The following is a 56,363-nucleotide window of genomic DNA, read 5'->3' as shown; positions in this document are numbered from 1 at the left end:
CGATGGCAGCGAACTGGCGCCCGGCCAGGAGATCGCGCGCATCCACGGCAGCGCGCGCGCCATCCTCACCGCCGAGCGCGTGGCGCTCAACTACCTGTGCCACCTGAGCGGCGTGGCCACGGCCACGGCATCGATCGCGCGGGCCATCGCCGACACGGGCGCACGCGTGACCTGCACGCGCAAGACCATGCCGGGCCTGCGTGCGCTGCAGAAGTACGCCGTGCGCGTGGGCGGCGGCAGCAACCACCGCTTCGGCCTGGACGATGCCGTGCTGATCAAGGACAACCACATCGCGCTGGCCGGCGGCGTGGCCGAGGCCCTGGCCCGGGCGCGCGCAGGCGTGGGCCACATGGTGCAGATCCAGCTGGAGGTGGACACGCTGGAGCAGCTGGAGGTGGCGCTGTCCCTGGGCGTGGAAGTGGTGCTGCTGGACAACATGGACCTGGACACGCTGCGCACGGCCGTCTCCATGGCGCGCGGGCGCGCGGTGACCGAAGCCTCGGGCCGCATCACGCCCGAGACGGCGCGCGCCGTGGCCGAGACCGGCGTGGACCAGATCGCCGTGGGCTGGATCACGCACAGCGCCCGGGTTCTCGACATCGGCCTTGACACCTGAAATGAGGCACCCCCTGAGCCGCTGCGCGGCTTCCCCCGTGTGCACGGCGCCCTCTCTCGCTGCGCGGGAGGGGGGCGTCCGGGCAACCGGCGACACCCTGGCTGCGGGGCGGCGCGGCCGGCTTAGGCCCTTGGCCGTTGTCCCTGAGTTGGGCTGCGCCGGTTTTTTGCACCTAGCCCAGTGGAGCAGTTGCCATGTTTTTTGAAGGGTGTACCTTGAAGCGACGGAGACTCTGGACGCTGGCGGCCTGCGCGCTGCTGGCGGGCGCATCGGGGCTGTGGCTGGCGGCGCCGGGCAAGGCCGGCACGCGCCTGGAGCGGCCCATCACCATCGTCGTGACCTTTCCGCCGGGCGGCGGCACGGACCTGCTGGCGCGGCGCCTGGGCGAGCAGCTGCAGCAGCGCCTGGGCCAGACCGTGGTGGTGGATAACCGTCCCGGCGCCAGCGGCAACATCGGCGCCCATGCCGTGGCCCAGGCCGCAGCGGACGGCAGCACCTTGCTGATGGCCAACAGCTCGTTCGCCATCAACCCCGGTGTCTACGAACGCCTGGATTTCGACCCGCGCAAGGACTTCACGGCGGTGTTCAACGCAGGCTCCATCGCCTCGGTGCTGGTCGTGCCTGCGGACAGCGCGCTGCAGACGCTGGAGGATGCGCTGGCCCAGGCGCGCCAGGAACGGCCGCTGCTGTTCGCCTCCTGCGGCAACGGCACGCCCCAGCACCTGGCCGGCGAGATGCTGGCCCGGGAGGCGAAGCGCTTTGTGCAGCATGTGCCCTACAAGGGCTGCGGCCCGGCCATCACGGCCGTGGCGGCAGGCCAGGTGGCGGCGGGCATGGTCACGGCCAGCAGTGCTGCGGCCATGATCGCTGCAGGCCGCGTGCGCGCCCTGGCCGTCACGGCGCCGCAGCGACTGCCGCAGCTGGCCGGCGTTCCCACGGTGGCCGAGCGCGGCCTGCCGGGCTTTGCGGTGGAGCAGTGGCATGGCCTGCTGGCACCTGCCGCCACGCCCCGGGCCACGGTGCAGGCATTGCATGACACGCTGGAGCAGGCGCTGGCCGATCCCGCCGTCAGCGCTGGCTTGCGCGACCAGGGCTACACCCTGGCGCGGCAGACACCGGGCCAATTCCAGGCGCTGATCGCAGCCGACATCGACCGCTATGCGGCCGTGACCCGGGCGCTGGGGCTGAAGGCCGATTGAGAGCCAGAGAAGAGCCAGAGAAGAACCAGAGAAGGGCCGATTGGCGACTTACTGCATGAACCAGCCGTGGCTGACCACCAGCGACTGGCCGGTCAGCGCATTGCTGGGGAAGCCCGCGAACAGCAGGGCCACGCGGGCCACGTCCTCGGTGGTGGTGAACTCGCCGTCCACGGTTTCCTTGAGCATCACGTTCTTGATGACCTCGTCCTCGCTGATGCCCAGCGTGCGGGCCTGCTCGGGAATCTGCTTGTCCACCAGCGGCGTGCGCACGAAGCCCGGGCAGATCACATTGGCGCGCACGCCGTGCTTGGCGCCTTCCTTGGCCACGGTCTTGGCCAGCCCGATCAGGCCGTGCTTGGCCGTGACATAGGGCGCCTTGAGCAGCGAGGCCTCCTTGGAGTGCACCGATCCCATGTAGATCACGCTGCCGCCCCGGCCCTGCGCATACATGTGCCTGAGGCAGGCGCGCGTGGTGAGGAAGGCGCCGTCCAGGTGGATGGCCAGCATCTTCTTCCAGTCGGCAAAGCTGAATTCCTCCACCGGATGCACGATCTGTATCCCGGCATTGCTGACCAGGATGTCGATGCCGCCGAAGGCCCGGGCGGCCTCCTCGACCGAGGCGTTGACCTGGGCCTCGTCGGTCACGTCCACGGCCACGCCCATGGCCTGGGCACCCGTGGCGCGCAGCTCGGCCGCCGTGGCGTCGGCCGCCTCCTTGTTGAGGTCGGCAATGACGATGCGCGCGCCCTCGCTGGCGAACAGCGTGGCGATCTCCTTGCCGATGCCGCTGGCCGAGCCGGTGATGAAGGCGACCTTGTCCTTGAGTTGCATGGTGAGTCTTTCCTGGAGAGTGGATGAAACAGGCCGGTGCCCATCTTCGGCGCGGCCGGCCGCGTGCCCTTGTCGGCGCAGGGACTAGTCTGGCGCCGGTTTCTTAGACGAAACTGAGTCGGCAGGCCAGGCTAGTGTTGGCAGCCCGCAAGTCATGCCCGTGACGGCCGGCCCTTCAGTGCGCGGCGGCCTCGCGGTGCCGGGGCTGCTGGAACAGCTCGCAGACCAGTTCGCGCAGCCAGCGCTTGGCCGGTTCCTGTTCGAAGCGCCAGCTCCAGTGCAGCGACACGTCGAAGCGGTGATCGGGCAGGTCGGCATCGCGCACCGCATAGCCGCCGCGCTCGACAAAGCCGGCCGCGATCTCGGCCGGCATGATCACCGCCAGGTCGGTCTTGCCCACGATGGAGGGCACGGCCATGAAATGTGCGGCCGACAGGCGGATGCGCTCATCGAGCCGCAGCGCCTGCAGGATGCGCAGCGTCTCCGAATGCGAGCGCACCGCCGCGAAATCCAGCTGGCGCAGCGTGGCCAGAGCCAGTGGCGCGTCTTCGGGCACCTGCGCCAGCGCGGGGTGGCCGCTGCGCAGCAGCACGCCGTAGTGGTCGGACAGCAGCACGGTCTGCCGGGTCCGCGTGCCACCCGGCAGAAAGCCGATGGCGATGTCCAGCGTGCCCCGGTCCAGCGCATCGGCAATGCCGTCCAGCGGCATGGGCAGGGTCTCCAACTGCACATGCGGGGCGCGCTGGTGCAGCGCCTGCATCAGCGGCGGCAGAAAGCGCGCCTCGCCGATGTCGCTCAGGTGGATGCGAAAGCGCTGGCGCGCCTGCAGTGGCTCGAAGCTCTGGGCCTCGGACATGGCGACTTCCAGCACCTCCAGCGCCTGGCGCACGGCCAGCGCCAGGCGCTCGGCACGCGGCGTGGGGCGCACGCCTGCGTGCGCGCGCTCGAACAGCGGATTGCCCAGCAGCAGGCGCAGCCGCGTCACGGCCTGGCTGGCGGCGGGCTGGGACATGCCCAGCTCCTCGGCCGCGCGGCTGACGCTGCAGTGGCGGTACACGGCGTCGAAGACGCGCAGCAGGTTGAGGTCCAGGTTCTTGATATCCATTTGGTGAATATCTCTTAGATGGTTTATTCAATTGCTGGAAATCATAAGCGCCTGCACCATGGGCACCGACTTCCATGGCCAGCGCGCGGCACGCACCGGGCGGCCGGCCCATTCCCCAGGAGACCCCATCTTGCAAGCACCCACCACACCGCGCAGCCAGCCCGCCGAGGCATCCTCTTCCACCGCGACCTGTACCGCGACCTACACCGTGCGCCATGCCGTGATCGCCATGCTGCGCGAGCTGGGCATGACGCGCATCTTCGGCAACCCGGGCTCGACCGAGCTGCCGCTGTTCCGCGACTACCCCGAAGACTTCTCCTATGTGCTGGGCCTGCAGGAAACCGTGGTCGTGGGCATGGCCGACGGCCATGCCCAGGCCACGCGCAATGCCAGCTTCGTGAACCTGCACTCGGCCGCGGGCGTGGGCCATGCCATGGCCAACATCTTCACGGCCTTCAAGAACCGCACGCCCCTGGTGATCACGGCGGGCCAGCAGGCGCGCTCGCTGCTGCAGTTCGACCCCTTCCTGCACTCCAACCAGGCCGCCGAGCTGCCCAAGCCCTATGTGAAGTGGAGCTGCGAGCCCGCGCGCGCCGAAGACGTGCCCCAGGCGCTGGCGCGCGCCTACTACATCGCCATGCAGGAGCCGCGCGGCCCCGTGCTGGTCTCCATTCCCGCCGATGACTGGGACAAGCCGGCCGAGCCCGTCACGCTGCGCCATGTGGGCTTCGAGACGCGGCCCGATCCGCGCACGCTGGACCTTATCGGCGATGCGCTGGATGCGGCGCGTGCCCCGGCCCTGGTCGTGGGCGCGGCCGTGGACCGGGCCCAGGGCTGGGATGCCGTGGTCGCGCTGGCCGAGCGCCACCAGGCCCGCGTCTTCGTGGCCCCCATGAGCGGGCGCTGCAGCTTCCCCGAGGACCATCCCCTGTTCGCCGGCTTCCTGCCCGCCATGCGCGAGCGCATCGTGCAACTGCTGTCCGGTCATGACGTGGTCTTCGCCGTGGGCGCGGCCGCCTTCACCTACCACGTGGAAGGCGAGGGCCCGCACATCCCCGAAGGCACGGCGCTCTACCAGTTGATCGAGGACCCGGCCATTGCCGCCTGGGCCCCCGTGGGCACGGCCGCCGTGGGCAATGTGCGCATGGGCGTGGAGGAGCTGCTGCAGCGCCCCGCACCCGCACCGCGCCAGGCGCCCGCACCCCGGCCCGCAGCGCCCGTGCCGGCCGCGCCCGCCGCAGGCGAGCGCATGTCGGTGGCCTTTGCCATGCACACGCTGGCCCAGGTGCGTGACCGGCGCAGCATCGTGGTGGAAGAGGCGCCCAGCTCGCGCTCCACCATCCAGACCTACCTGCCCATCTTCCATTCGGGCACCTTCTACACCATGTGCAGCGGCGGCCTGGGCCACAGCATGCCGGCCGCCGTGGGCGTGGCGCTGGCGCAGCCCGAGGCCAAGGTGGTCGCCGTCATCGGCGACGGCTCGGCCATGTACGCCATCCAGGCCCTCTGGAGTGCAGCCCAGCTGCGCCTGCCCATCAGCTTCGTGATCCTCAAGAACCGCCGCTATGCGGCGCTGCAGGACTTCGCCCATGTCTTCGGCTACCGCGAGGGCGAGAAGGTCGAGGGCACGGAACTGCCCGACATCGACTTCGTGGCGCTGGCCCGTGGCCAGGGCTGCGACGGCGTGCATGTGGAGAACGCGGCCGAGCTGGCCGAGGTGCTGGCCCGCGCGCTGGCCCATCCCAAGCCCATCGTGGTCGAGGTCGAAGTCGCCTGAGGCGAAGCCCCCTGCAGGAGACAAAGCCATGGAAAACACAAGAAGCATAGGCATCCTCGGCGCAGGCGCCATGGGCACCTTGTTCGCCGCACGATTGGCCAACGTCGGCCTGGACGTGACCCTGGTCGATGTGAACGACGAGCTGCTGCAGGCCCTGAACCGCGATGGCGCGCGCTGCCACACCGATGAGGGGCTGCTGCAGGCCCGCGTGCGTGCGGCGCGGGCCGAGCAGCTCACGGCCGGGCCCGCGCTGTGGCTGGTCTTCACCAAGTCGGCCCATACGCGCGCTGCACTGCAGGGCATTGCCCACCTCATCGGGCCGGACACGCATTTCCTGAGCCTGCAAAACGGCATAGGCCATGCCGATGTGTTGCGTGAAATGGTGCCGCTCGAACGCATCGCCGTGGGCGTGACCACCTGGCCTGCGCGCGTGATGTCGCCGGGCGAGGTCAGCTCCATGGGGCAGGGCGGCATCCGCTTCATGCCTTGCGATGGCCAGCGCAGCGCGGTCTTCGACCTGCTGGCGGACGACCTCAACCGCGCAGGCATGCATTGCCGCATCGACCCGCAGGTGCAGGAAGCCATCTGGGAAAAGCTGGCCTTCAATGCCGCCTTCAACGGCGTGTGCGCCGTGACGCGCCAGACCGTGGACGGACTGGCCAATCCGCAGGGCGAGGCCCTGCTGCAGCGCGTGCTGGACGAGGTGCTGTCCGTCGCCCATGCCCATGGCGTCGCCGCCAGCGCCGAGCGCGTGGGCGCGGCCGTGCGCGATGCGCTGGACCACCACCGGGGTCACCAGCCCTCGATGCTGCAGGACCTGCTGGCCGGCCGTGCCACCGAGACGGGCGCCATCCACGGCGCCGTGCTGCAGGTGGCCGACCGCCTGGGCATTGCCGTGCCCGTGACGCGCACGCTGCATGCACTGGTCAGCCTGTCGGAGAACGCGGGCGCCGTCGCACCGCGCTGAACGCGCTCAAAGCAAAACGAGCCACTACAAGAAGGAGACAAGATGCTGCGCAGACAAGCACTCAAGGCCGCACTGGCCATAGGCGCCCCGCCCCTGCTGGGCATGGGCACGGCACACGCCCAGACCGGCAAGCCCATCGAATGGGTGGTGGGCTTTGCCGCAGGCGGCGGCTCGGACGCCGTGGCGCGCGGCGTGGCCGAAGTCTGGGGCAAGGCCCTGGGCCGCACCGTGGTCGTCATGAACAAGCCCGGTGCAGGCACCAACATCGCCGCCGAATACGCGGCGCGCACGCGCGAGCTGGGCAGCCTGGTCTTCACGGCCGACTTCGCCACGCTGGCGGCCAACCCCCACCTGTTTCGCAAGCTGGCCTACAACGCCGAGAAGGACTTCGTGCCCATCGGCCTGCTGGCGCGCTTTCCGCTGTTCCTCGTGGTCGGCAACCAGCTGCCGGTGCACAACCTGCAGGAGTTCACGCAGTGGGTGAAGGCCCAGCCAGGCCCCGTCAGCTACGGCAGCCCGGGCCTGGGCACGCCCCACCACCTGGCCACCGAACTGCTGGCCCAGCGCCTGGGCGTGAAGATGTCCCATGTGCCCTATCGCGGCGCGGGGCCGGCCCTGATCGATGTGATCGGCGGCCAGATCCCCTTCATGCTGGCCGACAGCGCGGCGGCGGCCCAGCACATTGCGGCCGGCAAGCTGCGTGTCATCGGCGTGGCCAGCGCCGAGCGTCTCAAGAGCCACCCGGGCGTGCCCACGCTGGCCGAGCAGGGCGTGAAGGATTTCGAGGCCCATGCATGGCAGGGCCTGGTGGCGCCGGCCGGCACGGACGACGCCACCGTGCAGGCCTGGTCCGTGGCGCTGCAGCAGGCGCTGCGCTCGCCTGCCGTGCTGGCGCGCTTCGAGGCGCTGTCGCTGGAGCCGCTGCCCGGCACGCCCGCCCAGATGCGTGACTACTGGCGCAGCGAAAGCCGGCGCTGGGGCCAGGTCATCGAGTCGGCGGGCATTCGGCTGGACTGATTGCAGCCCCGCCGCCGCCGGGCTCCCATCACGCTTTCAAGAATTCACAACCCAAGGAGACACAGTTCATGCACAAGACAACCCCCTTCAGCCGCTGGCGCCGCCTGGGCCTGCTGGCCCTGCTGGGCGCGACGGCCTCGGTCCCTGCGCTGGCGCAGAAGGCCGGCGACAAATGGCCCGAGCGCCCGGTGCGCCTGGTGGTGAACTTCGCGCCCGGCGGCGCGGCCGATGTGCTGGCGCGCGCCATCACGCCCACCATGTCCCAGGTGCTGGGCCAGTCGGTGGTGGTGGACAACAAGCCCGGTGCGGGCGGCAACATCGGCATCAGTGAAACCGTGCGCGCGCCCAAGGATGGCTACACGCTGCTGCTCAGCTCGGGCGGGGCCATCACCATCAATCCGATGATCTACAGCAAGCTGGCCTTCAATCCCGAAAAGGACTTGACGCCCGTGGCTGCCGTGGCGCGCGTGCATGTGTTCCTGGAGACCAATCCCGCCGTGCCCGCCACCAACGTGGCCGAGTTCATCAAGCACCTGAAGGCCAACCCCGGCAAGCTGTCCTACGGCTCGCCGGGCCAGGGCAGCTCGCCGCACCTGGCCGGCGAGATGTTCAAGCGCATGGCCGGTGTCGATGCCGTGCACGCCCCCTACAAGGGCGCGGGCCCGGCGCTCAGCGACGTGCTCAGCGGGCAGCTGCAGTTCTGGTTCGACCCGGGTCCGGGCCTCAAGCAGGTCGAGGCCGGCAAGCTGCGCCTGCTGGCCATCGGCAGCCCGCACCGCTCGCCGCAGTACCCCAACGTGCCCACGCTGGCCGAAAGCGGCCTGCCGGGCTTTGATGCGGACACGCTGTTCGGCCTCTACGCGCCCACGGGCACGCCCGAGTCTGTGATCGAGGCCGTTCGCACTGCCGTGGCCAAGGCGCTGGAGCAAAAGAGCGTCAACGACGTCATCCTCACCCTGGGCGCCACGCCCGCGCCGCTGAGCCGCAAGGCCTTCATCGACCACCACGCCACCGAGCGCGAGCGCTTCGGCGAACTGGTGAAAGCCATCGGCCTGAAAGTGGACTGATCTTTCCCGCAGGCCATCGCCCGCAAGCCGCCCGCTCCGCGCTGGCGGCTTTTTTCTTTCCGGTCCGGGCCGGGCTGGGCCGGGCCGAGGGGGCCTTGTGCCGGCCATCTTCTATACGAAGGTATATCCCGCATCCACCAATGAACAGGCCAGCCTTCCCAACAAAGGCTGGCCGCAGGCACTTTCGCCTTTGATAATTCCGGGCACATATTGCACTGCAGCAAACAGGGCTCCCGGCCTGCACGGGGACTGCGCCACCCACACGCAAAGGAGTACCCCATGGACCCCGATCCTGATTCCGATCCCGATCCTGCCAGGCGCTGCCGCGCCGTCCCTTTCCGCCTTTCCCTTCTTCCATTTCTTGATCTGCCCGGACCCGGGCGGAGGCCTGTGATCGCCTGAAGGGGCGAGAGGTCTGCGCGGGTCCATGGCACCCGGAGACCTCAGGATGACCCGCTTTCTCGCTTCTGAACGACCAGGCCGACCCCATGGCCACCCACATGACCGACCCCATGGCCTGCACCAGCGCCATCCCTTGCTGGCGGCCGCCTGGCCTGTGGGCGGGCTGCTGATCAGCGTGGCCATGGCCGCCTGCAACGGCCCAGCCGAAACCCAGGCTGCAGTGGCAACCCCCGCCACCGCCGCCCCGCAGCCGGCTCCCGTGCGCCGCGAAGGCAACCTCATCGTGGTGCCCGAAGGCTCGCCGCTGCGCGAGCGCCTGCAGGTGGCCGAGATCGCCCTGCAGCCGCTGCAGACCCGCCTGTCGGCCCCCGCCACCATCGAGGCCGAGCCTGAAAAGCTGGTCCGCATCACGCCGCCCGTGGCGGGCCGCCTGGTGCGCCTGCACCACCAGCTGGGCGATGCGGTGAAGGCCGGCGATGCGCTGATCACCATGGACTCCTCCGAGATCTCCAGCGTGCGTGCCGAGCACGCCAAGGCCCAGGCCGCGCTGCTGCACGCGCGCCAGGAATTCGACCGCCAGAAGCTGCTGTTCGATGTCGAGATCGCCGCGCGCAAGGACTACGAGGCCGCGCAGCAGTCGCTGGCCGCCGCGGGTGCCGATGCGCGCGCCGCCTCCGACCACCTGTCCCAGCTGGGTGCGGCCGTGCAGGAAGGCTCGCGCGGCAGCTACGTGGTCAAGTCGCCCATCAGCGGGCGCGTGGTGGAGATGGCAGGCTCGCAGGGCGGCTACTGGAACGATGTGAATGCCTCCGTCATGACCGTGGCCGACCTGCGCAAGGTCTGGCTCAGCGCCAGCGTCAGCGAGCGCGACCTGGCCCATGTGGACGTGGGCCAGCAGGCCCACATCGCGCTGGCCGCCTATCCCGACCTGCAGCTGCAGGGCCGCGTGCAGTACGTGGGCGAGCTGGTGGACACCGCCACGCGCAGCGTCAAGGTGCGCGTGGCCGTGGACAACCCCGAAGGGCGGCTGCGCCCCGGTATGTTTGCGCGCGTGGGCTTCGACGCCCCGGCGCGCCAGGCCGTGATGGTGCCGGCCGCGGCCCTGCTGCAGGGCCAGGTCAGCACGCGCGTCTTCGTGGACAAGGGCGGCTGGCGCTTCGAGCCGCGCGACGTGCAGGTCGGCGCGCAGCAGGACGGCCAGGCCGAGATCCTCTCGGGCCTGGCGGCCGGCGAGCGCGTGGTGGTCAACGGGGGAGTGCTGCTGCAATGATCGAGCGCATCGTCAACATCGGCTTTTCGCGCCGCGGCGTGGTGTGGCTGGTCTTTTGCTTCGCGGCCCTGTATGGCGTGTTCAGCTGGAAGCAGCTGCCGCTGGAGGCCTATCCCGACATTGCCGACGTGACCTCGCAGATCGTCACCCAGGTGCCAGGCCTGGCGGCCGAGGAGATAGAGCAGCAGATCACCATCCCGCTGGAGCGCGCCCTGCTGGCCACGCCCGGCATGCACGTGCTGCGCTCGCGCAGCCTGTTCGCGCTGTCGCTGATCACCGTGGTCTTCGAGGACGGCGTGGACGGCTACTGGGCGCGCCAGCGCCTGAAGGAGCGCATCGACGAGGTCACGCTGCCCTATGGTGCCCGCGCCGGGCTGGACCCCTACAGCTCGCCCACGGGCGAGGTCTACCGCTACACGCTGGAAAGCCCCGTGCGCAGCCTGCGCGAGCTGTCCGAGCTGCAGCAGTGGGTGGTGATCCCGCACCTGAAGAAGGCCCAGTCCGTGGTGGACGTGACCAACTTCGGCGGCCTGACCACGCAGTTCATGCTGGAGCTGGACCCGGCGCGGCTGCTGCAGTACGGGCTGGCGCTGTCCCAGGTGATCGAGGCCATCAATGCCAACAACGCCAGCGGCGGCGGCAGCGTCATCGACCGGGGCGATGTCTCCTATGTGGTGCGCGGCGTGGGCCTGCTGGGCTCGCTGGACGACATGGGCAACGTGGTCGTCAAGACCACGGACAGCGGCACGCCCGTGCTGGTCAAGGACCTGGGGCGGCTGACCTACGGCAACGTGGAGCGGCGCGGCATCCTGGGCAAGGACGGCAACTCCGACACCCTGCAGGGCATCGTGCTGTTGCTCAAGGGCTCCAACCCCTCGCAGGCGCTGGAGGGCATCCATGCCGCCGTGGAGGAGCTAAACGGCAAGCTGCTGCCGCCCGACGTGAAGGTCGCGCCCTACCTGGACCGCACCACGCTGATCGAACGCACCACCCACACCGTGGGCAAGACCCTGGCCGAAGGCCTGATCGTCGTGACCCTGGTGCTGCTGGTCTTCCTGGGCAGCCCGCGCGCGGCGCTGATCGTGGCCCTGACCATTCCCATGGCGCTGCTGCTGGCCTTCATCTTCATGCACCACGCGAAGATTCCGGCCAACCTGCTGTCGCTGGGCGCCATCGACTTCGGCATCCTGGTGGACGGGGCCGTGGTCGTGGTCGAGAACATCCTGCGGCGCCGCGAGGCCGACCAGAACCGGCCGCTCACGCCCAGGGACGCCATCACGGCCACGCTGCAGGTGGCGCGGCCCATCGTCTTCGGCATGTGCGTGATCGCGGCCGCCTACCTGCCGCTGTTCGCCTTCGAGCGCATCGAGTACAAGCTGTTCTCGCCCATGGCCAGCGCCGTGGGCGCGGCCCTGGTCGGGGCGCTGGCCGTGGCCCTGCTGCTCACGCCGGCCCTGGCCTGGCTGGCCTTCCGCAGGCCGCGCAGGATCTTCCACAACCCCGTCCTGCACCGGCTGGGCGTGGGCTATGACCGCTTCCTGGGCGCGGCCGTGGGCCGCGTGCGCTGGCTGGCGGGGGCCGTGGCGGCCTCGCTGCTGGCGCTGGGCGTGCTGGCCGGCACCATGGGCCGCGACTTCCTGCCGTACCTGGACGAAGGCTCCATCTGGCTGCAGGTGCAGATGCCGCCCGGCATCACGCTGGACAAGGCGCGCGACATGGCCGACGCGCTGCGCAGCGCCGCACTGGAGTTCCCCGAGGTCTCCTACATCGTCACCCAGACCGGGCGCAACGATGACGGCACGGACTACTGGACGCCCTCGCACATCGAGGCCAGCGTGGGCCTGCATCCCTATGGCGAATGGAAGTCGGGCCTGACCAAGCAGCAGCTGATCGCGAAGATGGCCGCGCGCTTCGACCAGTTGCCCGGCTACTCCGTGGGCTTCATGCAGCCCATGATCGACGGCGTGCAGGACAAGCTGTCGGGCGCGCACAGCGACCTCACGGTGAAGGTCTTCGGCCAGGACCTGGCCGAAGACCGGCGCGTGGCCGATGCCCTGGTGGCCGTGCTGGAGAAAGTGCCCGGCGCGGCCGATGTGGCCGTGGACGTGGAGCCGCCGCTGCCCAACCTGCGCATTGCGCTGGACCGCGCCGCTGCCGCGCGCTACGGCATCAATGCCTCCGACGTGGCGCAGCTCATCTCCACCGGCGTGGGCGGGGCCTCCATCGGCCAGCTGTACGTGGGCGAGCGCAGCTACGACATGGCCGTGCGCTTCACGCCCGACACGCGCAGCAGCCCCGAGGCCATCGGCGCGCTGCGCCTGTCGGCCGCCAATGGCGCCCAGGTGCCGCTGGCCGACGTGGCGCGCATCACCACCACCGTGGGCCAGAGCGTCATCGTGCGCGAGGGCGGCGAGCGCCACATCCTCGTCAAGCTCAATGTGCGCGGCCGCGACCTGGCGGGCTTCCTCAAGGATGCGCACACCGCCATCGACCAGCACCTGGACTACGACCGCCAGAAGCTGCACATCGAGTGGGGCGGCCAGTTCGAGAACCTGCAGCGTGCCGAGGCGCGGCTGCTCATGATCCTGCCGCTGACGCTGGGCATCATGCTGGTGCTGCTGTTCGGCGAGTTCGGCAACCTGCGCCAGCCGCTGCTGGTGCTGGGCGTGGTGCCGCTGGCCATGATCGGCGGCTTTACGGGCCTGCACCTGCGCGGCATGACGCTCAACGTCTCCAGCGCCGTGGGCTTCATCGCGCTGTTCGGCGTGGCCGTGCTCTCGGGCGTGCTCATGGTCTCGCAGATCAACCGGCTGCGCCGCGAGGACGGCCTGGGCCTGCGCGAAGCCGTGCTCGAAGGCGCCTCCAGCCGCATGCGCCCCGTGCTGATGACGGCCACCGTCGCCGCCTTCGGCCTCACGCCGGCCATGCTGGCCACGGGCCTGGGCAGCGACGTGCAGCGGCCCCTGGCCACGGTCGTGGTCTGCGGCCTGTTCAGCGCCACCTTGCTGACCCTGCTGCTGCTGCCCAACCTCTACTACGTGATCGAGGCCCGTGCCGCCCGCGCGGCCGAGCGCCGCCAGCGCCGCGCCGCTGAACGCGGTGAGAGCGGTGATCCGGATGCCGCCGAGGACGAGGGCGGGCATCGCACCGCAACGAGCCAACCCCATTGATGCGAGTCGCCATGCAAACGACCCCTTTCTTCCCCAGGCAGGCCCTGGCCCTGCTGCTGTGCCTTGGCGCCGCAGCGCAGGCGCAGACGGCGCCGTCCGCCGGCCTGCGCTTTTCCGACTACCTCAACGCCGTGGAGCAGCACAGCCCCCTGCTGCGCTCGGAGGAGCAGGGCGTGGAATCCGCGCGTGCCGGCATCGGCATCGCCGGCATACGCCCCGACCCCAGCCTCACGCTGGGTGCCTCGCGCGAGCAGGTGCGCACCGGCCAGCCCCGGCCCACCACGCGCAACTACGAGATCAGCATGGAGCTGGAGACGGGCGGCAAGCGCGCCGCGCGCATTCAGTCCGCACGCAGCCAGGTGCGCCTGTCCGAGGCCGGCCTGGAAGGCGTGCGCAGCCAGCTGTTCTCCGATGCCGCCCAGGACTACACCCAGGCCTGCCGCGACTCGCTGGCGCTGGAGCGCAAGCAGCAGACGCTGAAGGCGCTGGGCGATGTGGTGCAGGCCAACGAGCTGAGGCGCAAGGCCGGCGACATCGGCGGCGTGGAATGGCTGCAGTCGCGCGTGGAACGCGACCGCTTCCAGGCCGAGGTGGTGCAGGCGCGCGCCGAGGCGCAGACCGCGCGGCTGGCGCTGTCCGTCCCGCTGGGGCGCCGCCTGTCCGAAGTCTTTGCCAGCGACACGCTGCAATGTGGCTTCATGGAATTGGCCGAAGACTCGGAACCGGAGGATGCCGACGCCCTGGTCGCCCAGGCGCTGCAGTCGCGCGCCGAGGTGCGCATCGCCCAGGCGGCGCTGGAGCATGCGCGCGACAACGCGGGCCTGGCCCAGGCCAACCGCTGGGTCAATCCCACGCTGGCCGTGGGCATGGCCGCCGTGCCCGCCACGGCCGGTGGCACGGACGCCCAGGGCAATCCCTTCGATGGCGGCGGGCGCTCGCGCACGCTGTCGGTCTCGGTCAGCGTGCCGCTGCCGCTGTCGCGCCTGGACCGGGGCGACCTGGTGCAGGCCGAGGCGGCCGTCACCCAGGCCATGCTGGCCCTGCAGCAGGCCCAGAACCGGGCCGAGGCCGATGTGCGCGCCGCCCGCTTTCGCCTGAGCGCCGCGCGCGAGAACGTGCAGCGCTACCGCGACGGCGTGCTGCGCGATGCGCAGCGCGTGCTCGAAGGCATACGCCTGTCCTACCGGCATGGCGAGGCTTCGCTGCTGGAGCTGCTGTCCGCCCAGCGCTCGGCCGACGAGGCCTACCTGGGATCGCTGGAGGCAGAGACCGAGCTGGCCAAGGCCACGGTGGAGCTCCAACTGAGCGTGGGCCGCCGGCCAGTGTTGTGAACCCCCTGAGCCGCTGCGCGGCTTCCCCCTCTCTCGCTGCGCGGGAGGGGGACGACACCTTCGGTGCGGGGCGTCCCTTCCTCGGTGTCCCTTGTTTTGGGTCGCGCCAGTATCGTACGGTTCGGGTATAGCTTGCATTCAGGTGCAGCGGCTTCTTGAATGAGAATTGGCAGCTGACAGTCCATTCCTTTTCCCTGCACGCCATGACCACCGCTCTGCGCCGCTTTCCCCATTGGCCCCGGGCCCTGATCCTGGCGGCCATGGGCGTCGCCATGGCCGCGATCTTCGCGCTGGACACGCTGACCGACTACGCCGTGGCGGCCGCCGTGTTCCACACCGCCATCATCCTGGTGGCGGTGCGCTGGTTCAGCCCGCGCGTGGTCATCGGCCTCACGGCGCTGTGCATCGTGCTGACCCTGGCCAGCTTTGCGCTCACGCCTGCCGGTGCCTATCGCACCGGACTGATCAACATGGTGATCAGCATCCTGGCCATTGCCATCACGGCCTATCTGGGCCTGAAGATGGTGGCGGCCCAGAACGCGGCCCATGCGGCGCGCACCCAGCTGCTGCGCATCACCCAGACCACCAGCCTGGGGCAGTTGACGGCCTCCATCGCCCATGAGGTCAACCAGCCGCTGGCGGCCATCGTCACCAGCGGCAACGCCTGCCAGCGCTGGCTGGCCCAGGAGCCGCCCAACCTCGCCAAGGCCGGCCAGGCGCTGGAGCGCATCCTGGGCGATGCGCAGCGCGCCAGCGATGTCATCGCCCGCATCCGCAGCATGGCACGCGGAGACGCACCCAGCCGGCAGTCCTTCGACCTCAACGAGGCCGTGCGCGAAATGGCCCGCCTGTCGGACGCCGAGCTGGACCGGCGCGGCGTGGCCCTGGACCTGCAGCTGGCGACCGCGCTGCAGCCGGCCTGGGCCGACCGCGTGCAGATCCAGCAGGTGCTGGCCAACCTGCTGCTCAATGCCATGGACGCCATGCAGCACACACCGGCCGCGCAGCGGCGCATCGCCATCGCCACGCAGGCCCTGGGCCAGCAGCTGGTGCTGACCGTGGCCGATGCGGGCGAAGGCCTGTCGCCCCTGGCCCGCACCCACCTGTTCGACGCCTTCTGGACCACCAAGCCCGACGGCATGGGCCTGGGCCTGAACATCTGCCGCCACATGGCCGAGGCCAACGGCGGCCGCATCTGGGCCACGGACCGCGAGGACGGGCGCGGGGGCACGGCTTTTCACGTCACCATCGCCTGCGCCCCGGCCACGGGCGACAGGTCTTCCACGGGATTGCGCCATGGCTGAACCTTCCACGGCCGAAGCCGAGGCACTGGTCTACATCGTCGATGACGACGCCTCGGTGCGCGCAGCCATCGAGGACCTGCTGGCCTCGGTGGGCCTGTGCGTGCGCGCCTTCGGCGCCACGCGCGAGTTTCTGGACCACTGGCAGCGGCAGCCGCCGCCGCCGCAGGGACCGGCCTGCCTGGTGCTGGACATCCGCATGCCTGGGCAAAGCGGCATGGACTTCCGGCGCCAGATGCTGGAGCTGGGCCTGAAGCTGCCCACCATCTTCATCACCGGCCATGGCGACATTCCCATGAGCGTGGAGGCCATGAAGACCGGCGCCATCGAGTTCCTGACCAAGCCCTTCCGCGACCAGGACCTGCTCGACGCCATCCAGCAGGGCATTGCCCTGGACCGCCAGCGCCGTGCGCTGGACGCCGGCGAACAGGCGCTGCGCGCCTGCTGGCAGTCGCTGTCGCCCGGCGAGCAGGAAGTGGTCGTGGGCGTGGTGCGCGGCCTGCTGAACAAGCAGATCGCGGCAGACCTGGGCGTGAGCGAAATCACGGTCAAGGTGCGCCGCAGCCAAGCCATGCGCAAGATGCAGGTGCGCACGCTGGCCGACCTGGTGCGTGCGCTGGAGCGGCTGGATATCCGCTGAGGTGTCCTGGCAGGCCGGGCGCAGGCCAGGGGCCGGCCTGCCGCAACGCTTCAGTGGGCGTGGCCGTGCGCCGGTGCCTGCGCAGGCCCGCTTGCGGCACTGGCGGCATCCAGCGCCAGGAAGTGGTGGACCACGGGCCGCCCGGGGCCGATGTGAAAGCGCAGCGCCTGGGCCTGCAGATCGGCATCGGCCCTGGACACGCGCTGGTGCTGGCGCAGATGCTCGGCCCAGGACTCCACCAGGAACCACTCGATCACCCGGCCCGGCTCGCCCGTGTGCTCGGCAATGCCCCAGGCATAGGCGCCATCGCGGCGGCGTTCGCGTGCCACATGCTGCATGGCCTCGATGAAGGCCGGCAGGTCCTGGCGGCGCACCTGGTACTCCACCTGGATCATCACCGGGCCACGGTCATGGGCCACCGGTTCGGCCAGCAGCGGCTCGGGCCAGTGGTTGGAGGCCTGCAGGTCCGCCTCGCCCGTGGGCAGCTTGATGCGGTGGAACACCAGCGAGATGGCCACCAGGCCCGCCGCGCCGATCAGCAGCGCTGTGGGAATGCCCACGCCCTGTGCAAACAGCCCCCAGGCCAGGCTGCCGCCCGCCATGGCGCCGTTGAACACCATCAGGTAGATGGCCAGCCCGCGGCCGCGCACCCAGTTGGGCAGCACCGCCTGGGCCACGCCGTTGAGCGTGGTCAGCGCAATGATCCAGCCCAGGCCCAGCACCAGCATCAGCAGCACGGCGGCCCATTGCGGCGGCGCCGTGGACAGCGCGGCCATCACGGCGGCGCTGAGCACGGAGGACAGGAGCACCAGGCCATCGGCATCCAGCCTTTTGCGCAGGCGCGGCAGCACCAGCGCGCCCAGGATGGCGCCTGCGCCCACGGCGCCCAGCATCACGCCGTAAAAGCCTGCCGAGCCGCCCAGCATGCGCCGCGCCACCAGCGGCAGCAGGGCCCAGACCGAGCTGGCGAACAGGAAGAACACGGCGGCGCGCAGCAGCACCACATGCAGCTCGCGGCTGGAGCGGGCATAGCGCAGGCCAGCGCGGAAGGCGCCGAAGAACTGCTCGTTCAGGGCCGATGCCTCGGCCTTGGGGCGCTTCCACCAGACCAGCGCGGCGATCACGAACACGTAGCTGGCCACGTCCGCACCGTAGGCCGCCGCCGCGCCGAAGCTGGCCAGCAGCAGGCCGCCGGCCGCAGGGCCCAGGGCGCGTGCGATGTTGATGCCCAGCGAGTTCAGCGCCACCGCGTTCTTGAGGTCGCTGCGCGGCACCAGCTCGGGCACGATGGACTGCCAGGTCGGCCCCATCAGCGCCGCGCCTATGCCGCCCACGAAGGTCAGCGCCACCAGGTACTCCACGGTCAGCGTGTTGGTGCGGGCCAGCAGCAGCAGGCTGGCGCTGACGGCGGCCAGCAGGATCTGGATGCCGATCAGGAAACGCCGGCGGTCCAGGATGTCCGACAGCACGCCTGCCGGAATCGCCAGCAGGAAGATGGGCAGCGTGGCCGCCGTCTGGATCAGGGCCACGGCGGCCGGGCTGGCCGACAGCTCGGTCACCATCCAGGAGCTGGCCACATCGCGCATGAAGCTGCCGATATTGCCCAGCACCGTGGCGGCCCACAGCACCGCGAACACGGGCTGTCGCAGCGGCGCGAAGCTGCCGGAGGAACTGCCGGCAACAGCTGGGGCAGACGGCTTGGAATCGATGGACATGGCCTTGCTCCTCAGGCCATCCAGCAGGAGCAGCCCAGCGCGCCGAAGAAGCTTCGGGGGTCGGAGGTCGGCACGTTCGATGCCCAGGCGTCGGCATGGCGGTGGCCGTGCATGCCGCAGCTGGTGCCGCAGCCGCAGGCCACCGCCAGGCTGCGGTAGCGCGCGGGGTTGAGCGAGTTCCTGCCCGCGCCCTCGGGCTCGCCCCAGGCGCCGTAGCCGCCAAAGCGCCGCACGGGAGACCAGTCGGGCATGGCCGGCGGCAGCGGGTTGTCGTCATGCTGCTGGAAGGGGCCTGCGCCATAGACCACGCGGCCGCCCACCACGGTGAGGTCGGAGGTGAGGAAGGAGATCTCGTCCTCGGGCACGGCGAAATAGTCCTTGCTGGGCACGATCATGTCGGCCAGCTGGCCCACCTGGATGCGGCCGCGCAGGCCTTCCTCGTTGGAGAACCAGGCCACGTTCTCGGTCCACATGCGCAACGCGGTCTCGCGGTCCAGCAGGTTGCGCTGGGGGTACATCTGCAGGCCGCCCACGGTCTTGCCCGTCACCATCCACGACAGCGACACCCAGGGGTTGTAGGACGCCACGCGCGTGGCGTCCGTGCCGGCCGAGGTCTTCACGCCGCGCTCCAGGATCTTCTTGACGGGCGGCGTGGCCTCGGTGGCGCGTGCGCCGTAGCGCTCGGTGAAATATTCGCCCTGGTAGGCCATGCGGTGCTGCACGGCCACGCCGCCGCCCAGGGCCGCAATGCGGTCGATGGACTTGTCCGAAATGGTCTCGGCATGGTCGAAGAACCAGTTCAGGCCGTCGATGGGCGTGTCGCGGTGCACCTTCTCGAACACATCGAGCGCGCGCGAGATGGTCTCGTCATAGGTGGCGTGCAGGCGCCACGGCCATTGGTTCTGCACCAGCACGCGCACCACTTCCTCCAGGTCGCCCTCCATGCTGGGCGGCATGTCGGGGCGCGGCTGGCGGAAGTCCTCGAAGTCGGCGGCCGAGTACACCAGCATCTCGCCCGCGCCGTTGTGGCGGAAATAGTCGTTGCCCTGCTTGTATTTCACGCTCTGCGTCCACTTCAGGAAGTCGGCCTTCTCCTCCTTGGGCTTTTGCGTGAACAGGTTGTAGGCCAGGCGCACGGTGATCTGGTTGGCCTCGCTGAGCTTCTGGATCACCTCGTAGTCGTCGGGGTAGTTCTGGAAGCCGCCGCCCGCATCGATGACGCCGGTCACGCCCAGGCGGTTGAGTTCGCGCATGAAGTGGCGCGTGGAGTTGACCTGGTAGTCCAGCGGCAGCTTGGGACCCTTGGCCAGCGTGGCATAGAGGATGGTGGCGTTGGGCTTGGCCAGCAGCAGGCCCGTGGGGTTGCCGTTGGCATCGCGCGTGATCTCGCCGCCGGCGGGCTCGGGCGTGTCGCGGGTGTAGCCCACGGCGCGCAGGGCGGCCGCGTTGAGCAGGGCGCGGTCATACAGGTGCAGCAGGAACACCGGCGTGTCGGGCGCGATGGCGTTGATCTCCTCGATGGTGGGCAGGCGCTTTTCCACGAACTGGTGTTCGGTGAAACCGCCGACCACGCGCACCCACTGCGGCGCGGGCGTGTTGGCCACCTGGCGCTTGAGCATGTCCAGCGCATCGGCCAGCGAGCGCACGCCGTCCCAGCGCAGCTCCAGGTTGAAATTCAGGCCGCCGCGAATCACGTGCGTATGGTTGTCGAACAGGCCGGGCAGCACGCTGCGGCGCTGCAGATCGATGCGGCGCGTGCCGCTGCCGGCCAGGGCCAGCACCTCGGCGTCCGAGCCCACGGCGATGAACCGGCCGTCCTTCACGGCCACGGCGGTGGCCGTGGGCTGGGCCTTGTTCAGGGTGGTGAAGCGGCCGTTGTGGAAGACGACTTCGGGCGTGGAATCGGACATGGAGGCTCCTTGGCGAGCGTTGGTGGTGCAACCCAGCAGTCCACCCATGGCAAGGGTGGCTGCGGAGCCCAGGACTTTTCTGCGCGTGGTCATGGTGCAGTTTTCTTGAAGGTTTGGGGAGAGGTCAGCCGTGCTGCCGATCGGCATCGGTGCTCTTGCGACCGGGCAACTCGCCCAGCACATGCTCGGTGGCCTGCGTCTTGCTGCAGGCGCTGCGCAGGTCCATGCCCTGCAGCAGGTGCCGGCCCACGGGCACGATCTGCTCGCCGGCCAGGATGCCCAGCAGGCCGACCAGGGCCACCAGCGGCGGTGCGGGCGAGCGCACCTGCAGCAGGCTGTAGACCACGCCGACCAGCAGGCCGGCCCCCAGGGAAAGTGCATAGAGCTTCATGGCGAGACTCCTTTGGCGGGCCGGCGGCGGCGCTGGTGCTCAGGCCTTGGCGGGGTTCGGGCCCACGGTCTCGCCATGCTGCACGCGCTCGGCGGCCTTGTGCACCATGGTGTAGGCATAGTCCACGCCCATGCCGTAGGCGCCGGAATGCTCGCGCACGATGTCCATCACCGCGTCATAGGTCTCGCGGCGGGCCCAGTCGCGCTGCCATTCCAGCAGCACCTGCTGCCAGGTCACGGGCACCACGCCGGCCTGCACCATGCGGTCCATGGCGTAGTTGTGGGCGTCCAGCGACGTGCCGCCCGAGGCGTCGGCCACCATGTAGATCTCGTAGTCCGTGTCATGCAGGGCCGAGAGGGCGAAGGTGGTGTTGCACACCTCGGTCCACAGGCCGGAGACCACGATCTTCTTGCGGCCCTGGGCGGCGTTGGCGGCCAGCGCATCCCGCACGTTCTGGTCGTCCCAGGAATTCATGGAGCTGCGCTCCAGCAGCCTGTGCTCGGGGAACACGGCCAGCAGTTCGGGATAGGTGTGGCCGGAGAAGCTGCCCGTCTCCACCGTGGTGATGGTGGCGGGAATGCCGAAGGCCTTGGCCGCCTTGGCCAGGCCCACCACATTGTTCTTGAGCACCTGGCGGTCGATGGACTGCACGCCGAAGGCCATCTGGGGCTGCTGGTCGATGAAGATGATCTGGCTGTTGGCGGGGGTCAGGACTTCGAGGTACTTGCGGTCGGTCATGGTGATCTCCTGTGAGGCAGTGGGTTGGGTGAAGGAAGGGACAGCGGAAATTCGGAAAGACAGTTGGGGCAGGTGGGCCCCGGCCGGAGCCGGGGCGGCAAGGGCGCTTCAGCGCGCCGTGTCGACGAGCACCAGCTCGGCGTCGGTCAGGGCCGTGACGCGCAGGGTCTCGACGTCGCTGATGGCGGCGCCGTCGCGCTCCTGCAGCGTCACGCCGTCGATCTGCACCGAGCCGCTGGCCGGCACCAGGTAGCCCAGGCGGTCGCGGCCGATGCGGTACTCCGTGCTCTCGCCGGCCTTGAGCGTGGCGCCCAGCACCCGGGCGGCGGTGCGGATGGGCAGGGCGTCCTCGTCACCGGGCAGGCCGCTGGCCAGGGCCACGAAGCTGCCCGAGCGCTCGCCCTTGGGGAAGGGCTTGGCACCCCAGGACGGGGGCTGCTGGCCGCGCTCGTCGGGCATGATCCAGATCTGGAAGATCCGCGTCGTGCCCTTTTCCTGGTTGTATTCCGAGTGGCGGATGCCGGTGCCCGCGCTCATTACCTGCACGTCGCCCGCTTCGGTGCGGCCCTTGTTGCCCAGGCTGTCCTGGTGGGTGATGGCGCCTTCACGGACATAGGTGATGATTTCCATGTTGGCGTGGGCATGGGGCGGGAAGCCCGTGCCGGCGGCGATGGTGTCGTCGTTCCACACCCGCAGCGCGCCCCAGCCCATGCGGGCCGGATCGTGGTAGCCGGCGAAGGAAAAGTGGTGCTTGGCATCGAGCCAGCCGTGGTTGGCACCGCCAAGGGCTTGGAAGGGACGGCGTTCGATCATGGTGTTCTCCTGCTGCGTTGTGTGTTGCGATGGATGAACTTTATGTTTTGCCGATCAAGAAGAGAATAGAAAATATGCAAAGACATCTATTCCAAAACTTTCATGCCAAGACTTCCTGACCTCGAAGCCTGGGCCGTCTTCGCCAAGGTGGCCGAGACGGGCTCCTTCGCCAAGGCCGCCGCCGAGCTGGGCGTCTCCCAGCCCACCATCTCCAAGGCCATCACGCGGCTGGAGACGCGGCTCAAGACCAGCCTGTTGCACCGCACCTCGCGGCGCATGTCGCTGACGGCCGGCGGCCAGGCCTCTCTGGAGCGGGCCGCGCGCATCCTGGCCGAGGGCGAGGCCGTGGAGGCCGAGATCAGCGAGCAGTCCAAGAGCCTGCGCGGCCCCATCCGCATTGCGGCGCCCATGTCGTTCGGCATCTCGCACCTGGCGCCGGCCGTGCCCGCCTTCATGGCCGAGCACCCGGAAGTCACGCTGGACCTGCACTTCAGCGACGAGCTGATCGACGTCGTGGCCCAGGGTTTCGACATCGCGCTGCGCATCTCCTCGCTGCCCGACTCCAGCCTGCTGGCGCGGCGCCTGTGCACGGTGCGCCTGCTGCTGGTGGGATCACCCGAATACTTCGAGCGCCACGGCCGCCCCACCCATCCGCGCGAGCTGGCGCAGCACCGGGCGCTGCGCTATGTGCACAGCCGCCTGGGCGAGGCCTGGCGCTTCGTGCATGCGCGCCGCGGCGAGTTCGCCCAGGTCGTGCCCACGGCCATGCGCGTGAACAATGCCGAGGGCCTGGCGCCGGCCCTGCGCGCCGGGCTGGGCCTGGCCCTGCAGCCCGAATTCCTGGCCTGGGAAGATTTGCAATCGGGTGCGCTGCAGACCTGCATGGACGACTGGCAGGTGCCCTCCATCGCCCTGCACATCGTCACGCCGCCGGGGCGCGCCCGGCCGGCGCGCGTGCAGGCGCTGATCGATTTCCTGGCCGCGCACTTCGCGCTGGCGCCCTGGGCGCGCGAGCCGCAGGCGTAGATCGCAAAAGGGGAGGGCTTCGGTGGGGGGCTTCGGCCTCAGCTGGCCCAGGAGGCCGGCAGCAGCTGCAGCAGCACCACCGTCATCACCACATAGCGCAGGAACTTGCCGATGGCCATGTAGAACACGCAGGGCCAGAACGGCAGGCGCAGCCAGCCGGCCACGGCGCACAGCGGATCGCCCACCACGGGCAGCCAGCTCAGCAGGCAGGCCTTGGCGCCCAGGCGGCGCAGCCAGACGCGGGCGCGGCGCTCGTGGCGTGACAGATTGCGCGGCGGCTTGGCCCGTTCAGGCGGCAGCCCGGCCAGCCGCCGCTCGCGTGCCGCGCGCCAAGCCTTGTGCGCGCCCAGGCCCATCCACCAGCTGATGGCCCCGCCCAGCGTATTGCCGGCCGTGGCCACGAAGACCGTCTGCCAGAACAGGTCGGGGTTGAGCTGCAGCAGGCCGACCACCGCAGGCTCCGAGCCCAGCGGCAGCAGCGTGGCCGAGATCAGGGCCACGATGAACACGGTGCTGAGGCCGAACTGCGGCAGCGCCAGCCAGCCCAGCAATTGATGCATCCAGACTTCCATAGGTGCTGCCAAGTGTAGGTCTGCGCTGGCTGACGCCTTGTCGGCCTGAAGCTATCGTGGGGTCTGGTCCGGAACCACAAGCACAGGGGGCGTCATGCAGACAGGGCGGATTGCAGGATGGGCGGGATGGGCGGCATTGGGAATGGCAGCAGCCGGCCTGGCCGGCTGCGCCGCGTTGCCGCCATCGCCAGGCAAGGACACCACCGTGGTGGCACAGGCCGCTGCCCAGGCGCCACCGACCCAGGAGGCCGCACCGACCTCGGCCTGGGGCAAGGCGCTGCAGGCCAAGGGCTGCACCCTGCCGGACCCGGCCGTGGCCGACAGGCTGGAGCAGCTGCAGCGCGAGCTAGAGCCTCTGGGCCTGGAGCCGCGTCTGCAAGGCTGCGTGAGCCTGGCCGGTCCCGAGCCCCGCCCGGCCCTGGTGCTGGACGCCTGGGTGACCGACGGGCGCAAGGCCATGGCCGTGGTGCGCGGCCCGCTGGCCGACGGCGAGGCGCTGGACCTGGGGCTTGAGGCTGGGCTGCAGACAGCTGGGCTGCACGCAGCCGGGCCGCAGAAAGCCGGGCTGCAGAAGGTCGGCCTGCGCCCCATGCCCGACGACCAGGTCTCTCCTGACGTGCAATTCAACCGCCGCTGGTGGCAGGGCCGGCTCGGCGCCTACGGGCTGCAGGCCGTTCCGGGCCAGGTGCGCACCTTCGTTCCCACACCATGAAACCGCTGCGCTGTCTTGTTTTCGCCGCTTGGCCGCCTTGACGGCCCGGTTTTAGCCCTGCTGAAAATTTGGGCAGGTACAATCTTGGTCCTTTGTTGCCGCCCGTTTTGTGATCGGCGCGCGCGTTTTCTCCGGCTTTCCCGATGTCCTCCCTTCCCCTGTCCATAGGCCCCCATGCCCTGGCCAACCGCCTGTTCGTCGCCCCCATGGCGGGGGTGACGGATCGGCCGTTCCGCCAGCTGTGCAAGGCTCTGGGCGCGGGCTATGCGGTCAGCGAGATGGTGACTTCGCGCAAGGACCTGTGGAACAGCCTCAAGACCTCGCGCCGCGCCAACCATGAAGGCGAGCCCGGGCCCATCGCGGTGCAGATCGCGGGCACGGACGCCGAGATGATGGCCGAGGCCGCGCGCTACAACCTGGACCGTGGCGCCCAGATCATCGACATCAACATGGGCTGCCCGGCCAAGAAGGTCTGCAACAAATGGGCCGGCTCGGCCCTGATGCAAAACGAGGCCCTGGCCGTGGAGATTGCCCAGGCTGTGGTAGAGGCCTGCGCCCCGCACGGCGTGCCCGTCACGCTGAAGATGCGCACCGGCTGGTGCGACGCGCACAGGAACGCCGTGGTGCTGGCCCGCCGCTTCGAGGAGGTGGGCATACAGATGCTCACCGTGCACGGCCGCACGCGCGAGCAGGGTTACAAGGGCTTTGCCGAGTACGACACCATCGCTGCCGTCAAGGCGGCGGTGCGCGTGCCCGTGGTGGCCAATGGCGACATCACCGGCCCCGAGAAGGCGCGCGACGTGCTCGCCTACACGGGCGCCGATGCCGTGATGATCGGCCGCGCCGCCCAGGGCCGGCCGTGGATCTTCCGCGAGATCGCGCACTTCCTGGCCACGGGCGAGCACATGGCCCCGCCCCTGGTGGCCGAGCTGCGCCGGCTGCTGCTGGAGCATCTGCAGGACCACTACAGCCTGTACGGCGAAGGCACCGGCGTGCGCAGTGCGCGCAAGCACATCGCCTGGTACCTGCGCAGCCTGCCGGGCGGCGAGGCATTCAGACAACACATCAACACCATCGAGGACTGCGCGGTGCAATGGCAGGCCGTGGCCGACTATCTGGACGCCCTGGGCGCGCAGATGGACCGGATACCAGCCGCCATCGATGCCGGCGCCACAAGCGCCGAATTCGCAGAGCCCGCAGGAATGACAGTATGAGCAACCAGAACATCGAACAATGCGTGCGTGAAAGCCTGGAGGGGTACTTCCGCGATCTCGACGGCGAAAAGCCCAACGGCATGTACGACATGCTGATCCACCTGGTCGAAAAGCCGCTGCTGGAAGTGGTGATGAGCCAGGCCGACAACAACCAGTCCCGCGCCGCCGACTGGCTGGGCCTGAACCGCAACACGCTGCGCAAGAAGCTGCTCGAGCACGACATGCTCTGAGCGGCACGAATTCCCCTTTTTTCAAACTCCCTGCACCGACGCCCATGAACGCCCTGCTCTCCGTCTCTGACAAGACCGGTATTGTCGAATTCGCCCAAGGCCTGCACGCCCTGGGCATCAAGCTGCTGTCCACCGGCGGCACCGCCAAGCTGCTGGCCGAGGCCGGCCTGCCCGTGACCGAGGTCGCCGAAGTCACCCAGTTCCCCGAGATGCTGGACGGCCGCGTCAAGACCCTGCACCCCAAGGTCCACGGCGGCCTGCTGGCGCGCCGCGAGCTGCCCGCCCACATGGCGGCCCTCAAGGAGCACGGCATCGACACCATCGACCTGCTGGTGGTGAACCTCTACCCCTTCGAGGCCACCGTGGCCAAGGCCGGCTGCACGCTGGCCGACGCCATCGAGAACATCGACATCGGCGGCCCGGCCATGGTGCGCTCTGCCGCCAAGAACTGGGCCGACGTGGGCGTGATCACCGATGCCGGCCAGTACGAGGCCGTGCTGGCCGAACTCAAGGCCAATGGAAAGCTCTCCGACAAGCTGCGCTTTGCGCTGTCCGTGGCCGCCTTCAACCGCATTGCCCAGTACGACGGCGCCATCAGCGACTACCTGTCCAGCGTGAAGTTCGAGGACGACAAGCTCTCCGAAGCCTACGTGCCAGAGCGCAGCGCCTTCCCCGGCCAGAGCAACGGCCACTTCACCAAGGTGCAGGACCTGCGCTACGGCGAAAACAGCCACCAGCAGGCCGCTCTGTACCGCGACCTGTATCCGGCCCCCGGCTCCCTGGTCACGGGCGAGCAGCTGCAGGGCAAGGAGCTGTCGTACAACAACATCGCCGACGCCGATGCCGCCTGGGAATGCGTCAAGAGCTTCGAGCAGCCCGCCTGCGTGATCGTCAAGCACGCCAACCCCTGCGGCGTGGCCGTGGGCAAGGACGCGCACGAAGCCTATGCCAAGGCCTTCCAGACCGACCCCACCAGCGCCTTCGGCGGCATCATCGCCTTCAACCGCACGGTGGACAAGGCGGCGGCCGAGGCCGTGGTCAAGCAATTCGTCGAGGTGCTGATGGCCCCCGACTTCACGGCCGAGGCGCTGGAAATCTTCAAGCCCAAGGTCAATGTGCGCCTCATGAAGATCGCCCTGCCGGCCGGCGGCGAGCGCGCCTGGGACCAGGGCCGCAACGCCGTGGACGCCAAGCGCGTCGGCTCGGGCCTGCTGCTGCAGACCGCCGACAACCATGAGCTGGCCCTGGCCGACCTCAAGGTCGTCACCGTCAAGCAGCCTACGCCCGAAGAACTGCAGGACCTGCTGTTCGCCTGGAAGGTCGCCAAGTACGTCAAGAGCAATGCCATCGTGTTCTGCAAGAACGGCATGACCATGGGCGTGGGCGCAGGCCAGATGAGCCGCCTGGACTCGGCGCGCATCGCCTCCATCAAGGCCGAGGCCGCCAAGCTGAGCCTGCAGGGCACGGTCGTGGCCAGCGATGCCTTCTTCCCCTTCCGCGACGGCCTGGACGTGGTCGTTGACGCAGGCGCCACCTGCGTGGCCCAGCCCGGCGGCTCCATGCGCGACCAGGAAGTCATTGACGCCGCCAACGAGCGCGGCGTGGCCATGGTCTTCACCGGCGTGCGCCACTTCCGCCACTGATGGCCGGCCAACTGCCTCCTGGCGCAGACGACGAGGGCGACGACGCCCCCCAGCGGCCCCGCTGGCTGGGCTGGGCGCTCGTGGTCTTCATGCTGCTGGTGGCGCTGGGTGTCTTCAACATCGGCTGGCGCATCATGCGCGGGCCGGCTGTCGGGGCCACCACGGCGGCGGCCGCCGCTGCCGTGACAGCCGACGCGCAGCTGGCCGCCGGCAAGGCCCTGGTGGAAGGCAATGACTGCCTGCGCTGCCACGGCCTGGTGCGCCACTACGTGGGCCCGTCCTTCCAGCAGATCGCCGGCCGCTACCGTGGCCGCGAAGATGCCGCCGACTACCTGGCGCGCAAGATCCGCGAGGGCGGGGCCGGCGAATGGGGCCGCGCCATCATGCCGCGCCACCCGCACATCGATACGGCGCAATCCCTGCAGATGGCGGCCTGGCTGCTGTCCCTCCCTTCTCCCGAACCCGGGAAATCCTGACCATGTCCCGCCTGTTCACCGCCCCCGACGGCCGGCCGCGCTGCCACTGGTGCGCGGCCACGGACAGCTACCTGGCCTACCACGACCGTGAATGGGGCTTTCCCGTCACCGACGACCGGCGCCTGTTCGAGAAGCTCAGCCTCGAAGGCTTCCAGTCCGGCCTGAGCTGGCTGACCATCCTCAACAAGCGCGAGAACTTCCGCGCGGCCTTTGCGGGCTTCGACTTCCACCAGGTCGCGCGCTTCACCGAGGACGACGTGCTGCGGCTGCTGGGCGATGCGGGCATCGTGCGGCATCGCGGCAAGATCGAGGCCGTGATCAACAACGCGCAGCGGGCGCTGGAGATGGTGGAGGCGCAAGGCTCGCTCTCGGCCTTCTTCTGGCGCCATGCGCCGGAGCCCGTGACCGGTGGCGGGCCCGTGTCCGAGACGGCCGAGTCCCGGGCGCTGTCCAAGGAGCTGAAGAAGCTCGGGTGGAAGTTCGTGGGGCCTACGACCGTTTACTCATTCATGCAGGCCATGGGCCTGGTCAACGACCATGCGCAGGGCTGTGCCGTGCGCGATGAGGTCGAACAGGCGCGCCAGGCTTTTCTTCGGCCCTGACGTGAAAAGAGCCCGTAAGGGCGGGCTCGATCGGCAGGTACGGGCCAGCGTCAGAGCGTCTTGAACACTTCGCGTGCGGCTTCGATGGTCTTGTCGATGTCCTCGTCCGTGTGCGCGGCGCTCACGAAGCCGGCCTCGTACAGGGCGGGTGCGAAGTAGTGGCCGCGCTCCAGCATGCCGTGGAAGAAGCGGTTGAAGCGTGCGCCATCGGTCTTCATGACCTCGGTCCAGGTGCTGGGCAGCTCGGGCAGCAGGTAGAAGCCGAACAGGCCGCCCTGGTGGTCCACGCTGAAGGGCACGCCGGCGGCGTCGGCCTCGGCCTTGAAGCCGGCCATCAGGCGGCCGGTCTTCGCGTGCAGGGCGTCGTGGAAGCCCGGCTCGCTGATCAGCTCCAGCGTCTTGAGGCCGCAGGCCGTGGCAATGGGGTTGCCCGACAGGGTGCCTGCCTGGTAGACCGGGCCCAGGGGCGAGAGCTTTTCCATGATCTCGCGGCGCGCGCCGAAGGCCGCCATGGGCATGCCGCCGCCGATGACCTTGCCCAGCACGGTGATGTCGGGCGCAAAGCCTTCGATCTGCTGGGCGTACAGGCTCTGGGCGCTGCCCAGGGCCACGCGAAAGCCGGTCATCACCTCGTCGTAGACCATCAGCGCGCCATGCTCGCGCGTGAGTTCGCGGATGCGGCGCGTGAAGGGCACGCTGGCGCGCACGAAGTTCATGTTGCCGGCAATGGGCTCCATGATCACGCAGGCGATCTGATCGCCGAACTGGGCGAAGGCCTCCTCGAGCTGGCCCACGTCGTTGTATTCCAGCACCACGGTGTCCTTGACCACGTCCTGCGGCACGCCGGCCGAGGAGGAGGCGCCGAACGTCGCCAGGCCCGAGCCGGCCTTGACCAGCAGGGCGTCGGCATGGCCGTGGTAGCAGCCGTTGAACTTGATGATCTTGTTGCGGCCCGTGAAGCCGCGCGCCAGGCGCAGCGCGCTCATGCCGGCCTCGGTGCCCGAGCTGACCATGCGCACCATGTCCATGGAGGGCATGAGCGAGAGGATCTTCTCGGCCAGCACGACCTCGCGCTCCGTGGGGGCGCCGAAGGAGAAGCCTTCCAGCGCGGCGGCCTGCACGGCGGCCATCACCTCGGGGTGGCCGTGGCCCAGGATCATCGGACCCCAGGAGCCGATGTAGTCGGTGAACTGCTGGGCGTTCTCGTCCCAGAAATGCGCGCCCTGCGCACGGCGCACGAAGCGCGGCGTGCCGCCCACGGCGTTGAAGGCGCGCACGGGCGAATTCACGCCGCCGGGGATCACGGCCTTGGCGCGTTCGAACAGGGGAATATTCAGGTCAGTGGTCATAGTGCAGGAGTCTGCCATGTGCGGGGTACAAGCCAGAGGTGCCAAGCCAAGGGCCTGTGCCGGCCGCGCAGCCGCTCAGGCGGTGGCCTGCCTCAATGCTTGGTGTCATGAGGGGGCATCACGAAGCCTTCGATGGCCTGGGTGTCGGGGTCCAGTTCGGCGAGGGGCTCGGCGGCGGCCTCGGCATCTTCATCCTCGGGCTCGGGCTGGGCCCAGAACATGCGGTCCGGGATGTAGTGGCCCATGCCGGGGCGAAAGCCGCTGTCCAGGCTGCGGTCCAGGTACTCCAGCGCCTCCTGCGTGGCCAGCCCCAGGTCGTTGCCGCTGGCCACCAGGGCCGTCAGCGCGGCCGACAGGGTGTCGCCCGAGCCGGTGAAGGTGGCGTCGAACATCTCGTACTTGCTGTTGCCCAGCACCGACTGCGCCGTGGCCAGCACGTTGTCCACGAACTGGTCGGGCAGGGGAATGCCGGTGACCAGCACGTAGGGCACTTCCAGGGCCTCGGCCGCCATGGCGATGTCGCGCGCCGTGGGGCTGCGGCTGTTGGTCCAGTCGGGCAGCAGCCAGCGCGACAGCGTACTGTGGCTTCCAACCAACACAGACGTTTGCGGAAGAACAAGTTCCTTGAGGGCGTCCATGTACTGGTCGAGCGGGTCTTCCTCCCACCACGACAGGTCGGGCATGTAACAGACGATGGGGATGTCGGGGTAGTCGGAGGCGATCTCGGCAATCGCTGCCAGGTTGCCCGGGCTGCCCACGAAACCGACCTTGATGGCGGACACGGGAATGTCCTCCAGCACGGCGCGCGCCTGCTCGGCCACGGCCTCGTCGTCAAAGGGAAAATGCTCGAAGATCTTGGCCGAATCGCGTGCGTAGGCACCCGTGACCACGGGCAGCGGATGGCCGCCGACCGAGGCGATGGTGGCGATATCGGCCGACAGGCCGCCCGCCCCGCTGGGGTCGCTGGCGTTGAAGACCAGCACGCAGACGGGCGCGGTTTCGTCCATCGGCTCGGTGTCGGGACTGGGGGAGTTGGAGGGGTTCAATGCCATGGCTCAGCCCAGTGTGCGCCCCGCCAGCGAAGGCCGTGGCGGGTGGTTGTGACTAGATACAATCGTTGCATTCTATGTGAAGGCCCTTTAAGCTGTGACCGACCCCAAAACTTGGATGTGCTTGATCTGCGGGTGGATCTATGACGAGGCGCTAGGCTGCCCCGAGCATGGCATCGCACCCCAGACGCGTTGGGAAGACGTGCCCATGAACTGGACCTGTCCCGAGTGCGGAGCACGTAAAGAAGACTTTGAGATGGTCGAAATCTGAGCGCGGGACCACCCGCGCCGACTCATACATTTCCGGGAGGTTTCTCAGTGACGACATCGGGCGCACCCTTGCGCGTACTCGTGGTGGATGACAGCAATACCATCCGCCGCAGCGCAGAAATCTTCCTCAAGCAGGGCGGGCACGAAGTGCTCCTGGCCGACGACGGCTTCGACGCACTGTCCAAGGTCAACGACTACCAGCCCCAGCTGATCTTCTGCGACATCCTCATGCCCAAGCTGGACGGCTACCAGACCTGCGCCATCATCAAGCGCAACGCGCGCTTTGCTGACACGCCTGTGGTCATGCTCTCGTCCAAGGACGGCGTATTCGACAAGGCGCGCGGGCGCATGGTGGGCTGCCAGGACTACCTCACGAAACCCTTCACCAAAGACCAGCTGCTGCAGGCCGTGGAGCAGTTCGGCAAGCAAACCATAGGAGCACTTTGATGCCCATCCGCAAAGTCCTGGTCGTGGACGACTCCAAGACCGAACTGATGTTTCTGTCCGACATGCTGCAAAAGCAGGGCCTGCAGGTACGCACGGCCGAGAATGGCGAAGAGGCCATGCGCAGCCTGGCCGAAGACCGTCCCGACCTGATCCTGATGGACGTGGTCATGCCCGGCCAGAACGGCTTTCAACTGACGCGTGCTATCACGCGCGACCCGCTGTACGCCGACCTGCCCATCATCATGTGCACCAGCAAGAACCAGGAGACCGACCGGGTCTGGGGCATGCGCCAGGGTGCGCGGGACTACATCACCAAGCCTGTGGATGCAGACGAGCTGCAGGCCAAGATCGCGGCGCTGAACTGATCTGGTGCGCTGCCCATGGCGAACCGTGAAGCACTGCGCGATCTGCAGTCCCGTCTGGCTGGCCGCCTTCAGGCCGCACGCAGCGAAGGCGTCAAGGTGGCGGCCTGGCTGGCCGTCCAGGCCGGCGGGCGCAACTACCTGATGCCGCTGGGCCAGTCCGGCGAGATCTTTCCCTGGGCCGGCGTGCAGCCTGTGCCCTATACAAAGCCCTGGTTCCTGGGCATTGCCAACCTGCGCGGCACCCTGGCCGGCGTGATCGACCTGGCCAGCCTGCTGGGCCACGGCGTCACACGCAGCGAACCGGCGCTGGCCGAGTCCAGCCTGCTGGCGTTCAATGCCGCGCTGGAAGTGAATGCGGCCCTGCTCGTGGACCGCCTGCAGGGCCTGCGCAGCGCCGACGCATTCGTGCGTACCGAGCCTGCGCCCGAGCACTCTCCCGCCTTTTTCGGCCCCGTGCATATCGATGAAGCGGGCCACCGCTGGCAGGAGCTGCAACTGCAGCGCCTGTCCCAAACCTCCGAGTTTCTGAGCATTCGCGCCTGAGTTTCTGAAGGTCGTCCCATGTCATTCTTGCAACGTCTTGCAAATCGCTTCCAACGCAAGCCGGCCGACGCCGGCTCCGGTGCGGACAACAGCATGCTCGGAGACACCGTCTCCCAGGATATGTACGCACTCGATGCGTCACTGACCGTGCAGGGCGCCCCCGACGCCATGCCGGGCCGCGACGGCGGCGCAGCCGTTGACCACGACATGGTGGCCCTGCCGCTGCTGGGCCGCGCGCCTGCCGCGCGCCACCAGCGCACGCTGTCCACCTTGCTGGGTGTGTCGGTGCTGGCCCTGGTGCTGGCGGCGGCCTGGGCCCTGCGCCAGGCCGACGGCTCGGCGCAGCAGCTGGCCGCCACCGGCCAGGCGCTGATGCAGTCGCAGCGTCTGGCCAAGTCGGTCTCGCAGGCGCTGACGGGCGCGGCATCCTCCTTTGTGGACGTGCAGGACAGCTCCGGCGTGCTGGCGCGCAACGTGCGCGCCATTGCCTCGGGCGACGACTCCATGGGCGTGCGCCCGCTGGGCGGCGCCTATGCCGACGAACTGGCCCAGATCACGCCGCTGATGGAGCGCGCCGAGCAAAGCGCCAAGGTGGTGATGGACCAAAAGCAGATCCTGACCCAGGTCGGCGACGCGCTGCGCACCATCAACCGGCAGTCCTCGGACCTGCTGGAGATCGCCGAAACCATCTCCTCGCTGAAGCTGCAGCAGGGCGCCAGCCCGGCGGAAATCTCCGCTGCCGGCCAGCTCGTGATGCTGACCCAGCGTATCGGCAAGTCGGCCAACGAATTCCAGACCGCCGAAGGCGTGAGCCCCGAGGCCGTGTTCCTGCTGGGCAAGGACTTGAACTCGTTCAAGGAAATCTCCGAAAGCCTGCTGAGCGGCAGCAGCGAGCTGCGCCTGCCTCCCACGCGCGACGCCCAGACCCGCGAGCAGATCGAGGCGCTGATCAAGCTCTACGAAGAGACCCGCAGCGAGGCCAGCGCCATTTTGGGCAACCTGCAGGGCCTGGTGTCCGCCCGCGAAGCCCAGACCGCCATCAACGCCGACAGCGAACCGCTGCGCCGCCATCTGGAAGACCTGCAGAACAAGCTGCAAAGCGGCGCCGGCATCGGCTCGCTGCCCATGGGCCTGCTGGCGCTGGCCACCGTGCTGGTGCTGCTGTGCGGCGTGGGCCTGTCCCGCGTGCAGCTGCTCGACAGCCGTCTGCGCCAGGAAGCGGCCGAACGCCGCCAGGAAGAGTCCCGCGTGCAGGAGCATGAAGCCAAGCGCATCAACGATGCCAACCAGGCCGCGATTTTGCGCTTGATGAACGAACTGCAATCGGTGGCCGAAGGCGATCTGACGCAGGAGGCCACCGTGACCGAGGACATCACCGGCGCCATTGCCGACTCGGTGAACTACACGGTGGAAGAGCTGCGCGCCCTGGTGGGCAGCGTGCAGAACACGGCAACCCGCGTGGCACAGACCACGGCCGAGGTGGATGCCAACTCCACCGAGCTGCTGGCCGCGTCGACCGAACAGCTGCGCGAAATCCGCGAAACCGGCCGCTCCGTGCTGGACATGGCAGGCCGCATCAACGAGGTCTCGACCCAGGCGCAGGAATCTGCCCAGGTGGCGCGCCAGTCGCTGGAAGCTGCGGACCTGGGCCTGAAGGCCGTGCAGAACGCCATCGGCGGCATGAACTCCATCCGCGACCAGATCCAGGAAACCTCCAAGCGCATCAAGCGGCTGGGCGAATCCTCGCAGGAGATCGGTGAAATCACCGAGCTGATTTCCGACATTACCGAGCAGACCAACGTGCTGGCGCTGAACGCCGCCATCCAGGCCGCATCGGCCGGTGAAGCCGGTCGCGGCTTCTCGGTGGTGGCCGAAGAAGTGCAGCGCCTGGCTGAGCGCTCGGCAGATGCGACGCGCCAGATCGCGGCGCTGGTGAAGGCGATTCAGACCGACACCCAGGATGCCGTGGCCGCCATGGAGCGCTCCACCCAGGGTGTGGTCGAGGGGGCGCGACTGTCCGACTCCGCAGGTACCGCGCTGACCGAGATTGATACCGTGTCGCGCCACCTGGCCGAGCTGATCGAGCTGATCTCCTCGTCCACCTCGCGCGAGGCCGTCCTGGCCAACGACGTGGCCGAGAACATCCAGCACATTTTCGCGGTGACGGAGCAGACGGGCGAAGGCACGCGCACCACGGCGCAGCAGGTGCGCGAACTCTCGCACATGGCCGAGGAACTGCGCCAGTCGGTGGCGCGTTTCAAGATTGCCTGACCCGGTCCAACATAGCTATGCACAGGCCCTAGGGGCTTGGGGAACTGTCCATGTCAGTGGTTGACGAATCGCAAACGGGCGCGGCGCAGGCCGCGCACACCGAACAGGACCTGGGCCCGCTGGCCTGGGTGCTCGATGAGCTGCGCAAGTCGCTGGAAGGCGCGAGCAAGGCCGTGGCGCGTTTCGTGCGCGATGCCGATGCGGCGCGCGCCTCGGACCTTGAGGAGCTTGACACCTCGGCCCTGCGCATCGCCCGCCAGCAGCTGCACCAGGCCTGCGGCGCCCTCGAAATGGTGGGCCTGGGCTCTCCGGCCCTGGTGCTGCGCGGCATGGAAAGCGCCGTGCAGCGCTTCGTGCAGCGCCCCGAGCTGTGCACCGACCAGGCCGCCGCCACGCTGGAGCGCGCCAGCTTTGCCCTGATCGAATACCTGGAAACCGTGCTGGCCGGCAAGACCGTCTCGGCCGTGGCCCTGTTTCCCCAATACCGTGACACCCAGGCGCTGGCCGGCAACGACAAGGTGCATCCGGCCGACCTGTGGCCTGCCGAGCGCCGCGCGCGCGAGCCCGAATGGGCGCGCCAGGCCGAGCCGCTGGCCTACGGGCCCGATGCCCGGGCCCTGCTCGACGGCGTGGTGCTGCGCATGGTCAAGAGCGATGACCGCGAGGCCGCCGCCCAGATGCGTGACCTGTGCCTGCGCTTTGCCGTGGCCCAGACCGAGGATGTCACCGCACGCAGCTTCTGGAAGGTGGCCGCTGGCTTCTTCGACGCGCAGTCGCGCGGCCTGATCGTTGTCGACCTCTATGTGAAACGCATGGCCTCGCGCGTGCTCATGCAGTACGCGGCCATGGCCAAGGGCGACCGCACGCCGCCTGCGCGCCTGCTGCAGGACCTGCTGTTCTTCTGCGCCCAGGCGCGCCCGGCCGAGCAGGCCGGCGCTGCCCTGCAGGCGGTGCGCCAGGCCTATGGCATGCAGGCCCAGCCGCAGGTGGACTACCAGCAGACCCGCTTTGGCCGCTACGACCCGGCCGTGTTGGTGCAGGCGCGCAAGCGCATCACCACGGCGGCGGAGACCTGGTCCGCCCTGGCAGGCGGCGACCGTGCGCGCACCAAGATCGTGGTGGACCAGTTCGCCCAGGTGGCCGAATCCCTGGTCAAGCTGCACCCGGCCAGCCATGGCCTGGCGCGCATGCTGATCAAGGTGGCCGAAACCGTGGCCCGCATCGGCGAGCCGCCGCCGGCGGAACTGGCCATGGAAGTGGCCACCTCCGTGCTCTATCTGCAGGCGGCCTTTGCCACCATGGACATGGGCGACGAGGAACTGGCCGAGCAATCCGCCAACCTGGTCCAGCGCCTGGAGGAATCCCTGCAGGGCGCGCCCGCGCGGCCGCTGGAGCCGTGGATGGAGGAGCTGTACCGCCAGGCCAGCGACCACCAGACCATGGGCTCGGTCGTGGGCGAATTGCGTGCCACGCTGGCCGAGGCCGAGCGGCACCTGGACCAGTATTTCCGCAACCCCGCCGATGCCACCGTGCTGGCGCCGGTGTCTGGCCAGATGGCGCAGATGCGCGGCGTGCTGTCCGTGCTGGGCCTGGACCAGGCCACCCAGGCCATGCAGCGCATGCGCGAAACCGTGGAGCGGCTGGTATTGGGCGAGATCGCCGAGTCAGAACGTGCCCAGGTCTTCGACAAGCTGGGCAACAGCCTGGGCGCCATGGGTTTCCTGATCGACATGCTGAGCTACCAGCGCAGCATGGCGCGCAAGCTCTTTGTCTATGACGAGGCCGAAGGCGGCCTGCGCATCCTGATGGGCCGCCGTGGCCACCGCGCCGACGACGCGGGCAAGGCGCCCGAGCAGCTGCCGGCCCTGGACACCGCCGCCGTGCCGCCGCAGCGCGAAGCCGTTGCCGTGGCCCAGCCGCTGCCCGTGCCCCAGATCCAGCCCGCCGAGACTGCACACGACCTGCCTGCCGAACCCACTGCGGCAGCACCGTCGGTGCCGGCGCCGCCGCCACCCTCCGTGGACCTTGTGCCCGAGCCCCTGCCGCAGGCGACTGTCGCCGGGCAGCAAGCGCTGGCCGACGATGCCGAACTGGCGCAATTCGCCAAGGCGCTCGAGATACCCGCCGAAGCGGCTCAAGCAGCTGACGTGGCTGAAGCGGCCGAACCGGTGCCCGGCCCTGCTGCCGCTGCCGCCACGGCTCAGCCCGAACCCCTGCCTGAACCCGTTCCCCCGCTGGCCGGTCTGACCGTCTCGGAAGATGATTCCGACGACGAAATCCTGAGCATCTTCCTGGAAGAGGCCCGCGAGGTCGTGGACAACGGCCTGCAGGCGCTGCGCACCCTGGCCGATGAGCCCGGCAACCTCAGCGAGCAGACCACGCTGCGCCGCGCCTTCCATACGCTCAAAGGCAGCTCGCGCATGGTCGGCCTGGATGAATTCGGCGAAGCCGGCTGGGCCATGGAGCAAATGCTCAATGCCTGGCTGGCCGAGCAAAAGCCCATGCCCCAGCCCATGCAGGAGCTGGCCAGCGACGCGCTGCGCGCCTTTGGCGCCTGGGCTTCGGCCATCGAGCGCCAGCAGGCCGATGCCTGGCTGGCCACGCCCTTCCGCGCCGCAGCCGATGCCATGCGCCTGGAAGGCGTGCGCGCCGACGTGGCCTTGGTGCCGCGCGCCGACCGCCGCACGCAGGCCGAGCCTGCCGCGGTCGAGGCGCCGGTGGAGCCCTTCGCCGCAGTGGAGCAGCAGCTGCAGGCCGAGCAGCGGGAAGCCCCCGAGCCGGCCGTGCCCGCCGAGACCACCGGGACCGCCGGTGACCTGGACATTGCGCTGGACTTCGGTCTGCTGGACCTGGACCCCCAGCCTGCGGCGGCTGTGCCCGAACAGTCGCAGGGTTCAACGCAGCCGGAGACCGCCGAGGCACCCGCCGCGCTGGCCACCGACGCGGTGGAGGAGCTGGACTTCGCCGCCTTCGAGGCGGCCATGCGCGACAGCGAGCAGGAAGCCCTGGCCGTTGTCTCGGGCGACCAGCCCGCGCTGCCCGGCACAGAGACCGTGCCCGAGGCACATGCCGACGCGCTGCCCGAGCTGCAAGCAGAAGCAGGCGCAGAAGCCGAAGCCGAAGAGCAGGCTCCGCACGCCGCCGTGCCGCTGGCGCCTTTCGAGGGGCTGGATCTGGACCTGACTCCGGCAGCCGCACCTGCCGAGGCCATCGAAGCCGTAGAAGCTTCCGAGGCGGAAACCCCGCAGGAGCTGCATACCGAATCCGTGGCCGATGAGGCGCCTGCGGTGGCTGAGGAGTCCGGCGCACAGGAGCCGTCCGGCGTCGATGCCGATGGCTTCAAGGTCGTGGACGGCCTGCGCATCAGCGCGCCGCTGTACAACGTCTATCTCAACGAGGCCGACGAATGGTCGCGCCGCCTGGACCTGTCGCTGCAGCAATGGGCGACCGAGCCCGGCGAGCCCGTGCCCGATGACGCCATCGCCTTCGCGCATTCGCTGGCCGGCAGCTCGGCCACCGTGGGCTTCAAGGCCTTGTCGGACCTGGCGCGCCTGCTGGAGCATGCGCTGGCCCATCTGCAGCCGCAGCGCTGCGGCACGCCTGAGCAGGTCGCCGCCTGCATTGCGGCTTCCGACGAGGTGCAGCGCCTGCTGCACCAGTTCGCGGCCGGCTTCCTCAAGACACCCCAGCCGGGCGTGGAAGAAGCCCTGCAGGCACTGCTGGCGCTGGATATCGAAGTCGCGGACGCTCCGGACAGCCGGCTCGATGCGCTGCTGCCGCAGCCAGGCACGGATGCCGTGCTCGACGCCGGCGCCCATGCGCAGGCCCAGGCACAGGACGTGGCGCCGCTGGCCTATTCCATGCGCCCCCTGGTCAACGACGCACGCCAGGAAGCCGAGCTGCAGCGCCGCATCGATGAGGCCATCGCCCATGCGGTGGCCGTGGGCAACGACCTGGACGACGACATCGACGCCCTGGACGAGGTGGACCCCGACCTGTTCCCCATCTTCGAGGAAGAGGCCATCGAGCTGCTGCCCCGCCTGGGCGCTGCACTGCGTCGCTGGCATGGCCGGCCTTCCCTGGACGAGGCGCGCCACGAAACGCTGCGCGCCCTGCACACCCTCAAGGGCAGTGCCCGGCTGGCTGGCGCCATGCGCCTGGGCGAAATGGCCCACCGGCTGGAATCCGCCGTCGAGCGGGTCGACAGCGAATCTCCCACGGCCGAGCAGATTGAGCCCTTGCTGGGCAACTTCGACGCATTGCAGGCCGGTTTCGACGTGCTGCGCGTTGCGGGCGAACAGGTGCAGGATGGGCCGCTGGGCCTGGCCGATGGGCCGGACCAGGCCGAGCCTGCCGCCTCTGCGGTGTCTTCTGACGCCACGGCCTCCGACGCCTCGGGCGCTGGCGCATCCCCGGCGCCAGCCGACGCACAGCCGGCTCCTGTCACCGCGCCGCTGCGTGCGGGCGCCCACCAGACGGTGCGCGTGCGCGCCCAGTTGCTGGACCGCCTGATCAGCCAGGCCGGCGAGGTGCTGATTGCGCGCTCGCGTGTCGATGCGCGCCTGGCCCAGGCCCGTGGCTCGCTGGACGAGCTGGCCGGCAACCTGGAGCGCCTGCGCATGCAGCTGCGCGACATCGAGGTCCAGGCCGAGAGCCAGATGCAGTCGCGCCTGGCCCTGTCCAAGGACTCGGCGGCCGGCTTCGACCCGCTGGAGTTCGACCGCTTCACGCGGGTGCAGGAACTCACGCGCATGATGGCCGAGTCGGTCAACGACGTGGCCACCGTGCAGCGCAACCTGCAGCGCGACATGGCGGGCGCCGAGGACGACCTGGTCGCCCAGGGCCGCCAGGCGCGCGAGCTGCAGCGCGACCTGCTGCGCACGCGCATGGTGGAGTTCGACTCCCTGGCCGAGCGCCTGTATGCCGTGGTCCGCCAGACCTCCAAGGAAATGGGCAAGCAGGTGCGGCTGAACATCCTCGGCGGCACCATCGAAATGGACCGGGGCATGCTGGACCGCATGATGCCGGCCTTCGAGCACCTGCTGCGCAACTGCGTGGCCCACGGCATCGAGCCGCCCGAGCAGCGCACCGCTGCCGGCAAGCCGGCCATGGGCACCATCGAAATCATCCTGAGCCAGGAGCGCAACGACGTGGCGCTGTCGGTGGAGGACGATGGCGCCGGCCTGAACCTGCAGCGCATCCGCGACAAGGCCGTGGCCCAGGGCCTGTGGCCCGAGGACCAGACGCTGACGGAGCAGGACGCCGGCCGCCTGATCTTCGAGCCCGGCTTCACCACCGCCACCGAGGTGACCGGCGTGGCCGGCCGGGGCATCGGCATGGACGTGGTGCGCTCCGAGGTCAACGCGCTGGGCGGCCGCATCGAGACCCACAGCGAAGCGGGCCGGGGCAGTGCCTTCCGCCTCGTGCTGCCGCTGACCACGGCCGTCACCCAGGTGGTCATGCTGCGCGCGGGCCGGCTGCTGGTCGGCGTGCCGGCCAGCCTGGTGGAAATCGTGCGCCGTGCGCCCTTGGATCTGCTGCAGCAGGCCTATGCCAGCCACGGCTTTGAAGATGGCGGCGAGACCTTGCCCTTCTACTGGGCGGGCGCGCTGTGGCAGTCCTCCCTGCGCAGCGAGGAAACCGTGGGCCGCACCCGGCCCGTGGTCATCCTGCGCAGCGCGTCGCAGCGCATTGCGCTGCACGTGGACGAAGTGCTGGGCAACCAGGAAGTGGTGATCAAGAACCTCGGCCCCCAGCTGGCCCGCCTGCCCGGCCTGACCGGCATGTCGGTGCTGGCCTCGGGCGCCGTGGTCCAGATCTACAACCCTGTGGCGCTGGCCAACGTCTATGGCGACGAGGTGCGCGCCCGGACCGAAGAGGCCGAGCGTGCCGCCGGCCAGGGCGACGGCGAAGCCGTGCCGGCCAGCGCGGGACCGGTCTCGGTGCCGCTGGTGCTGGTGGTGGACGACTCCATCACCGTGCGCCGCGTCACCCAGCGCCTGCTGCAGCGCGAAGGCTACCGCGTGGCCCTGGCGGCCGACGGCCTGCAGGCCATGGAACGCCTGGCCGAGGAGTGCCCGACCCTGGTGCTGTCCGACATCGAGATGCCGCGCATGGACGGTTTCGACCTGCTGCGCAACATCCGCGCCGACGAGGCCCTGCGCGACCTGCCCGTGGTCATGATCACCTCGCGCATCGCCCAGAAGCACCGCGAGATGGCGCGCCAGCTGGGCGCCAACCACTACCTGGGCAAGCCCTACTCGGACGAGGAGCTGCTGGGCCTGATCCAGCACTATTCCCTGCAAGGGAACAGCACCCAGCCTGCGCCGCTGTCACTGCAGACGGAGACGCAGGTGCTGGGCGAAGAGGCCTGAGCCTCGGCGGCCAGCCCTCGCCCCGCAAAGAAGGAGCAGCCAGCGCTGCTCCTTTTTCTTGGCTCCGGTGTCTTTGCACCGGCTTCCTTCAGCCGGCCTGCTTGACCACGCCGTAGCGGGCCAGCGTGCGCTCGCGCGCGGCTGCGTGGTCCACCACGGGATGGGGGTAGTCCGTGCCCAGCACCACGCCGGCCTCGGCCAGCTCCAGCGGCCGGGCCTGCCAGGGCGCGTGGCGCAGCGCGGCGGGCAGGCGGGCCAGCTCGGGCACGTAGCGCTCGATGAAGCGCGCGTCGGCATCGAACTTCTGGCTTTGCGTGATCGGGTTGAAGATGCGGAACCAGGGCTGGGCGTCGCAGCCCGTGGAGGCCGCCCACTGCCAGCCGCCGTTGTTGGCCGCCAGGTCGAAGTCGTTGAGCTGGCGCGCAAACCAGGCCTCGCCCCGGCGCCAGTCTATGCCCAGATCCTTGACCAGGAAGCTGGCCGCCACCATGCGCAGCCGGTTGTGCATGTAGCCCGTGGTGTTGAGCTGGCGCATGGCGGCATCGACCAGCGGATAGCCGGTGCGGCCCTCGCACCAGGCGGCGTACAGCGCATCGGCCTCGGGGCCGGTATCCCACACGATGGCGTCGTAGGCGGGCTTGAAGCTGGCGTGCACCACGTGCGGATGGTGGGCCAGGATCTGGAAATAGAAGTCGCGCCAGACCAGCTCGGACAGCCAGGTGGCGGCTCCCTCGCTGTCGTGCGGCTGCTGCTGCGTCTGCTCCCAAGCCAGCCTTGCCAGGCGGCGGATGGAGACCGTGCCGAAGCGCAGGTGCACGCTCAGGTAGCTGGGGCCCTTGACGGCGGGAAAGTCGCGCGCCTGCCTGTAGCGCGGCAGGCGCGGCAGGAAGTCGGCCAGCAGCTCCTCGGCGCCAGCGCAGCCCGTGGGCAGGCGCAGGCCGTCCAGCGTGCCGGCCTCAAAGCCCAGGTCGGCTGCGGTGGGCACGGGGCGGCGCTCGCCTTCGGGGCGCGGGGCCAGGCGCTCGGGCAGGTCGCGCTCGCTGGGATAGGCGGACAGGAAGAAGGGCGTGACCTGGCGCAGCCAGGCGTTCTTGTACGGGGTGAACACCGAGAACGGCGCGCCGGCCTGGGTCAGCACCTCGTCGCGCGCAAAGACCATGTGGTCCTTGAAGCTGTGCAGGGCCAGGCCCTCGGCGGCGAGGGCCTGGCGCACGCGGGCGTCGCGGGCCAGTGCGTCGGGCTCGTCGTCCCAGTTGCAGAACACGGCCTGGGCGCCGAGCTGCCGGGCCAGGGCCGGGATCTGCTCAGCGGGCCGGCCGCGGCGCACGATGAGGCCGGTGTCGGCGCGGCCCGAGGCCTCGCGCAGCGCCTCGTCCAGGCCCGCCAGGCTCTGGCAGATGAACTCCACGCGCCGGTCGGCACGGGGCAGGGGGGCGAGGATGTCGTCGTCGAAGATGAACACGCAATGCACCTGCCGGCACTGGCGCAGCGCATGGTAGAGGGCGGCATGGTCGGACAGGCGCAGGTCGCGCCGCAGCCAGACCAAGCCCACAGGGTAAGAAGGTGGCATGGATCGCCGGTAAAATCCGTCGTTATGTCTGCTGAAACTGCGCCTATCAATCTGACGCACCACTTCCTGATTGCCATGCCTGGCCTGGAAGACGAAGCGTTCTCGCGCAGTGTGATCTACCTGTGCGAACACAGCGAGCGCGGTGCGCTCGGTCTGATTATCAACAAGCCCTCGCAGCTTACGCTGGAAGGCCTGCTGGAAAAGGTGGATCTGGCCCTGGGCCGCGAGGACCTTCGCGGCAACCGCGTCTTCAACGGCGGGCCCGTACAGACCGATCGCGGCTTCGTGCTGCACGATCCCATGGTGATCGAAGGCGCGCCCGACGACGAGTCCGCCTACGCCTCGACCATGACCATTCCCGGCGGCCTGGAGATGACCACCTCCAAGGACGTGCTCGAAGCCCTGTCCGACGGCGCAGGCCCCAAGCGCCTGCTGGTCACCCTGGGCTATGCCTCCTGGGGCGAGGGCCAGCTGGAGTCGGAGCTGGCCGAAAACGCCTGGCTCACGGTGGGCGCCGACGCCAACGTCATCTTCGATACCCCGGTCGACGACCGCTATGACCGCGCCCTGGGCCTGCTGGGCCTGCAGCGCTGGATGATCTCGCCCGAAGCGGGGCGCGCATGAGCCTGCCCGCTCCCGAGTCCCAGGCAGCAGCGGCAGCCGGCACGGCCGTGCCGCCCACCGTTCCCTCCCATTTCCAGAGTTTCGTGGCCTTCGATTTCGGGGCCAAGCGCACGGGCTGCGCCGTGGGCACGCGCATGCTGCGCTCGGCCAACCCGCTGCCCACCATCCGCGCCGAGGCCGGCGAGGCCCGCCTGGCCCAGGCCGGCGAGCGCATCAAGGAGTGGCAGCCCGATGCGCTGGTCATCGGCGTGCCCTACCACCCCGACGGCAACGCGCACGAGAACACGGCGCGGGCGAAGAAATTCGGCCGCCAGCTCAAGAGCCGCTTCGGCCTGCCTGTCTACGAGGTGGACGAGCGCTACAGCACCACCGAGGCCCTGGCCGGTGGCGCAAGGGATGCCGATGCGGCCTCGGCCTGCATCATTCTTGAACAGTTTTTGAGGAGTCTTCCATGAGTGAATCCATTGCGGGAGCCGGCAGCCTGGTGCTGGACGCCGAGGCCCTGTACCGCGAACTGCTGCGCGGCGTGCGCAGCCTCATGGGGCCTGAAACCCGCCTGGCCGGCATCACCTCGGGCGGCGCCTGGCTGGTGGAGCGGCTGCACAAGGACCTGAACCTGCCCGGCAACCCCAGCGTGCTGTCCTCGGCCCTGCACCGCGACGACTTCGCGCAGCGCGGCATGGCCACCAGCGCCCAGACGCAGATCGACTTTGACGTCAACGGCGCCGACATCCTGGTGCTGGACGACGTGCTCTACACCGGCCGCACCGTGCGTGCCGTGCTCAACGAACTCTATGACTACGGCCGCCCGGCCTGCGTGCGCCTGGCGGTGCTGGTGGACCGGGGCGGGCGCGAGCTGCCCTTCCAGGCCGACTTCGCCGCCGCGCGCATCGCGCTGCCGGCCGACCGCCTGCTGTCGCTGGCGCGCGATGACGCCGGCGTCTTCCAATTCCGCATCCAAGAGGCCTGACCGTGCTGTACAAGCGCAATCCCCAGCTCAACAAGAACGGCGAACTGATCCACCTGCTGTCCACCGAAGGACTGTCCAAGGACATCCTGACCCACATCCTGGACACGGCGGCCAACTTCGTCAGCGTCAATGACCGCGAGGTCAAGAAGGTGCCGCTGCTGCGCGGCAAGAGCGTGTTCAACCTGTTCTTCGAGAACAGCACGCGCACGCGCACCACGTTCGAGATCGCGGCCAAGCGCCTGTCGGCCGACGTGTTCAACCTGGACATCGCGCGCAGCTCGGCCAGCAAGGGCGAGTCGCTGCTGGACACCATCGCCAACCTCTCGGCCATGGCCGCCGACATCTTCGTCGTGCGCCACAGCGAGTCGGGTGCGCCCTACCTCATCGCCCAGCATGTGGCGCCCCATGTCCACGTGGTCAATGCCGGCGACGGCCGCCACGCCCACCCCACGCAGGGGCTGCTGGACATGTACACCATCCGCCACTACAAGAAGGACTTCGCCAACCTGCGCGTGGCCATCGTGGGCGATGTGCTGCACTCGCGGGTGGCCCGTTCCGACATCCATGCGCTGACCACGCTGGGCGCGGCCGAAGTGCGCGTCGTCGGCCCGCGCACGCTGGTGCCGCCGGACCTGGCGCAGATGGGCGTGCGCGTCTTCCACACGCTGGAAGAGGGCATCCGGGACTGCGACGTGATCATCATGCTGCGCCTGCAGAACGAGCGCATGAGCGGCGCCCTGCTGCCGTCCAGCCAGGAATACTTCAAGAGCTTCGGCCTCACGGCCGAGAAGCTGCGCCTGGCCAAGCCGGACGCCATCGTCATGCACCCGGGACCCATCAACCGCGGCGTGGAGATCGACTCCGAAGTGGTCGATGGCCCGCAGGCCGTGATCCTGTCGCAGGTGTCCTTCGGCATCGCGGTCCGCATGGCCGTCATGTCCATCGTCGCCGGCAACGAGGCTTGAAATGAAGCACCCCCTGAGCGACTGCGTCGCTTCCCCCTCTCTCGCTACGCGGGAGGGGGGCGTACGGGCAGCCGGCGACGCCCTCGCTGCAGGGCGGCCTTTGCTCGGCGTCCCTGAGATGGGCCATGCTTTTTCCATGCCCGGTGTCCTGGACTGAGTCCAGGCGCTTTTTGTGAATGCAAATGTTTTTGATCGCCGCAGGCCGCAGCCCATGCGCCGCCTGCGGTCTACGGGGTAGCAAACCATGAAGATACTCATCCGCAACGGCCGAGTGATGGACCCGGCACGGGGCCTGGACCAGCAGGCCGACGTGGCCATCGATGGCGGCAAGGTGCTGGCCATCGGCAAGGCGCCCGAGGGATTTGCCGCAGAACGCGAGATCGATGCGGCCGGCTGCTGGGTGCTGCCGGGCCTGGTCGATCTGGCCGTGCGCCTGCGCGAGCCCGGCCACGAGCACGAAGGCATGCTGCAGTCCGAGATGGCCGCCTCGGTGGCCGGTGGCGTGACCAGCCTGGTCTGCCCGCCTGATACCGATCCCGTGCTCGACGAGCAGGGCCTGGTGGAGATGCTCAAGTTCCGCGCCGAGAAGCTGCACCAGTCGCGCCTGTTCCCGCTGGGCGCGCTGACGCTGGGCCTCAAGGGCGAGGTGCTGACCGAGATGGCCGAGCTGACCGAGTCCGGCTGCATCGGCTTCGGCCAGGCCGAGGTGCCCATGACCAGCACCCAGACCCTGCAGCGTGCCCTGGCGTATGCGGCCACCTACGGCTACACCGTGTGGCTGCGCCCGCAGGAGCTGTACCTGGGCAAGGGCGTGGCCGCCAGCGGCCCGCTGGCCACGCGCATGGGCCTGTCCGGCGTGCCCGTGGCGGCCGAGACGATTGCCCTGCACACCATCTTCGAGCTGATGCGCGGCACCCAGGCGCGCGTGCACCTGTGCCGCCTGTCCAGCGCCGCAGGCGTGGAACTGGTGCGCCGTGCCAAGGCCGAAGGCCTGCAGGTCACGGCCGACGTGTCCATCAACTCGCTGCACCTGACCGATACCGATATCGGCTACTTCGACAGCAGCGCCCGCGTCACGCCGCCGCTGCGCCAGCAACGCGACCGCGATGCGCTGTCTGCCGCGCTGGCCGATGGCACCATCGACGCCCTGGTCTCCGACCACACGCCCGTCGATGAGGATGCCAAGGTCCTGCCCTTTGCCGAGGCCGAGCCCGGCGCCACGGGCGTGGAGCTGCTGCTGTCGCTGGCCGTCAAGTGGTCGCAGGACGGTGGCGTGCCTTTGAACCGTGCCCTGGCCGCCATCACGGCATCGCCCGTGCAGGTGCTGGGCTCGTCTCTGGGCGAGCTGCAGGGGCAGCTGGGCCGGCTGGCCGAGGGCGGCGTGGCCGACCTGTGCATCGTCGATCCGCAGGCGGCCTGGACGGTCAAGCCCCAGGAGCTGGCCAGCCAGGGCAAGAGCACGCCCTTCGGCGGCTACGAACTGCCGGCCCGCGTGCGCTGCACGCTGGTCGACGGCCATATCGCTTACGAACGCCGCTGAACATGAGCCGTCTGCGCAGGGGAGGGCGCGCCACGCTGCGCGCAGCGCGCCTGTTCGGCCATGTGTGCAAGGGGCTGTGGATCGTGGCCCTGCGCTTTCCGCAGCTGCCCGAGGAGCGCCAGCACGCCCATGTGCAGGCCTGGGCCCTGCAGTTGCTGGCCCATGCGGGCGTGCGCCTGGAGATCCAGGGCGAGCCGCCGAGCCAGGGCCCCATGCTCATGGTCAGCAACCATATTTCCTGGCTCGACATTCCCGTGCTGCATGCGGCGCGGCATTGCCGCTTCATCTCCAAGTCCGACGTCAAGGGCTGGCCGCTGATCGGCACGCTGGCCACGGCGGCGGGCACGCTGTACATCGAGCGCACCTCGCGCCGCGATGCGCGGCGCATGGTGCAGAGCATGGAGGAATCCCTGCAGCGCCGCGAGATCCTGGCCATCTTCCCGGAAGGCACGACGGGCGATGGCCGCAAGCTGCTGCCCTTCCATGCCAATTTGCTGCAGGCGGCCGTGCAGATCGGTGCGCCCGTGCTGCCCGTGGGCCTGCGCTTCATCGACGGCGCCACCGGGCAGATCAGCCACGCGCCCAGCTACGAGGGCGACGAAACCCTGCTGGGCTCCATCTGGCGCACGCTGTGTGCCGACGACCTGGTCGCCGCCGTCCACTATGGCCAGCCGCAGACGGCCGATGGCCGCGACCGCCGCGTCTGGGCCCAGGACCTGCATGCCGAGGTGGACCGGCTGCGCCAGGCCTGAACCTTGCCAGCGACATGACAGACACCTTCTCGCTTCGGCCCTCGCGGCCCGATGACCTTCCCGCCCTGAACGCCGTGCTCTGGGCCACCTACGAGAGCACCTGGAAGCCGCAACTGACGGCGGACAAGGATGCGCGGTTCCGCGCCTCGGGCCGCACCGCGCAGTACGTGCAGTCGCGCGGCCACCTGTTCTGGGTGGCCGAGTGCGATGGCGTGGTGGCCGGCTTCGTGGACCGCGTGGATGACTTCATCGGCGCCCTGCATGTGCTGCCGGCCTGGCAGGGGCGCGGCGTGGGCCGTGCGCTGCTGGCCCACGCGGAGCAGGCCATGCGCGCCGACGGCCACGCGCAGGTGCGGCTGGAGACCGACAGCTTCAACACCCAGGCCCTGGGCTTTTACACGGCGCAGGGATATGCCACGCTGGACACCTATCCCGACGAGGAATGGGACTGCGGCCTGACCACGGTGCTCATGGGCAAGCCGCTGGCCTGAAGGCCAGGGCGGAGCAGGCCTGCCCTCAGTTGCTGTAGGGCTGTCGCTCCAGCACCAGGTTGGCGAAGTCCTCCACCAGGTCGGCGCCCAGTTCCTCGATGGCGTCGTCCTCCTCGTCAAAGGCCCAGACCACGCGGATGTCCGTGCCCTTTTGCCCGGCCTGGTCCAGCAGCGCGAACAGCGAGCGCAGGCCCATGGTGGAGGCGCTGTTGATGTACTGCAGCTTCATCTCGGCCACGAAGCGAGGAGGCTGGCTGGCCTCGAAATACCGGCCCAGCATGGACAGGATGGGGTTGAAGAAGGGCAGGGGGTTTTCGGGATAGCACTCGCCTTCGATGCGCAGAAGCTGCTCGGCCGGCGAGAAGACCACTTCGGGCGTGACGGAGGTGCGTTCGGATTTCAATGCTTGCATGGCGGCAGGTCGGTTCGTTGAAGGACGCCCGGCGTTCAGATCAGCGCCTTGACGTGGAATACGGCATGGGGCGCGGTCTCGGCGGCGTCCTCTCCCGTGGCGATGTGGTACTGCAGCGGTGCCGAGGCATCGCGCGCAATGGTCAGCCAGCCCAGGCCCGCGCCCCGGCTGATGTCGTCGCTGGTGCCGTGGTCCGTGTTGTGCAGTTGGGCCTTGTAGGCGGCCTTGATCTCGGGGTGGCTCATGGCGCGCACGGCATCCAGCTTGGCGGCCAGGCGCGGCACATGCTCGCTGCGCACGGCATTGCTGCAGGCGATCCAGAAGCGGGCAGGCGCCTGATCGGGCCCTGCCTCTTGGGCACAGGTCTGCGCATCGATACGGCCCACGCCGATGGCGCCCTGTGGCACGGGCGCGCTGAGCGCCTGGCGGGGGCCGGTGTCGGCCGCAGGCAGGGGCGCTGCGTAGTGCAGCACGTTCTGCGCCATCTCGATGAAGGTGGAAAACAGCTTGCGCTTGGCGCTGCTCGATCCGTCCTCGCTGGCCAGGCGGCTCTTGAGCGTGTCGGCCGCCGCCTGGATCACGTGGGGGTTGAAGGTGCCCGCGTAGTACAGCAGCAGGCCGTTGTGCTCGGCCTGGGCGCGCAGCTGAGCGAATTCGGCCGGGCTCATGACTGCAGGGCCTGGTTGCGCCACACCAGCAGCGAGACATCGTCGCGACGGCGCTGCGTGCCCTGCCACTGGGCAAAGGCCTGCCGGAATTCGGCGCAGGCCTGGGCGGCGGGGCGGTCCTGCTGCTCGTGCAGGAAGCGCGCCAGGCGCTTTCTGCCGTGGGCGATCTGGCGCGGCCCACCCAACTGGTCGATGACGCCATCGGTGGCCACCATCAGCAGCGAGCCAGGCGCGACCTCCAGCACCTGCGTGCTCCAGGCCGCGTCGTCGGGCGTGGTCGCATAGCCTATGCCCAGCTTGTCGCCGGCATGGATCTGCACCTGGGCCGCCTCCTGCACGCCGGGCGGCGCCACCAGCAGGTCCAGCCGGGCCGATGCAAAGCGCAGTTGCGTGCCGCAGGGCGACTGCAGGAACAGCGCGGCGTCCAGGCCATCGCTGGAGGTCTTCTCCGCAGGCAGGCCGTCGGCGGGGGCCGCTGGTGCGCCCCAGGCCGGCTGGGCGTCGCGGGTGCGCTGCTGCAGCACGCGCTTGATGTAGCGGTTCATCTGGCCCAGCAGGGCGCCGGGGTCGATGGCGGCGCCGGTGCCGGTGCTGGTGCCGGTGCCAGTGCCAGTGCCAGTGCCAGTGCCAGTGCCAGTGCCAGTGCCAGTGCCAGTGCCAGTGCCAGTGCCGAGACCTGCAGGCGCCACGGCCTGTTCGAGGAAGGACAGGGCAATCAGCGTCATGAAGGCGCCCGGCACGCCGTGGCCCGTGCAGTCAAACATGCAGCCCAGCAGGCCCTGCGGTGTGGCGCGGAAGAAATACGCATCGCCGCCCACCACGTCGCGCGGCTCCCACAGCAGGCCGTGGTCGGCCAGCTGGCTGGCCAGCACGCGGTCGGACTCGACCAGGTGCGAGCGCTGGATCAGGCTGGCGTAGTCGATGCTGGCCATGAGCTGGCGCGTCTTGTCGGCCTCGATGTCTGACATGGCGGCCATCAGCGCGTGGCCCGTGCCTATGCCTGCATAGCGGCCTTCCTCGACGGTGATGAAGCCGTCCTTGAGCACGCGGCTGCCGCTGGCCAGCGCCTGCTGCACCAGCTGGTCGATGGGCAGGCCGGCCGCCACCACCATGGGCGCGGTGTCGGTGAATACCAGGCAGCTGCGGCGGCCGAACACGTCGCGCGCAAAGGGCCGCGCGTACTGCTCCATGAAGCGCTGGCGGTTGATCAGGCCCAGCGGCCGGTCGTCGGCCACCACGGCCAGGGTTTCGAGCAGGGGCTGCTCGCTGAACAGCCGATGCACGTCCTCGTTGCTGGTGTCGGGGGGAATCGGCGCCGTGGGCTGGCTGAGCTGGCCTGCGCGGGCCAGCAGGCGTGGCGCGGCGGGCGCAGGGGCAAGCGCCGGAACCGGTGTCGGAGCAGATGCAGCGTGCTGCGTGGAGGAGGGGTCCAGAGCAAACATGGGTGGCCTTGAATTGTCACAAGATGTGACAGATTCTGGGTTTCACCCATGACCGTCGGATGACAAAGGCCTGGACGGCGCGGCGGCGGCCGCCTGCTCAGGCCGCTGCGGTCTGCGCAGTGCCCTGTCTCTCTCGCGGGAAGGCGACCACGTGATTCATGTCCAGCCGTATGCCCACCCACTCGCCCACCGCATGGTCGTGGTGGCTGGGCACATGGGCCAGCACACTGTGGCCGCTGGCCAGCTCCAGCGTGTAGAGGAACTCCGAGCCGCGAAACGCCTTGCGCAGGATGCGCGCCTGCACGGGCGAGGCATCGTCGTGCACCACATCGTCGGCGCGCAGCAGCACATCGCACTCGCCGTCCGCAAACTGCGCAGGCAGCGGGCAGGTGGCCGGATCGACCAGATCGCCCAGCGCCGTGCGCGCCACCACGCCGCCGGCACCGCTGTGGGCCAGCGTGGCCGGCACGAAGACGCCGTGGCCGATGAAGTCCGCCACGAAGCGCGTGGCCGGCCGGTGGTACAGCGAATAGGCGTCGTCCCACTGCTGCAGCTGCCCCTGGTGGACCACGCCGATCATGTCGCCGATGGCAAACGCCTCCAGCTGGTCGTGCGTGACGAACAGGGCCGTGGCGCCTGCGGCCTTGAGGATGCCGCGCACCTCATGCGCCAGGCGCTCGCGCAGGTCCACGTCGAGGTTGGAAAACGGCTCGTCCAGCAGCATCAGCTGCGGGCTGGGCGCCAGCGCGCGGGCCAGCGCCACGCGCTGCTGCTGGCCGCCTGACAGCTCGTGCGGAAACCTTCCTGCACTGCCGGCCAGGCCCACCAGCTCCAGCACCTCGGCCACGCGCTCGGCCTGGCGCGCCTTGGGCAGATGGTGGATGCCGAAGGCCACGTTGCGGCCCACGTTCAGATGGGGGAACAGCGCATAGTCCTGGAACACCATGCCGATGCGCCGCTGCTCGGGAGGGAGCGAGAAATCCGCGCTGCCCACGAGCTGGCCGTCGATGCGGATCTCGCCGCCGCTCACGGGCTCCAGGCCCGCCACGGCACGCAGCAGCGTGGTCTTGCCGCAGCCCGAGGGGCCGATGAGCACGCCGATGTCGCCAGCGGCCAGATTCAGCGTGACGCCCTGAACGGCAGGCCTGTCGCGGCCCGGGTAGCGCACCTCGAGTTGGGAGACGGTCAAAAACATGCGGCGATTGTAGAACCGCGCAAATGAATAGAATTCGCATTTGCATTGGCGGACCAGGGGCATGCCCGGAACCCGCCGACTCCAGCAGCCCGCAGGCACGTCCGGTCTCGGCGGCACCTCGGCCCACAGGCCGGTGGCTGCCGCGGATCCCGGCCCGTTCCATAGCCCGGCAGCCAGATCCTCCCCCTCATCCTCTAGCCGAGACCTCCGCTTTGCGCCGTCTGTCGTCCGTACTCCGCTCCCTTCCCCTGCTCCTGCTGGCCCTGGTGCTGATGCTGCCCGTGCTGGCCGTGCTCGGCTCCTGGCTGCCTCTGGGGCAGGGCGATGCCCTGGCCGGCTCCATCCTGCGCGAGATGGCGGCCACCGTGCTGCCCGGCTATCTGTGGACCACGGTCTGGCTGGGCCTGCTGGTGGCGCTGGGCGCGGCCATCGTGGGCACGGGCACGGCGGCGGCCGTGACGCTGTTCGACTTCCGCGGCCGGCGCCAGCTCGAATGGCTGCTGTTGCTGCCGCTGGCCATGCCGGCCTATGTCACTGCCTATGCCTATACCGACTTCCTGCAGTTCAGCGGCCCGCTGCAGACTTGGCTGCGCGACACCTATGGCCTGGAAGGCCGGCTCCTGCCCGAGGTGCGCAGCCTCGGCGGCGCGGTCTGGGTCTTCATCTTCTCGCTCTACCCGTATGTCTACCTGCTGGCGCGCACCGCGCTGGGCGAGCGCGCCGCGCACCTGATGGAGGCCGCGCGCCTGATGGGTGCGCCGCTGTCGCGGCGCATCTGGTCTGTGGCGCTGCCGCTGGCGCGCCCGGCCGTGGCCGCTGGCGTGGCCCTGGTGGTGATGGAGACGCTGGCCGACTTCGGCGTGGTCAGCTATTTCGGCATACAGACCTTCACCACGGGCATCTACAAGGCCTGGCTGTCCATGGACAACCGCATTGCCGCCGCGCAGCTGGCCACCTTCCTGCTGGTGCTGGTGGTGCTGCTGCTGCAGCTGGAGCTGCGCGCGCAGCGGCGCATGCGCTTCGTCACCGGCGGCGCGGGCCGTGCCGGCTCGGCCGAGGCGCAGCCGCTGCGCCTGCGCGGCTGGCGCTGCGCGCTGGCCTGGCTGGTGTGCCTGCTGCCTGTGCTCATGGGCTTTGTGGCGCCCGTGTTCTTCATGCTGCGCCCGCTGGCGGCCGACTGGTCGGTGCTGCCCTGGGACCGCTTCCTCGACTGGGCGCTCAACAGCGTGCGCCTGGGCGCCATCACCTCGGTGCTGGCCGTCATCATCGCCGTGGCCCTGGCGTTTGCCGTGCGCCGCCACAAGGAGTCGGCCGTCACGCGCGGCGTGGTGCAACTGGCCAGCCTGGGCTATGCGGTGCCGGGCGCCGTGGTCGTCGTCGGCCTGCTGCTGCCCGTGGGCTGGGTGCAGCAGGTGCGGCCCGAATGGGGTTTTGCCGGCCTGGTCACGGCCACCGCCGTGGGCATTGTCTGGGCCTACCTGGTGCGCTTTTGCGCCGTGGCCCTGCAGTCAATGCAAAGCGGCTATGCGCGCATCGCGCCCAGCCTGGACGACTCGGCCCGCATGCTGGGCACGGGCGCCTGGGGCGTGCTGTCGCGCGTGCACTGGCCGCTGCTCAGGCGCTCCACGGCAGCGGCGGCGCTGCTGGTCTTCGTCGATGTGATGAAGGAGCTTCCCGCCACCATGGTGCTGCGCCCCTTCAACAGCGACACCCTGGCCGTCGTGGCCTACCAGCTCGCGCGCGACGAACGCCTGGGCGAGGCCGCCCTGCCGTCGCTGGCCCTGGTGCTGGTGGGCCTGATCCCCGTGATCATGCTCAGCCGCACGCTGCGCGCCGAGCGCCCGGGCACGGCCCGCTGAGCCTGCGCCGCCGGGCGCTGCAAAGCGCGGCCCGGCAAACCCCGCTACGCTCGCGCCATGCACGCCAGAGTCCTGCGCTATCTCGACGAAGTAGTCCGCCGCGGTTCCATCCGCAAGGCGGCCGAACATCTGCACGTGGCCCCCACGGCCGTCAACCGCCAGATCCTCGACCTGGAGGCCGAGCTGGGCACGCCCCTGTTCGAGCGCATCCACAAGCGCCTGCGCCTCACCCCGACGGGCGAGATGGTGCTGGCCCATGTGCGCGCCACGCTGCGCGAGCATGCGGCGCTGCGCGAGCGCATTGCCGAACTGCAGGGCGCGCGCAGCGGCGAGATCACCGTGGCCGCGACCACGGGGCTGGCCGGCTCGCTGCTGCCCTCGCTGGTGCATGAATTCCGCCAGCGCCACCCGGGCATCGTGGTGCGCATCATCGACCTGCCCCTGAGCGACATCGCGGCTGCCGTGGAAGGCGGCGACGCCGACCTGGGCCTGGCCTACGACCTGTCCGAACGCCCCGCGCTGCGCGCGCTGGCCATCAGCGAATGGCAGATCGGCGCCATCGTGCCGCCCCGGCATGCGCTGGCACGTCAATCGTCGGTGCTGCTCAGCGAGTGCATAGGCCATCCGCTCATCCTGCCCGCGCCGCCGCTGTCCATCCGCAGCCTGCTGGACGAAGCCTTTGCGCGCAACGCCATCGAGGTCACGCCCGTGGCCGAGTCCACCTCCATGGCGCTGATCCAGCGCCTGGTCATGCTGGGCGAGGGCATCGCCCTGCTCAATCCGCTGGACGTGATGGAGGAGCGCAGCCGCAATGCCCTGGTCTTCGTGCCTTTGCGCGATGCGCATCTGCGGCGGCAGACGCTGGTGCTGACCGGCCGGGCCAGGGGGCAGTTGAGCGCGGCGGGCGAGCTGATGGCCCAGTCCATCGGCCAGGCGCTGGCAAGGCTGTTTGCCGGGGGGCGGTGAGTCTTAGGCACTTGTCCACTTTTTGTGGACACATCGGGCGGAATTCAGCGCTATCGGCAATGGCTTGTCCTTCCTAGACTGGCGGCTTTTCCATTTCGAAGAAGAGAACGCCATGACCTTGATCGCACTGAACGCCGATGTACTCGTCACCATGGATGCGCAGCGCCGCGAGATCCGCGACGGCGCCCTGGTGGCCGACGGCCCGGCCGTGCAATGGGTGGGCGCCACGGCCGATCTGCCGCCGCAGTACCGCCGCATGGTGGACGACGGCACGGCCCAGGTGCTGGACATGCGCGGCCGCGTGGTGATGCCGGGCCTGGTCAATACGCACCACCACATGTACCAGAGCCTCACGCGCGCCGTGCCTGCCGCGCAGGATGCGGAGCTGTTCTCGTGGCTGACCAACCTGTACATGCTGTGGTCGCACCTCACGCCGGAGATGATCCACGTCTCCACCCAGACCGCCATGGCCGAGCTGATGCTGTCGGGCTGCACCACCACCAGCGACCACCTGTACCTGTATCCGAATGGCGCTCGGCTGGATGACTCCATCGCCGCGGCGCAGCAGATGGGCATGCGCTTTCATGCGGCGCGCGGCTCCATGAGCCTGGGCCGTAGCAAGGGCGGTCTGCCGCCTGACGCGGTGGTGGAGGAAGAGGAAGCCATCCTGCGCGACAGCCTGCGCCTGATCCAGCAGTACCACGACAGCGCACGCCACTCCATGCTGCGCGTGGTGCTGGCGCCGTGCTCGCCGTTCTCGGTGACGCGCGAGCTGATGCGCGAGTCCGCCGTGCTGGCGCGTGCGCACGGCGTGTCGCTGCACACCCACCTGGCCGAGAACGACAACGACGTCGCCTTCTCGCGCGAGAAATTCGGCCTCACCCCCGCGCAGTACGCCGAAAGCCTGGGCTGGGTCGGTCCCGATGTCTGGCATGCCCACTGCGTCAAGCTCGATGCCGAGGGCATTGCGCTGTTCGCGCGCACGGGCACGGGCGTGGCGCATTGCCCCTGCTCCAACATGCGCCTGGCCTCGGGCATCGCACCCGTGCGCACCATGCGCGATGCGGGCGTGCCCGTGGGCCTGGGCGTGGACGGCAGCGCCTCCAACGACGGCGCCCACATGCTGGGCGAGGCGCGCCAGGCCTTGCTGCTGCAGCGCGTGGGCCACGGCCCTGCCGCCATGGGCGCGCGCGAGGCGCTGGAGATCGCCACGCTGGGCGGCGCGCGCGTGCTGGGGCGCGACGACATCGGCGCGCTGGCGCCGGGCATGTCGGCCGACTTCGTGGCCTTCGACATGTCGGGCGTGGGTTACGCGGGCGCGGGCCATGACCCCGTGGCCGCGCTGGTGTTCTGCACGCCCACCGATGTGTCCACCAGCGTCATCAACGGCCGCGTCGTGGTGCGTGACGGCCACCTGCTCACGGCCGACCTGCCGCGCGTGCTGACCCGCCACCGCGAACTGGCCCGCACGCTGTTCGAGCGCGCAGCGGGCCACTGACATCTCCC

49 protein-coding genes (1 of these 49 running past the window's edge) are annotated in these 56,363 nt (G+C 69.5%); 34 read left to right on the top strand and 15 right to left on the bottom strand.

From position 1 onward, the window contains the following. Positions 1–616: the 3' portion of a carboxylating nicotinate-nucleotide diphosphorylase gene (gene nadC, locus ACF8NF_RS21275; RefSeq protein WP_016447964.1), read on the top strand. The gene continues 266 nt to the left of window position 1, outside the view; only the last 616 of its 882 coding nucleotides appear in the window; the start codon falls outside the window, past its left edge; the stop codon is at positions 614–616. Between the two features lie 194 nt (positions 617–810). Further along, a complete protein-coding gene (locus tag ACF8NF_RS21270) occupies positions 811–1,815 on the top strand; it encodes a tripartite tricarboxylate transporter substrate-binding protein (RefSeq protein WP_126312461.1) in 1,005 nt (334 codons plus the stop codon). A 48-nt stretch (positions 1,816–1,863) separates the two neighbouring features. On the opposite strand, the gene ACF8NF_RS21265 is transcribed toward ACF8NF_RS21270, so the two are convergent. Beyond that, positions 1,864–2,646: a 3-hydroxybutyrate dehydrogenase gene (locus ACF8NF_RS21265; protein ID WP_016453173.1), complete on the bottom strand. Its 783-nt coding sequence runs from the start codon at positions 2,644–2,646 to the stop codon at positions 1,864–1,866. A gap of 175 nt (positions 2,647–2,821) precedes the next feature. Next, positions 2,822–3,751, bottom strand: coding sequence for a LysR family transcriptional regulator (locus ACF8NF_RS21260; protein WP_126312462.1), 930 nt, complete (start codon positions 3,749–3,751; stop codon positions 2,822–2,824). Positions 3,752–3,881: 130 nt separating this feature from the next. On the opposite strand from ACF8NF_RS21260, the gene mdlC reads away from it, so the two are divergent. From mdlC to ACF8NF_RS21215, 9 genes are all read left to right on the top strand, one after another. Continuing rightward, positions 3,882–5,528, top strand: a complete 1,647-nt coding sequence (gene mdlC / locus ACF8NF_RS21255; protein WP_392451230.1) for a benzoylformate decarboxylase — start codon at positions 3,882–3,884, stop codon at positions 5,526–5,528. 28 nt (positions 5,529–5,556) lie between these two features. After that, positions 5,557–6,495, top strand: coding sequence for a ketopantoate reductase family protein (locus ACF8NF_RS21250; protein WP_392451229.1), 939 nt, complete (start codon positions 5,557–5,559; stop codon positions 6,493–6,495). Between the two features lie 42 nt (positions 6,496–6,537). Continuing rightward, entirely contained in the window at positions 6,538–7,512 is a 975-nt protein-coding gene (locus tag ACF8NF_RS21245) for a tripartite tricarboxylate transporter substrate binding protein (RefSeq protein WP_016447959.1), read from the top strand. 68 nt (positions 7,513–7,580) lie between these two features. Beyond that, positions 7,581–8,579 (top strand): Bug family tripartite tricarboxylate transporter substrate binding protein, encoded by a 999-nt coding sequence (locus ACF8NF_RS21240; RefSeq protein WP_392451228.1) that lies wholly within the window; start codon positions 7,581–7,583, stop codon positions 8,577–8,579. Positions 8,580–9,027: 448 nt separating this feature from the next. Beyond that, positions 9,028–10,251, top strand: coding sequence for an efflux RND transporter periplasmic adaptor subunit (locus ACF8NF_RS21235; protein ID WP_392451227.1), 1,224 nt, complete (start codon positions 9,028–9,030; stop codon positions 10,249–10,251). Then, positions 10,248–13,421 (top strand): efflux RND transporter permease subunit, encoded by a 3,174-nt coding sequence (locus ACF8NF_RS21230; RefSeq protein WP_392451226.1) that lies wholly within the window; start codon positions 10,248–10,250, stop codon positions 13,419–13,421. Before ACF8NF_RS21235 ends, ACF8NF_RS21230 begins: the two co-directional genes overlap by 4 nt. Positions 13,422–13,432: 11 nt before the next feature. Then, positions 13,433–14,752, top strand: a complete 1,320-nt coding sequence (locus tag ACF8NF_RS21225) for a TolC family protein (RefSeq protein ID WP_392451225.1) — start codon at positions 13,433–13,435, stop codon at positions 14,750–14,752. A 203-nt stretch (positions 14,753–14,955) separates the two neighbouring features. Beyond that, positions 14,956–16,056, top strand: coding sequence for a sensor histidine kinase (locus ACF8NF_RS21220; RefSeq protein WP_392451224.1), 1,101 nt, complete (start codon positions 14,956–14,958; stop codon positions 16,054–16,056). After that, positions 16,049–16,693, top strand: a complete 645-nt coding sequence (locus ACF8NF_RS21215) for a response regulator transcription factor (RefSeq protein WP_392451223.1) — start codon at positions 16,049–16,051, stop codon at positions 16,691–16,693. The genes ACF8NF_RS21220 and ACF8NF_RS21215 overlap by 8 nt, the downstream gene beginning before the upstream one ends. A gap of 50 nt (positions 16,694–16,743) precedes the next feature. On the opposite strand, the gene ACF8NF_RS21210 is transcribed toward ACF8NF_RS21215, so the two are convergent. The 5 genes from ACF8NF_RS21210 to ACF8NF_RS21190 all read right to left on the bottom strand — a co-directional run bounded on the left by ACF8NF_RS21210 (position 16,744) and on the right by ACF8NF_RS21190 (position 22,260). Further along, positions 16,744–18,408, bottom strand: coding sequence for an MFS transporter (locus ACF8NF_RS21210; protein ID WP_212645016.1), 1,665 nt, complete (start codon positions 18,406–18,408; stop codon positions 16,744–16,746). 11 nt (positions 18,409–18,419) lie between these two features. Then, positions 18,420–20,318 (bottom strand): amidohydrolase, encoded by a 1,899-nt coding sequence (locus tag ACF8NF_RS21205; RefSeq protein ID WP_392451222.1) that lies wholly within the window; start codon positions 20,316–20,318, stop codon positions 18,420–18,422. Between the two features lie 124 nt (positions 20,319–20,442). Beyond that, positions 20,443–20,709, bottom strand: coding sequence for a XapX domain-containing protein (locus tag ACF8NF_RS21200; protein ID WP_016447950.1), 267 nt, complete (start codon positions 20,707–20,709; stop codon positions 20,443–20,445). A 39-nt stretch (positions 20,710–20,748) separates the two neighbouring features. Then, complete coding sequence (locus ACF8NF_RS21195; RefSeq protein ID WP_310042406.1) at positions 20,749–21,447, bottom strand: hydrolase; 699 nt, start codon at positions 21,445–21,447, stop codon at positions 20,749–20,751. A 108-nt stretch (positions 21,448–21,555) separates the two neighbouring features. Continuing rightward, on the bottom strand, positions 21,556–22,260 hold the full coding sequence (locus tag ACF8NF_RS21190; protein ID WP_016447948.1) for a pirin family protein: 705 nt from the start codon (positions 22,258–22,260) through the stop codon (positions 21,556–21,558). A gap of 102 nt (positions 22,261–22,362) precedes the next feature. Here ACF8NF_RS21190 and ACF8NF_RS21185 point away from each other — a divergent pair, with 102 nt between their 5' ends. Then, positions 22,363–23,286 carry a LysR family transcriptional regulator gene (locus ACF8NF_RS21185; RefSeq protein WP_016447947.1) on the top strand — a complete coding sequence of 308 codons (924 nt, stop codon included), beginning with the start codon at positions 22,363–22,365 and terminating at the stop codon, positions 23,284–23,286. 38 nt (positions 23,287–23,324) lie between these two features. Here ACF8NF_RS21185 and ACF8NF_RS21180 read toward each other — a convergent pair whose 3' ends face one another. Continuing rightward, entirely contained in the window at positions 23,325–23,846 is a 522-nt protein-coding gene (locus ACF8NF_RS21180; RefSeq protein ID WP_016447946.1) for a YqaA family protein, read from the bottom strand. Between the two features lie 106 nt (positions 23,847–23,952). Between ACF8NF_RS21180 and ACF8NF_RS21175 the strand changes: the two genes are divergently transcribed. The 6 genes from ACF8NF_RS21175 (at position 23,953) to ACF8NF_RS21150 (ending at position 28,735) form a co-directional block, all read left to right on the top strand. Then, positions 23,953–24,570 (top strand): hypothetical protein, encoded by a 618-nt coding sequence (locus ACF8NF_RS21175; RefSeq protein WP_392451221.1) that lies wholly within the window; start codon positions 23,953–23,955, stop codon positions 24,568–24,570. 143 nt (positions 24,571–24,713) lie between these two features. After that, complete coding sequence (dusB, locus tag ACF8NF_RS21170; RefSeq protein ID WP_017406139.1) at positions 24,714–25,784, top strand: tRNA dihydrouridine synthase DusB; 1,071 nt, start codon at positions 24,714–24,716, stop codon at positions 25,782–25,784. Then, positions 25,781–26,014, top strand: a complete 234-nt coding sequence (locus tag ACF8NF_RS21165; protein WP_016447943.1) for a Fis family transcriptional regulator — start codon at positions 25,781–25,783, stop codon at positions 26,012–26,014. The genes dusB and ACF8NF_RS21165 overlap by 4 nt, the downstream gene beginning before the upstream one ends. A gap of 44 nt (positions 26,015–26,058) precedes the next feature. Continuing rightward, the gene (purH, locus tag ACF8NF_RS21160; protein WP_016447942.1) at positions 26,059–27,657 is read left to right on the top strand and encodes a bifunctional phosphoribosylaminoimidazolecarboxamide formyltransferase/IMP cyclohydrolase; all 1,599 of its coding nucleotides are present in this window, start codon (positions 26,059–26,061) and stop codon (positions 27,655–27,657) included. Further along, positions 27,657–28,133: a c-type cytochrome gene (locus ACF8NF_RS21155; RefSeq protein WP_017406137.1), complete on the top strand. Its 477-nt coding sequence runs from the start codon at positions 27,657–27,659 to the stop codon at positions 28,131–28,133. Before purH ends, ACF8NF_RS21155 begins: the two co-directional genes overlap by 1 nt. Positions 28,134–28,135: 2 nt before the next feature. Then, a complete protein-coding gene (locus ACF8NF_RS21150) occupies positions 28,136–28,735 on the top strand; it encodes a DNA-3-methyladenine glycosylase I (RefSeq protein ID WP_016447940.1) in 600 nt (199 codons plus the stop codon). A gap of 50 nt (positions 28,736–28,785) precedes the next feature. On the opposite strand, the gene hemL is transcribed toward ACF8NF_RS21150, so the two are convergent. Both hemL and ACF8NF_RS21140 read right to left on the bottom strand, forming a co-directional pair. Then, positions 28,786–30,102 (bottom strand): glutamate-1-semialdehyde 2,1-aminomutase, encoded by a 1,317-nt coding sequence (gene hemL / locus ACF8NF_RS21145; RefSeq protein WP_370690594.1) that lies wholly within the window; start codon positions 30,100–30,102, stop codon positions 28,786–28,788. Between the two features lie 74 nt (positions 30,103–30,176). Then, positions 30,177–31,136: a bifunctional hydroxymethylpyrimidine kinase/phosphomethylpyrimidine kinase gene (locus ACF8NF_RS21140; protein WP_016453190.1), complete on the bottom strand. Its 960-nt coding sequence runs from the start codon at positions 31,134–31,136 to the stop codon at positions 30,177–30,179. A 115-nt stretch (positions 31,137–31,251) separates the two neighbouring features. Here ACF8NF_RS21140 and ACF8NF_RS21135 point away from each other — a divergent pair, with 115 nt between their 5' ends. Genes ACF8NF_RS21135 through ACF8NF_RS21110 form a run of 6 tightly spaced genes read left to right on the top strand, consistent with a single transcriptional unit; the run spans position 31,252 to position 41,403 of the window. Next, the gene (locus tag ACF8NF_RS21135; protein WP_080650042.1) at positions 31,252–31,404 is read left to right on the top strand and encodes a rubredoxin; all 153 of its coding nucleotides are present in this window, start codon (positions 31,252–31,254) and stop codon (positions 31,402–31,404) included. Positions 31,405–31,451: 47 nt separating this feature from the next. Next, a complete protein-coding gene (locus ACF8NF_RS21130; protein WP_016447937.1) occupies positions 31,452–31,850 on the top strand; it encodes a PleD family two-component system response regulator in 399 nt (132 codons plus the stop codon). Continuing rightward, positions 31,850–32,215 (top strand): PleD family two-component system response regulator, encoded by a 366-nt coding sequence (locus tag ACF8NF_RS21125; protein WP_016447936.1) that lies wholly within the window; start codon positions 31,850–31,852, stop codon positions 32,213–32,215. The genes ACF8NF_RS21130 and ACF8NF_RS21125 overlap by 1 nt, the downstream gene beginning before the upstream one ends. A 15-nt stretch (positions 32,216–32,230) precedes the next feature. Continuing rightward, a complete protein-coding gene (locus tag ACF8NF_RS21120) occupies positions 32,231–32,758 on the top strand; it encodes a chemotaxis protein CheW (protein WP_016447935.1) in 528 nt (175 codons plus the stop codon). A gap of 18 nt (positions 32,759–32,776) precedes the next feature. Beyond that, a complete protein-coding gene (locus ACF8NF_RS21115; RefSeq protein ID WP_016447934.1) occupies positions 32,777–35,029 on the top strand; it encodes a methyl-accepting chemotaxis protein in 2,253 nt (750 codons plus the stop codon). Between the two features lie 50 nt (positions 35,030–35,079). After that, the gene (locus tag ACF8NF_RS21110) at positions 35,080–41,403 is read left to right on the top strand and encodes an Hpt domain-containing protein (RefSeq protein ID WP_392451220.1); all 6,324 of its coding nucleotides are present in this window, start codon (positions 35,080–35,082) and stop codon (positions 41,401–41,403) included. An 88-nt stretch (positions 41,404–41,491) separates the two neighbouring features. Here the strand turns inward: ACF8NF_RS21110 and ACF8NF_RS21105 are convergent, their stop codons facing one another. After that, complete coding sequence (locus tag ACF8NF_RS21105) at positions 41,492–42,973, bottom strand: deoxyribodipyrimidine photo-lyase (protein ID WP_277849435.1); 1,482 nt, start codon at positions 42,971–42,973, stop codon at positions 41,492–41,494. 24 nt (positions 42,974–42,997) lie between these two features. On the opposite strand from ACF8NF_RS21105, the gene ACF8NF_RS21100 reads away from it, so the two are divergent. The 7 genes from ACF8NF_RS21100 to ACF8NF_RS21070 all read left to right on the top strand — a co-directional run bounded on the left by ACF8NF_RS21100 (position 42,998) and on the right by ACF8NF_RS21070 (position 48,315). Further along, complete coding sequence (locus ACF8NF_RS21100) at positions 42,998–43,597, top strand: YqgE/AlgH family protein (protein ID WP_012203507.1); 600 nt, start codon at positions 42,998–43,000, stop codon at positions 43,595–43,597. Beyond that, positions 43,594–44,052, top strand: coding sequence for a Holliday junction resolvase RuvX (gene ruvX / locus ACF8NF_RS21095; protein WP_012203508.1), 459 nt, complete (start codon positions 43,594–43,596; stop codon positions 44,050–44,052). Before ACF8NF_RS21100 ends, ruvX begins: the two co-directional genes overlap by 4 nt. Then, the gene (pyrR, locus tag ACF8NF_RS21090) at positions 44,049–44,567 is read left to right on the top strand and encodes a bifunctional pyr operon transcriptional regulator/uracil phosphoribosyltransferase PyrR (RefSeq protein ID WP_013804027.1); all 519 of its coding nucleotides are present in this window, start codon (positions 44,049–44,051) and stop codon (positions 44,565–44,567) included. The genes ruvX and pyrR overlap by 4 nt, the downstream gene beginning before the upstream one ends. 2 nt (positions 44,568–44,569) lie before the next feature. Beyond that, positions 44,570–45,532 (top strand): aspartate carbamoyltransferase catalytic subunit, encoded by a 963-nt coding sequence (locus ACF8NF_RS21085; RefSeq protein WP_012203510.1) that lies wholly within the window; start codon positions 44,570–44,572, stop codon positions 45,530–45,532. Positions 45,533–45,776: 244 nt separating this feature from the next. Further along, positions 45,777–47,072, top strand: a complete 1,296-nt coding sequence (locus ACF8NF_RS21080; RefSeq protein WP_016447929.1) for a dihydroorotase — start codon at positions 45,777–45,779, stop codon at positions 47,070–47,072. A 2-nt stretch (positions 47,073–47,074) separates the two neighbouring features. Continuing rightward, positions 47,075–47,824 (top strand): 1-acyl-sn-glycerol-3-phosphate acyltransferase, encoded by a 750-nt coding sequence (locus ACF8NF_RS21075; RefSeq protein ID WP_016447928.1) that lies wholly within the window; start codon positions 47,075–47,077, stop codon positions 47,822–47,824. 14 nt (positions 47,825–47,838) lie between these two features. Continuing rightward, positions 47,839–48,315, top strand: coding sequence for a GNAT family N-acetyltransferase (locus ACF8NF_RS21070; RefSeq protein WP_288898665.1), 477 nt, complete (start codon positions 47,839–47,841; stop codon positions 48,313–48,315). A gap of 25 nt (positions 48,316–48,340) precedes the next feature. Here ACF8NF_RS21070 and ACF8NF_RS21065 read toward each other — a convergent pair whose 3' ends face one another. From ACF8NF_RS21065 to ACF8NF_RS21050, 4 genes are all read right to left on the bottom strand, one after another. Next, the gene (locus ACF8NF_RS21065; RefSeq protein ID WP_016447926.1) at positions 48,341–48,727 is read right to left on the bottom strand and encodes a DUF1987 domain-containing protein; all 387 of its coding nucleotides are present in this window, start codon (positions 48,725–48,727) and stop codon (positions 48,341–48,343) included. Positions 48,728–48,762: 35 nt separating this feature from the next. Then, complete coding sequence (locus tag ACF8NF_RS21060; RefSeq protein WP_016447925.1) at positions 48,763–49,395, bottom strand: DUF6272 family protein; 633 nt, start codon at positions 49,393–49,395, stop codon at positions 48,763–48,765. Next, the gene (locus tag ACF8NF_RS21055; RefSeq protein WP_392451219.1) at positions 49,392–50,837 is read right to left on the bottom strand and encodes a SpoIIE family protein phosphatase; all 1,446 of its coding nucleotides are present in this window, start codon (positions 50,835–50,837) and stop codon (positions 49,392–49,394) included. The genes ACF8NF_RS21060 and ACF8NF_RS21055 overlap by 4 nt, the downstream gene beginning before the upstream one ends. A 97-nt stretch (positions 50,838–50,934) precedes the next feature. Further along, positions 50,935–52,032, bottom strand: coding sequence for an ABC transporter ATP-binding protein (locus ACF8NF_RS21050; RefSeq protein WP_034347786.1), 1,098 nt, complete (start codon positions 52,030–52,032; stop codon positions 50,935–50,937). A gap of 212 nt (positions 52,033–52,244) precedes the next feature. Between ACF8NF_RS21050 and ACF8NF_RS21045 the strand changes: the two genes are divergently transcribed. The 3 genes from ACF8NF_RS21045 to ACF8NF_RS21035 all read left to right on the top strand — a co-directional run bounded on the left by ACF8NF_RS21045 (position 52,245) and on the right by ACF8NF_RS21035 (position 56,355). Next, positions 52,245–53,891 (top strand): ABC transporter permease subunit, encoded by a 1,647-nt coding sequence (locus tag ACF8NF_RS21045; RefSeq protein WP_017405431.1) that lies wholly within the window; start codon positions 52,245–52,247, stop codon positions 53,889–53,891. Between the two features lie 57 nt (positions 53,892–53,948). Then, the gene (locus tag ACF8NF_RS21040; RefSeq protein ID WP_016447921.1) at positions 53,949–54,857 is read left to right on the top strand and encodes a LysR family transcriptional regulator; all 909 of its coding nucleotides are present in this window, start codon (positions 53,949–53,951) and stop codon (positions 54,855–54,857) included. Between the two features lie 112 nt (positions 54,858–54,969). Further along, positions 54,970–56,355: an 8-oxoguanine deaminase gene (locus tag ACF8NF_RS21035; RefSeq protein WP_013804017.1), complete on the top strand. Its 1,386-nt coding sequence runs from the start codon at positions 54,970–54,972 to the stop codon at positions 56,353–56,355. Positions 56,356–56,363: the final 8 nt, after the last annotated feature.

The organism is Delftia sp. WSY_22 (assembly GCF_043104185.1).
In the GTDB taxonomy this organism is placed as follows: Bacteria; Pseudomonadota; Gammaproteobacteria; order Burkholderiales; family Burkholderiaceae_C; genus Comamonas; species Comamonas tsuruhatensis.
Note: the sequence above shows the minus strand (reverse complement) of the source record. Positions and strands in the feature narration are given on the sequence as shown.

Coding starts and splice junctions, on each gene's coding strand:
- ACF8NF_RS21115 (WP_016447934.1), top strand. CDS start 32,777: ATGTCATTCTTGCAACGTCTTGCAAATCGCTTCCAACGCAAGCCGGCC.
- ACF8NF_RS21205 (WP_392451222.1), bottom strand. CDS start 20,318: ATGTCCGATTCCACGCCCGAAGTCGTCTTCCACAACGGCCGCTTCACC.
- ACF8NF_RS21155 (WP_017406137.1), top strand. CDS start 27,657: ATGGCCGGCCAACTGCCTCCTGGCGCAGACGACGAGGGCGACGACGCC.
- ACF8NF_RS21235 (WP_392451227.1), top strand. CDS start 9,028: ATGACCCGCTTTCTCGCTTCTGAACGACCAGGCCGACCCCATGGCCAC.
- ruvX (WP_012203508.1), top strand. CDS start 43,594: ATGAGCCTGCCCGCTCCCGAGTCCCAGGCAGCAGCGGCAGCCGGCACG.
- ACF8NF_RS21040 (WP_016447921.1), top strand. CDS start 53,949: ATGCACGCCAGAGTCCTGCGCTATCTCGACGAAGTAGTCCGCCGCGGT.
- ACF8NF_RS21070 (WP_288898665.1), top strand. CDS start 47,839: ATGACAGACACCTTCTCGCTTCGGCCCTCGCGGCCCGATGACCTTCCC.
- ACF8NF_RS21150 (WP_016447940.1), top strand. CDS start 28,136: ATGTCCCGCCTGTTCACCGCCCCCGACGGCCGGCCGCGCTGCCACTGG.
- ACF8NF_RS21125 (WP_016447936.1), top strand. CDS start 31,850: ATGCCCATCCGCAAAGTCCTGGTCGTGGACGACTCCAAGACCGAACTG.
- dusB (WP_017406139.1), top strand. CDS start 24,714: ATGTCCTCCCTTCCCCTGTCCATAGGCCCCCATGCCCTGGCCAACCGC.
- ACF8NF_RS21200 (WP_016447950.1), bottom strand. CDS start 20,709: ATGAAGCTCTATGCACTTTCCCTGGGGGCCGGCCTGCTGGTCGGCGTG.
- ACF8NF_RS21120 (WP_016447935.1), top strand. CDS start 32,231: ATGGCGAACCGTGAAGCACTGCGCGATCTGCAGTCCCGTCTGGCTGGC.
- ACF8NF_RS21055 (WP_392451219.1), bottom strand. CDS start 50,837: ATGTTTGCTCTGGACCCCTCCTCCACGCAGCACGCTGCATCTGCTCCG.
- ACF8NF_RS21035 (WP_013804017.1), top strand. CDS start 54,970: ATGACCTTGATCGCACTGAACGCCGATGTACTCGTCACCATGGATGCG.
- ACF8NF_RS21060 (WP_016447925.1), bottom strand. CDS start 49,395: ATGAGCCCGGCCGAATTCGCTCAGCTGCGCGCCCAGGCCGAGCACAAC.
- ACF8NF_RS21220 (WP_392451224.1), top strand. CDS start 14,956: ATGACCACCGCTCTGCGCCGCTTTCCCCATTGGCCCCGGGCCCTGATC.
- ACF8NF_RS21185 (WP_016447947.1), top strand. CDS start 22,363: ATGCCAAGACTTCCTGACCTCGAAGCCTGGGCCGTCTTCGCCAAGGTG.
- ACF8NF_RS21165 (WP_016447943.1), top strand. CDS start 25,781: ATGAGCAACCAGAACATCGAACAATGCGTGCGTGAAAGCCTGGAGGGG.
- ACF8NF_RS21050 (WP_034347786.1), bottom strand. CDS start 52,032: ATGTTTTTGACCGTCTCCCAACTCGAGGTGCGCTACCCGGGCCGCGAC.
- ACF8NF_RS21080 (WP_016447929.1), top strand. CDS start 45,777: ATGAAGATACTCATCCGCAACGGCCGAGTGATGGACCCGGCACGGGGC.
- ACF8NF_RS21105 (WP_277849435.1), bottom strand. CDS start 42,973: ATGCCACCTTCTTACCCTGTGGGCTTGGTCTGGCTGCGGCGCGACCTG.
- ACF8NF_RS21100 (WP_012203507.1), top strand. CDS start 42,998: ATGTCTGCTGAAACTGCGCCTATCAATCTGACGCACCACTTCCTGATT.
- pyrR (WP_013804027.1), top strand. CDS start 44,049: ATGAGTGAATCCATTGCGGGAGCCGGCAGCCTGGTGCTGGACGCCGAG.
- ACF8NF_RS21215 (WP_392451223.1), top strand. CDS start 16,049: ATGGCTGAACCTTCCACGGCCGAAGCCGAGGCACTGGTCTACATCGTC.
- ACF8NF_RS21250 (WP_392451229.1), top strand. CDS start 5,557: ATGGAAAACACAAGAAGCATAGGCATCCTCGGCGCAGGCGCCATGGGC.
- hemL (WP_370690594.1), bottom strand. CDS start 30,102: ATGGCAGACTCCTGCACTATGACCACTGACCTGAATATTCCCCTGTTC.
- ACF8NF_RS21230 (WP_392451226.1), top strand. CDS start 10,248: ATGATCGAGCGCATCGTCAACATCGGCTTTTCGCGCCGCGGCGTGGTG.
- ACF8NF_RS21270 (WP_126312461.1), top strand. CDS start 811: ATGTTTTTTGAAGGGTGTACCTTGAAGCGACGGAGACTCTGGACGCTG.
- ACF8NF_RS21180 (WP_016447946.1), bottom strand. CDS start 23,846: ATGCATCAATTGCTGGGCTGGCTGGCGCTGCCGCAGTTCGGCCTCAGC.
- ACF8NF_RS21140 (WP_016453190.1), bottom strand. CDS start 31,136: ATGGCATTGAACCCCTCCAACTCCCCCAGTCCCGACACCGAGCCGATG.
- ACF8NF_RS21260 (WP_126312462.1), bottom strand. CDS start 3,751: ATGGATATCAAGAACCTGGACCTCAACCTGCTGCGCGTCTTCGACGCC.
- ACF8NF_RS21190 (WP_016447948.1), bottom strand. CDS start 22,260: ATGATCGAACGCCGTCCCTTCCAAGCCCTTGGCGGTGCCAACCACGGC.
- ACF8NF_RS21065 (WP_016447926.1), bottom strand. CDS start 48,727: ATGCAAGCATTGAAATCCGAACGCACCTCCGTCACGCCCGAAGTGGTC.
- ACF8NF_RS21225 (WP_392451225.1), top strand. CDS start 13,433: ATGCAAACGACCCCTTTCTTCCCCAGGCAGGCCCTGGCCCTGCTGCTG.
- ACF8NF_RS21210 (WP_212645016.1), bottom strand. CDS start 18,408: ATGTCCATCGATTCCAAGCCGTCTGCCCCAGCTGTTGCCGGCAGTTCC.
- ACF8NF_RS21075 (WP_016447928.1), top strand. CDS start 47,075: ATGAGCCGTCTGCGCAGGGGAGGGCGCGCCACGCTGCGCGCAGCGCGC.
- ACF8NF_RS21175 (WP_392451221.1), top strand. CDS start 23,953: ATGCAGACAGGGCGGATTGCAGGATGGGCGGGATGGGCGGCATTGGGA.
- ACF8NF_RS21265 (WP_016453173.1), bottom strand. CDS start 2,646: ATGCAACTCAAGGACAAGGTCGCCTTCATCACCGGCTCGGCCAGCGGC.
- ACF8NF_RS21245 (WP_016447959.1), top strand. CDS start 6,538: ATGCTGCGCAGACAAGCACTCAAGGCCGCACTGGCCATAGGCGCCCCG.
- ACF8NF_RS21135 (WP_080650042.1), top strand. CDS start 31,252: ATGTGCTTGATCTGCGGGTGGATCTATGACGAGGCGCTAGGCTGCCCC.
- ACF8NF_RS21240 (WP_392451228.1), top strand. CDS start 7,581: ATGCACAAGACAACCCCCTTCAGCCGCTGGCGCCGCCTGGGCCTGCTG.
- ACF8NF_RS21110 (WP_392451220.1), top strand. CDS start 35,080: ATGTCAGTGGTTGACGAATCGCAAACGGGCGCGGCGCAGGCCGCGCAC.
- ACF8NF_RS21195 (WP_310042406.1), bottom strand. CDS start 21,447: ATGACCGACCGCAAGTACCTCGAAGTCCTGACCCCCGCCAACAGCCAG.
- purH (WP_016447942.1), top strand. CDS start 26,059: ATGAACGCCCTGCTCTCCGTCTCTGACAAGACCGGTATTGTCGAATTC.